A 57671-nucleotide genomic window follows, 5' to 3' on the forward strand; every position below is an offset into this window, starting at 1 on the left:
CTGACACTCGTTGCACTGCCCGGCGAGGTCGTGGTTGATTACTCCTTGAGACTCAAATCGGAATTGAGTGCCACCGAAACAGACGGACCAAAAGTGTGGGTCGCCGGCTATTCGAACCATGTCTTCGGTTATCTGCCGAGCAAGCGTGTCCTTCGTGAGGGTGGCTACGAAGGCGGCGGGGCAATGATCTACTCCGCATATCCCGGCCCGTTCGCCGATTCGGTCGAAGACCGCGTCATCGGGAAAGCCAAAGAGTTGGTTCGAAAAGTCCGGGAAGTTCCAATGCCGCGCTGAATGATTTTAGCGTTCCGTACTCGGGTCGATCTCCGCAAAGGTCTTGTTGCCGATGCGGTATTTCTTCCAGTCTTTGTAGTCGAAGTGCCACCATTCGTACTCGTAGACGGCGAAGTCTTCGGCTTCCATCGTCTGCCTGAGTAACTCGCGATACCAACGCTGTCGCGACGTACCACCGGGGTAGAGCGGAAATGAACGCGGCGAGAATTCGTCGTAACCGGCCACCATTTGGATCGGTTTGCCGGTCTGCAAATCGTATAACGTCAAGTCCACGGCACATCCCCGGTTGTGACGTGAACCGCGTTTGGGGTTCGCAACAAAGTCTCGCAGTTCCGCCGGCGTAGCATCCCAAAACATCTTTGTGACGTGCCAAGGTCGGTAGGCGTCATGAATCAACAGGCCGAGTCCGCGTTTCTTCAATCGCTGATTCGCTCGGACAACCGCGTCTGCGGCAGGCCGCTGCATGAACGCCCGAGGCTGTTTGTAGAACACGGCTCCGGTGAAGTTGTTCGTGGTTGCATAGCGGATGTCGAGTTTGATGGTCGGGTCAAGTGTCGTGAGATCGACAAGTTCCGCGTCACGATAGTCACCAAGTTCCGCCGGCGGTTCTGCCTTCAAAGCTGCTTCTCGAAGGTCATCGATCGGTTGGATCGGTGTAATCTTGAACGTTTCACCGTCTTTTGTTCCGACTTCCCGACGAAGAAACTCCACTTCCGCCGCTACAACTTTCGTCGCACGACCAGCGTCGTCGCGAGTGAACTTCAAACCCTCGCCGTGATACAAGCCGTAGTCCGGGAATCGGAACGTGTCGCGATCGACTTCTTCCAGGGGGTAATAATAGAACCATTCAATCAACGCATAGAGTTTGCCGGCGTTTTCGAGGATATAAAGTGTGTTATGGTCCCATCCAAATTCGCCAATCAGCCCCCGCCATCGATCTGGTATCGCGTTTGGTGGCGTCGATGGCACCCGCTTGTAGGGCACGCCGTCGATGTTCAAATTGTCGGAACGATCGAGACTGACCTTGGTCCCAAAACCAATCGCGTCGTCCGTGATGGTTTCCCCATTGTCGGCCGCTGATCGAAGCGTATGCCGAAACGTACCTTGTTGCAGGAACACATTGCCGGCAAGTTCCGTTACGCGGGCGAATTTGTTCTGTTCTTCATTCTGATAGAGACCGACAAGTTCTTTGGCCCGCTCGGCCGGAACCGGTCCGGTGGTGCGGTACTCCGGCAGCGGCTTGCCATCTTGGGTGGCCAGCATCAAACGCAGGGCATAACTCGAAAGTCGACTCGCCACGCCGTTACTGCCGTCGAGCGAGGAAGCGGCGACCACGCCCAGTTTGCGTTCCGGCAATGCTTCTAGCTGAGTCGAGAACCCATAGACCGCACCGCCGTGCCCGACTTTCTTGTATCCGTCAAAGTCTTGGACGTGAAATCCAATTCCAAATTCAAGGGGTTTGCCGTCTGCGTCCTTCGCGGGAGTCAGCATGGTTTGAATTGATTCGCGACTCAAAATTTGGCCGCCCGAGAATTGACCTTCATTGAAGAGGCATGTCAGAAACTTCGCCAGATCGCTCACGCTGGAATACATGTTCCCGGCTGGTCCGGTGCCGAGCAAAAAACCAGGGGCCTCGAATCGCCGCCCGTCGTAAGTTCGCATCCAGCCGACCGCGAGGTTCTGTTGAACTGCCGGGGTGATCGTGAAACTGCTGGCGGACATCTTTAACGGATTGAGAATCGAATTCTGCACCTGTTGCGTGTGCGATGTACTGAGTTGTTGTTCCAACACCTTGCCCACGACGGCAATCGCGGCGTTTGAGTATTTAGTCTTTGTCTCTGGCTGATAGACGAGCGATGTGTCGTTCAAACTCGCAACGGTGGCAGCGAGTGATGGCTCGGTCGGATCGAAATAATTGCCGACCGGCGACTCACGCACGAGCCCCGAGCGATGAGTCATGAGTTGCCGAAGAGTAATTGGAATGCCATACGGATTCTGCGGTTTGAACTCGGGGAAATACGTTTGCACGGGAGCGTCAAGATCGAGCTTCTCTTTCTCAACGAGTTGCATCACCGCGATATCCGTAAACAACTTAGACACCGATCCGACTCGATAGACCGTGTCTTTTGTCGCAGGGATCTTCTCGTCGGCATCTTGAAACCCAAAGCCGTCGGCCCAAACCGTGCGGTCATCATCGACGATCGCCATCGAGAATGCAGGCAGCTTCTTCTGTTCGACTTCGTAACGAATGGCCCGCTGCAGTTTGGCAACGGCGTCCTGGTAGTCACGTTGAGAGTTGGGCGATGTGAGAGCAACGCCAGCAAGCGAAGTCGCAAAGGAACTCATAGGGCCGCCCCGAAGATGACTCCGATTCGTTATCGACGCTCTAGAATGCTCATCCCCACTGGATACGACTCGTTGCGTATCGATAGCAAGTTCATTGTCGCTAGCGATTTCAATAGGGAGACTAGGATCACTTCGGCTCGGGAATTCGTCCTGGATGAAGCGTTGAAAGCAAGCAAGCGTTGCGATTGTCAATACGGCGAACACGATCTCAGTCGGACGCTTCATCTTGTCTCCAGAATCATTCGGCTACGTGAACTTCGTGTCGTCCAGTCGAATCTGCAGCGGCCCGGGCCATCCCTTCGGTGTTGAACTTCATCACGATTTTTCCGTCGTGAGTAACAACGACCATACCGCCCCGCACCCGATGTTCTTTGCCCGATAGAATATCCGATGCAGCCTTCTGCGCGCTGTCGCCGCGATAACTCATGCGGGCCGTCATATCGTAGGCGACGGCGTTGCGGATAAAGTCTTCGCCAATCCCGGTGCATGAAACTGCGCAGGTTTTGTTGTCGGCATATGTGCCAGCTCCCGCGATCGGAGAATCGCCGAGTCGACCGAACTTCTTGTTGTTCAGACCACCGGTGGACGTCGCGGCTGCAAGGTCGCCATGAATATCGAGAGCAACACATCCCACCGTTCCCATCGAATCCTCATCGCGTTGAGATTGTTCTTGTTGCGACTGCTTCCACTGTTTCTTGCGATATTCTGTGGTGAAGTAGTCGTTCGGAACACGCTTGATCATTGGGTCGTCGATAAACTCGTCGGCGAATTTGTCTGCACCGGCGGTGGCCAGCAAAACGTGTTTCGTATTCGTCATGACACGCCTCGCCAACGAGATTGGGTTTTTCACGGTCTTAACCCCGCCAACGGCACCGGTCGAGCGATCACGCCCATCCATGATTGTGGCGTCCAACTCGTGACCGCCGACCGCATTGCAAACCGCACCTTTGCCGGCGTTGAAGTACGGGGAGTCTTCGAGAATGCGGACGGCTGCTTCAACTGTGTCGAGACTGGATTTGCCTGCACGAAGCATTGCGACACCCTCTTTGAGCGCGTCGTCGAGAACTTTCGTGCGGTTCGTTCGCCATTCATCGGACGAAGGTGCCCGACCCGCACCGCCATGAATTGCAATTGCGAACCGGGGCGGATCATCAGCGAACGCCAACGTGCAAATTGTCAGCAGAATCACAGAAAGAATGATGCGTATTGGCCACATGCTCAGACTCCGGAGAATTCTCCCAGCAAGACTAGTCAAGACCCGCGACATGAGCGGATTGAACTTGGAGGTTCATTGTCACGTCACCAACCCGGTTTACGGCTTCATGATGTGAAAGTTGAGTTCGTGATGTTACCTATCTCTGTCGACATGATGGTTCGACATTCTGCAGGCAGCGAGAGTTCGACGCTGAGTCTGTATACTTCAGTCACGCCTTAGTCTCACGCCGCTTGCAGATGTCAATTGTGACTTACTAGTTTTGAAATCGAAACTAGACGAACTTGTAGAATTCCTCCCAGCCCTTTCGCGGTTCATGGCCTTTCAGAAGTTCGTTCGCGCGAGCATTATTCGTGATCTGACGCGTCGCAGCATCGAATTTGAGGTCTTCACCTAAACGCTGTGCAATGCAGCCTAACATAAAGACCTGGGTCAGCGGGCCTGATACTGCGAATGACGAGTTGCAATATGGATCGAGGCCTGCAGCGGCTTTGATGAAGTTGTCCATATGATTCGTCGATGTCTCGCTAACAGACGGGCCAGGCAAATCTGCAGCGACTTCTTTCTGCTGGTCGCCGCCGACAACTTTCAGTGTGTCACTGTGTGTGCCACCAACGAAGGTCAGGTCGTCGCTGTAAATTGCTTTACCGCATGCGGGGATGCTCACTCCATCTTCGGATGGCGGACGATTCTTGACGCCGTCGTACCAGTTAATCGTCATCTCCGGCATATCGGGCCCACGTTCAGGGAAGTCGAACGCGATTGTGGTGCCATGAGGATAGATGTAATCGTTCGGCTTGATGATTTTTTCAGCCCGAACGGTATGCGGCAGATCGAGTTTGAGGAAGCGATGAATCGTATCGAGGGTGTGCGGCCCCCAGTCGCCGAAGGCTCCGTTTCCATAATCGTACCACCCCCGCCAGTTACCAGGATCGAACTTACTGCTATAGGCATGCATTGGCGCGGTACCCGTCCACACCTCCCAGTTCATGCCCTCCGGCATATTTCCTTCACCAGGAAAACCTTTGACATCACCCCAAGGATGCCATCGACGACCTTTGTTCATGCAAGCATCAACACGCCGAACATTCTTGATCACTCCTTCATCAACCCAAGACTGAAACTGCAATCGTTGGCGACTGGAATGACCTTGATTACCCATCTGGCATTTTACGCCGAACTTCTTCTCAGCCTGAATGAGAAGCTCACATTCCTCAAACGTATGAGCAAGTGGTTTCTCCACATAAACATGGATACCCATCGACATGGCTAACATGGCGATCGGGAAGTGCGCATGATCGGGGACGCCGATCGTACATACGTCGATGTCGTCGCCGATTTCCTCGAACATCTTGCGGAAATCATCGTAGACAACCGCATCTTTGCAATTGTCTTTCATCTTACTCTTAAAACTTTCCGCACGAGACGGAACAACATCGCAGAGAGCAACACACTGAGTCATCTTGTGTTTGACGGCTTCCCCGCCAATTGCTCCACCGCGATTCGCACAGCCGATCACTGCCAAGTTCAGTTTGTCATTCTCTGCAACCTGACCAAAGCCGGTACTCGGCGCCAGTGTGACCGCTGCAGAGGCCGCCAGGGAATACTTCAGTAGCTCGCGGCGATTGAGATGTGTCATTGTTATACCTTTCGTCGATCGATAGTCTTGCTGGACTTATTCTATCACTTGGTTTTCCGACATGCGACGGATTCACGTCATAAGACGGGAGAACTGTTTTTAACTTTGACTGATATGCAGACAAGCCAAGTTAGGGGATTTATTGTCAAGAACAATTATAGACTTCAACCCGACCAAATTCGCCGAACTTTCGCTCTTGATTGGGTTGCGGTTGGCCTTGAGAACCGACTAGGACAAGACGATTACCATCTTGAGTGAAATTTGCTTCCGTGACCCGATATCCGGTTTTTTGTGTCGCGAGTTGTTGGCCAGTGGAAAGATCAAAGATTGCCACATTCCATTGGCCGCCTCTTAGTCGACCGCCCATTGCGAATAGTTCGCCGCCTGGGTGAAGTGCAAGCGTCTCCATGAGGCCTTCCCCGGCGTCTTCCTTTCGGATCTCGCCAGTCAACTGAGGTGTGTCTTTCCAGGCCCATTTCTGCCAAAGCTGACGACCATTCCCGGCCATCGGATCACGCATTGGTCCCATGCCCGCTAAAAGGAGTTCATTGCTATCAGGGGTGAATTTCAGAGAAAACACGCCGCCGAGATAACAATGACTTTTAATGATTCCCCAACTTGTCAAGGCGTCAGTCGTCCAGTTCGCAACTTGTTGCCCCGACTGGCAATCCCAGACGCGAACTTCGCCCATCAGATTTCCTGCCGCCACATAGCGACTATCATGACTAAAGGCGACCGCTTGAACTGAAGGAACATGTTCGAGTTCGTGCAGAAGTTCTCCGGTTTGTGCCCCAAAGATTTTTAGCGATGGCTCGCGTTCGGGAGCAGGTTCGTATTTGTATCCCCCCGCAAGGTACTGTCCGGTGACCGATGCTAACTTCGATTCATCTGGAGACACAGACAGATCCCAAGACCAAAAGTCGTGAACTTTCTGCGTTCGGATTTTTTGGAACGATTGCGAATCGAACCAGTTTAAGCAGCCGTCATAACCTGCAGACACGATCAATTTATGAGTCGGCACACTGACGACGGAACTCACATAGCTATCATGCGTGCCGATCTGGTGACTTGATCGAGTTTCTAGTTCCGCAATGTAGACTCCATCCATGCAACCCAATGCAAGTTGCTTGTCGTCATTCAGTAAACCGGCAGCCAAGACGCCGGTGGGGACTTTGAAGTCGATCGATTTTTGAAGTGTGAGAGATTTCATAGGGATTACTGGAGCAAGTCAGGAGTTAAATGAGAACTTCTCGGATCGGCTTTGCATCACCTTCCACACGTTGAAACGTCGGCAAGTCTGGCAGGTCATAGGATTCTTGAGGATTGATTCCCAATGCCGAAAAGATCGTGGCAAACAGCCTTCGGTTGTCGACAGGATTCTCGGTGACTTCTACGCCGAGTTCGTCGGTTGCTCCATATACCACACCTTTCTGAATCCCTCCGCCCGTCATCATCATGCTCCATGCGTTCGGGTAATGGTCGCGACCACGTGCTTCGTTGAGCCAAGGTGTGCGGCCAAACTCTCCCATGGCGATGACAAGCGTATCGTCCAACATTCCCCGCTCGCGAAGGTCGGTGACGAGTTGATAGATAACATTATCGAGTTCCGGGACTAGCATTTGATGCATTTCGTGTTGAAACACATGATTGTCCCAGGGCATTCCATTCGCGACCATGACGAACGTCGATCCATTCTCAATGAGATGTCGAGCTTGCAGCGCATGCTGAGCGAATGCCCCACCACCGTAACGCTGGCGGTCCTTTTCCGGAAGCTGTTCTAAGTCGAACAGTGGGGCACAACTCATAAGCCCTTTGACCCGATGAAACGCGGCATTGTAAGATGCGGCGGCTTCGCTTTTCCGGTCGTTCTCGTACTTACGCGAGAGAAAACTTCGGAGAGCTTCGCGATCCGAGTGATCGGCTTCCGTGAGTGTCTCCGGCCGTTCTAAGTTTGGGATCGAGTACTCACCACCCGCTCGCACCGGTCCATACTGAGCCCCTAACCAGCCGGCCCAATTTCCGGCTTTGAACGCTTTGAACTCGTTTCCTTCCGGACAGGGATCGAGCAATACGAACTGTGGCACCGGGCTGTCGAGCTGTCCTAGTTGTTCTGCGACCACGGAGCCAAGGATTGGACGCGTGAACGGGGGACGAGGCTTTTCGCCACGAGTCAAAACATCGATCCCTTGAAAATGCTCCCGCGGTTCCGTCTGCATGGAACGCACGATCGACAACTGATCCAGAATGGTGGCACATTGAGGCATCAGCTGGCTGACTTGTACGCCTGACAAGCGAGTCTGAATGGCAGAGAATGGCCCACCAGTCGCTGTTCCCGGTTTAGGATCCCATGTTTCGAATTGACTCGGAGCACCGCATAGCCAAAGCAGAATACACTTCTTACCGCTTCGCTGGGTTTCTTTGGCAATGGCAGGAATGGAAAACAAGCCCGAGAAACTCGCTACGGATGCCCCAGTCGCGGCGAGTGACCCCTGCAAAAACAGACGACGATGAATGGCATGCTCGGGGCTGCCACACGTTTGTTGCTGGTTCGGTTGAGAACTCACTGAACTCATAGAATACTCTCTTCAAACCATTTGAGATTGCTAGGGATCACTCAAACTAGGAACTGCTGTCCTATAAAGACTAGGCTGATGCGATTAACCAAGGGTGATACCAGAGCACCTTGTGTTCGCAATCCGCCCTGATCGCATCCTAGTGATTAAAACGAAACTCCGCGCTCATCAGCATCGCCCAAATGACCTGTTGCCAACGTCGGCTGAGATCTTGGGTATTGGTGTCGGATGTTTGTAAGAACGCAACAAGTCGTTCGGTTTCAATCTCAGCAGGCAGACGACCGAATATCACAAGATAGACTTCGCGAATCTGCAAGCGAACGGAACTGATGGCGTTCAATCTGGTCATCAAATGCTTCTCGTCAAGTTGCTGGGAAATCAGTCCGTTGATCGCTTCGCCGTTCGATAGAAACAGAGCTTCGGTAACGTCCGTGTTCACTGAATCTGACATGACATCCGGCAGCGGTTCTCTCAATTGACGTAATAGTGGGGCATCGTTCTTGAATTCTCCACGAACCGCAAGTAGCAATGAACGAGCAAATTGCTCGGCAGTCAACGGTCGTTCGAGGTACCACGCGAAGCTGGCGGGATCTTCAACGCCATCGGGACGTCGCGAATCGAGTTGATAGACGCGAGAGAGTACGATCGCACGGATGAGTTCTCGAATGTTGAATTGCGATTTCTGAAACTCGTTCGTCAAAAGGTTTAGTAACTCAGGGTGGGAGGGCGGATGCATACTGTCCATTTCATCGAACGGATGAACGATTCCTCGTCCAAGCAACATCGCCCAGATACGATTGACGAATGAACGGGCAATAAGAGGATGTCCCTCGACAATCTCCTCGACTAGCATTTCCCGACGTGAGAACTTTGGGATCCGAGGGATGTCTTGGTTGTCTCGCGGACGGTAGAGTTCGTCTCGGTCTTCTTGTTTGGCGTCTGCATTCGGCCGCACTTCTTCGACAGTTTTCGCCTGAAAGAACGTAAGCAAGTTTGGTGAACTACTGCCTTCCAGATTGGCAAAATCGGAGAACCCGCCGACCGCCGACTCCGCCACTTGCGGCCCGATCTTGGACTTGGTGTTTTTTCCGCGATTGAAGAACGCGACGAGACCCCAATAGTGTCTTTGCTCGATCTCGGTGGCGATCATATGGTCATGACATTGAGCACACTCAATGCGGATCCCAAAAAAAGCCGGTGCAACCGCTTCGGCAATCTTTTGATAGTCGTTGTTTCGTTCGTACAAGAACCACACGACACCACGATCAGCCTTGGACTCAGGACGGGCCAGCAGAATCTCTCGAACCATTTCGTCCCAAGGGCGGTTCTCACGAAACGCATTCTCCAGCCATGCCCGCCACCCGTGCTGGGAGCGTTCGCGATATGCTCTCTCGCTGCCACGTCCCATCAATAGCGTATCGAAAACATCGGTCAGATGTTGCACATGGTCTTCACAACTTAAAAGCGTGTCGATCAGATATGCGCGTTTGTCGACACGCTGATCATCCAGAAACGCTTGTCGCTCGGTCGGTGTCGGAATTCGTCCGGCTAAGTCGAGATAAATTCGCCGAACAAACTGTTCGTCCGATGCCACATTTGCTGGAGCGACGTCGTGTTCCACCCATCGACTTTGGATCAGTTCATCGATCCTGGCTGTGAGATTTTGGCTTTCGGCGGCATATAGCCTGTCGAAAGGAAGACTCAAGGCGAGTAACCAAATCAGGTGTTGGATGAAACGCATGGCGGGAGTCCGATTGACGGCTCAACGGGGATAAAATTGTGGACTCGTGATTGTACCATACCCGCAGTTCAAAGTCATGAACCGCATGATGGCGAACGGATTCTTGTGAAGTCCGCTGAGTTTTTCTGATCGACGTGGTAAAGTGGCATCAATTCTTTTCAACGTGAATCGAGGTTGAATATGTTTCGCCTACTAACAACCGTCTTGGCAATTCTTTCGGTGACCAGCACATTTGCCGAGGACCGTTTCAATGTGTTGTTCATCATCTCCGATGATCTCGGTAGTCAGGCCTTGGGATGTTATGGAAATGCTCAGTGTCGAACGCCAAACATTGACGCCTTGGCTCAGCAGAGCCTGCGATTCACGCGGACTTTTACTCAGTACCCGGTGTGTGGTCCGTCGCGAGCGGCGTTGATGTCGGGAATGTATGCTCAAGCGATCGGTGTGACTTCGAACGGTGCATCGAACAGGTTCACGCGAAATTTAGGGCGTCGTCCGTCGATGACGCAACATTTCCGCAATCATGGTTATTACACGGCTCGCGTGAGCAAGATTTACCATATGCGTGTGCCTGGCGATATTACCGCGGGCGTCGATGGTCCTGATCATGCGGCTTCTTGGACCGAGCGATTCAACTGCCAAGCTCCCGAACAATGGAGTCTTGGAGAACATGAACACCTTACCAACGAGAAACTCAAGGCAGACCCCGAACGCAAGATTCATTATGGGTTGGGTTATGGCGGTGCGTTCTATGTTGTTCGGGGAGAAGGGAATGGTGCCGAGCAAGCCGACCATAAAGCCGCAGCGAAAGCTGTCGAATTGTTAGAGCAACGTGCCGCCGTTGATCAACCGTTCTTTCTTGCAGTCGGTTTAGTGCGGCCACATGTTCCGCTAGTTGCTCCCGCGTCTTTCTTCGAACCGTATTCGGCCAAGCAAATCGTTTTGCCGACTCAGGTGAAGAATGATTGGGACGACATCCCGAAACCTGGGATTTCGAAGAATAGTTCGCGTAGCGGGCTGACCACCGAATTGTCGAAACAGAAGGTCCTGGAAGCGTACTACGCATCAATGAGTTACATGGATACGCAAGTTGGAAAGATCATCCATGCCGTCGATCGGTTAGGGCTTCGTGAGAATACTGTGATCGTGTTTACCGCGGATCACGGATATCACTTAGGCGAACACGAGTTTTGGCAGAAGATGAGTTTGCACGAGGAATCGACACGGATCCCGTTTATTATCCATGTTCCTGGTCAGAGTCCGGGGGAAAGGTCGGCTCTCAGTCAGCAAATCGACATCTATCCGACCTTGTCAGAGCTTTGCGGATTGCCGATTCCGGAGCATGTCCAAGGGAAGAGTCTGGTGCCGACCATGGCTGATCACAATCATGTTGTGCACGACGCCGTGTATTGTTTGCGTGGTAAGAATGATCATCTTTTTCGGACGGACAAATGGGCCTACATACGCTATGCCAATGGCGACGTGGAACTTTATGACATTCTAGCGGATCCGCATCAGTTCACGAACTTGGCCCATCGTCCAGGAGACTATCAGCGGGTGCAAAAGGAATTGGATGCTCAGCTGGAAGCAAAACTCAAATCTCTGAACTAGTGTCTCATGCTCTGCAAGGACAAGGGAATATCAACGTCGGCGTGTTTGCAGGACTCAAGTTGTTCGGGGCAGTCCTATTGATAGTGAAACGTCACCGTGGCATTGGTATCGACATCACTCACCGCTCGGACCCAATAGGCACTAAATCCCTTTGGGAACGTATGTTCGAGTGTTTGGCCCGCTTGGACAGAAAATGACTGATAGGGAATCCAAAGGCCGGTTCCATCAATGTCGACTTCAATACGAAATGTGGCATCGTTGCTAGAGGATATTGCGAGTTGTTTGTGATCGTAAGCGGTCATCAAATAGGGGTCGGATGGTTCGTTTGCTACGACATCGGTTCGATACCAAGGCCCACCCGTACCACGTGGTTTACCGAGCTTCCAAAGGTCATCGACAACGCCCGCCCAAACAGCGGCCTTTCCGTCATTGCTTCGAATGATGTGATGGCTCTGTGTGCTGGCATCAATGCCTGTGAATAACAAGAGGCCGTTGTGAGAACAGAAGTCATGGATCGCAAGGTTGTGGGTTGCGATCGGGCGAATCTTCGCTAGTCCCTGTGCATTCCGTGCTGGCAGTTCGTAGAACGTCCCGTGGAAATTGAGTAAGTCCCGCTCGGTCGCCACTTCTCGACAAATGCGCGCTTGAGAGAACCCCGCAATTGAGTTTTCTCTAACATCGAGTCTACTAGCGAACGGAGCGATCTCGTAAATGCGAAGGAAATCGTCTGTGTTCGAAGTGAGTCGTAGTTGCTGCGTGGTGATCGGTTTCTGGAAGACGATTTCACGTCGCACTAGTTGGTTGTCGCGGATCGCTCCTCCGGGAACCGTTTTCCAGACGTCATTCTGTTTCATCTGGATGTCGAAGTTTTGAGCCACATACTGACGGTCGTCTTGCCAGCCGGTAATCACCCAAATGCTCTGGATTGTTTTGGGTTGGCCGAGATCAATTTCGATCCAGACTTCGCCATCATTTTTGCCAATCCAGCGTTCGTTGTCGGAAACTACACCATCGACAGCATGGCTTGCCTGATAATTCGCATGGACCGAACTCGTTCTCACTTTGGCACCAATGGCGAGATGCTGTTTCAGCTGATCTGCCAAAGAGGCCCCGTGTTTCGACTTCGGAAGGACATTTGCGAATTGATCATTCTTCGGCAGTCGATATCGTTTTCCATCTTCGACGACAATCACGGAAGCGGAATCGACGGTAATGCCATCGACCGGCTGAGATACTTTCGCGATGAATCCCGACTGAAAATTGGATTGCGACGGCTTCAACTCCATTTCCTGATTCAATTCATAGAAACTCGCATCCTTGCCATCTGAGTTCTCGGAAGCCACAAGTCCGAGTCGGTTAAACGTCAGACTCCGCATGAGGCCAAACGAGTGAGGTTTCTGTTCGACGGAGACGAGGCCTTGGAAGAGAGGATCGTTTTGAGTCGTTCGTTGATCGACGTTACGGTATTGAAGATGGGCCGTGACGTTTTCTGCATCCTGATTGCTCGTCAACCGAATCCAGGCTCCCTCTTCTTGCATCTGGAAGACATGAAAGACCGCAGTTCCCGGCGGAACCTCGATTTTACGGAGCGGTTGCCATTGATTCGCTCCCGCCCGATCGACCTCGATTGTAAAGGTGACCGGTTCTTTATTCCCATGCGTGAGGGACAATTGCCTGTGATCATAGCCAGAGAATAAATAAGGGTCGCTCGGTTCAGCGGCTTTGACACGCTCTCGCAGCCAGACGGAACCTCGTCCGATGACGGGGCCGAGTTGGTCGAGTGTTTTCGGTTCAACGAACCAGAGATTTGAGTTCGACTGTCCCGGACTAGCGTGCTTGGCTTTGAATGCCCGTGTATTCAAGAATTCCGATGCCGCCGAGTCGTCGCACCCGAAGACCACTCGGTTCTGCCAACGACAAAAATCACCGATCACTTTGAGGTAGTTCGAACGCGGAGCGATTCCCGCGGAACTGCTGCGTGAAAAGCTCGGCGGGAATTTCCAGAATGTGCCATGCATGGTTGCAAGCAAATGGTCTTCGCCGATCTCACGAATTCGCGGCCATTCGGTATTCCAGCCATGGGCACCATCGTAACTATGACTACCCTTCGGCAGTCGATAGTAGTGCCAATGTTGGTTTTCAAAGAGTGCCAGCAGAACCGACTTGGCATCCCAACCCAATGCCCAAACCGGATCACGGGTCGGGTTCGTATTCCCTTCGATGCCCCCGGGACCGGTGACTTCGGTAAACTGATTTCGACGGACAAGTTGCCAATCACCTTGACCTTGCCATGTCGCCAAAGCTCCTGATGGAACCGTTGGGTCGACTTTGACTCGTGGATCGCGATCACCGTTGTTCGCGTAAATGAGATGTCCTTGGCCTGTGTAGAGTCCTTTGCCATGATAGCCCGGTAACTTGCTAACCAGGCCTGTCGGAGGGGCGCCATTGTTGCCATCGCGAATGAGACAATTCACGTCTAATGAAGTCACATCAACTTCATAGAGTCCTTCTTCCATTGTTGCATAATAGACTTTCCGGCCCGGGTCCGTCAGATGTCTTGCAGTACCGGTGAGACGCCCAAACATCTTCGACGGGGGAAGGACGCGAATCGCTTTTTGGGAATCGATAACATACGGGCCGACGAGCAACTGATTCGACTCGCGATGAATCATGCGATTTGCAGGCGTCCCGCCGACACTGCCCTCGAAAATCTTCTGCTCAAGACGGGACGTGACTTCATAGAGTTTATCGGAAGAGCCACCTGGTTGATGCGGCGCATAGGTGACAGCCCACAAACTTCCCTGCCAGGGAACCACTGCCCCAGTACCGCATTCCCCTTCACCGTTCCACATGGTTAGGTGGGGGTAAACACCGCTCCAATGTTGCTGGCTGAAAGTCGGCGATGCGAACGAGAGCATGATCGCAATCGAAAGGCTGGCTTTGAACATTCGAGTATTGGCTTTCAATGGATGAATTTTCGCAATCGTCGGATGACTCATTTCAATGACAACACTGAGAAGACGTCAGATGTTCGTCGGGGTGACGCAACGGTGCGAGTTATGTCAAAAAGGGGACAGCGAGGTGGAGGGGTTTGTCGTCCGAGGGGCGAAGGATCGGTTCAGTCGAGTATTGCGTTACGTATGCCCGTCGCATGCGGCTGGTTGTATTGGCGCCACTGCGGTGAAAGGTCAACGAGCTAAACACTACGAGGCTGCCAGCGGGGACAATCGCGGGGATTCCGGGTTCGCTGCCGAAGTATCCCACTTTGTCACCGGTTTCCGGGTTACGAATGTGTTCGACGAGCGACCGAATTCCCACCGTCGAAAAAGGCAGGACATAGGCTGTGCCGTTTTCGATAGTCATGTCGTCAACCGCTGCCCAGACGGTTACATAAGGTGTGTGCGGAAACCCGAGGTACCCGCCATCTTGATGCCAAGAAAACTGAATCCCCTGTTCCGCTGATTTCACCACATACTGATCGTAGAACAGGTAGGCTTGGTTTCCGATTGTCGCTCGACAAACCTCAGCCATCAAATCGCTGAAAACATACTCTTGCAATCGCGGTGCTTGTTCGTATTGCTTTGCGATGTGATAGCGTTTTCCTCGATGGCTAATGTGAATATGGTCCGTCCCTAGCCGGTCCATTTCTGCGTGCATGACATCGATGAGATAATCACAGGAATCCCGCAGGATTTGAAGATGCTCCGGCGGAATCACGTTTTCGAGAATGAAATAGCCCTCGTCGATGTATTGTTGACGTTGTTGGTCGGAGACCAGGGGCTTGGCGACCGTCATGCGATTTCGAATCCTTGTCGTTGCTCACGACTTCGCAACTTGTCGGCGGCAGTGTCGTCGATAAACGTTTCACTTTGTGGATTCCACTTCAATGGTCGGCCCAGTTGAAGTGCAATGTTTCCAAGGTGACACGTGCTTACACTGCGATGTTGACTTTCGATGTCGGAAACAGGTGTCTTTCGGTCTCGAACGCAATCGAAAAAGTTCCCCATATGATTGACGATGGCATCCAACTTCCCGGCACGTTCGGGGCGTTCGAGGTTGTCGAAGTCGTAAACCTGCCAATCTTCACGTTCCAACGGATTCCCAGCGAGATCGTCTACAGGTTTGCCTGACAGGACTCCCCGGTTGACAAAAATTCGCCCTTCCTCCCCGGTGAAAAGGATTCCATTGCGGCCTTCATCGGCGACAGTCATTGTCACGCCGTTTTCGTACTTGTAGGTGACATTAAAGTCGACGGGCACGTTGTAGCCGCCTTCGATCGTCGGCCAATTCGCTTTGCCTTGGATTTCAACGGGCAGACTGTTGATGGCCCATTGAGCAATATCGAGGTGATGAGCCCCCCAGTCGGTCATTTGCCCGCCCGAATATTCCTTCCACCAACGGAATGTGTAATGGCAACGTTCTTCCACATAGGGGACATCGGGGGTTTGTCCTTGCCAAAGATCCCAATTGAGATTCTGCGGTGGTTTGCGGGTTTCGAACGGCCCGCCTGTATTGTTCTTGCCCAGTACGACGTCAACACGCGTGAGTTTGCCGATTCTCCCCTGGCGAATCATTTCGACGGCTTGTCGAAAGCGATGATCGCTACGTTGCCAAGAGCCGACTTGAACAACGCGGCCGGTTTCCGTCACAACGTCGCGGAGGAGCTTGCCTTCGTCGATTGTGAGCGTCAACGGTTTTTCGCAGTAGACATCTTTGCCAGCGCGACAGGCGTCGATCACCATCTTCGTGTGCCAGTGGTCCGGTGTGCCGATGGTAACGACATCGACCTCTTTCCGATTCAATAAATCTTGGTAGTCTTCGAAGTGTCGGGGCGTGCTACCGAAACTTGCCTTCGCCTGATCTCGCACGTGGCGATCGACATCGCAAACCGCAACAATCTTGCCGTACAACGCGGCCTTGTTTGCGATCACGCTGCCTTGGTATCGCATACCGATACAACCGACGCCAATGTCGTTGGCGGCACTCCGGGCGGAGGGTTGTTGCGCGGAACTCACACCGGCGAACGGTATCAAGGCGGCAGCCGAACCACCAAGCAGCGTTGAAGCCAAAAAGCCGCGACGATCGATTGACGAAGTATGCATGAGGATTGTCGTTGTCTTGTGGGATGCCGGAGGAGTGAACTCCTTTGATTATGCAAAAGCCTCGGTCTTTTACAATCACGACGCGACGACGCACGACGTTCGGGAACATGCTCGTTTGTTGACTGCGGTATTCCCTCTGGACACTGACTGAACTTTCCGCTACCGTCCCGCGGCTTTTCCGATCCGACTTGGCACGCAAGGAGGCGTTTCATGGTCGCTACCGTTCTTCGTCCGTCCATTCTGACCATATTCGCCGTTGCTTGCGGGGCCGTTCTCTCCGGTTGCGATTTTGATGCCGTGGAATTGGCGATCAAACGCAAAGCGAAGGAAGTCGTCAAAGACGCGCTCACGCCGAAACCGGGTCAGACTGACGACAACTCGCAAACTGCGTCCACGGGCGGATCACCGGTCGAAAAGTCGCAAGACTCTTTGACGGTGGCCTCGTTCAACATCCAGGTGTTCGGACAAAGCAAGTTAGAGAATCGTAGGGCGACGGAGATTTTGGCCCGTATCGTGCGACGGTTCGATGTCGTGGCGATTCAGGAATTGCGATCGAAAGAACAAGACGTGATTCCGCGGTTTCTCTCGCTCATCAACTCGAATGGGGCCAAGTACGACTACGTCATTGGTCCGCGTTTGGGACGCACATCGAGCAAAGAGCAATATGTGTTCTTGTACGATACGACGCGGTTGGAAGTTGTGCCACAGTCGGTTTACACCGTGAACGATCCCCAAGATTTTTTGCATCGTGAGCCGTTGGTTGCGACCTTCCAAGCGGTCGGCGTGGCGAATCCGTTTCGCTTCACGCTTGTCAACATTCACACCGACCCGGACGAAGTCGACTACGAAGTTGATGCGCTTGCTGACGTGTTCGTGCAGGTGCAGAATGATCAACTTCGCGAAGACGATGTGATACTCCTGGGTGACTTGAACGCCGACCCATATCACTTAGGACGGCTTGGTCAGTTGCCTTCGTTAGTCGCGGTCATCTCCGGCGTGCCGACCAACACCCGTGGCACCAAAACCTACGACAACCTCCTCTTCGACAGCCGATCGACTGTCGAGTTTCAAGGCCGTTCTGGTGTGTTGCGAATGGCCGACGAATTCGGTTTGACGCTCGAAGAAGCCTTGGAAGTCTCCGACCACGAACCTGTCTGGGCTGCATTCTCCCGAACCGAAGGCATCACCCGAGGCCGCCAAGCTCGCCACGAACCCGTGGAAACCTTCCGGTAGGTCTGCATGTGGCTCTCAGGTCAGGTTATCACTCTTGCTGATGGGCAGGGTTCAGCAAGTTGTCAGGTGCGCGGTCATCATAAATTTTGACACTAATATGAATTCCGTCGCGGACTGAACCTACTGCCCATGCAAGGTTCTCAATGTCCATGTCTGGTAGGTAAAAGTGCACGAAATAGCCCCTGCCAGTTTTCAGACTTTCTGTTATCTTGACCAGTTCATTCTTTAAAGGTTTTGCTCCATTCTTGAGTGAAACTCGGACCTTGAAGATTGTACGAAGACCCCAACGGGACGAACGCAACACCTCAAAGCTTTGTTTATCGTCAAATGAACTGGGGATTTGTGTCAATGATTTGATCTTAGCAGTGGTCTTTGAGCCGCTGCGATAAGTCAATCTTGGTGAAGTTCGAACTGTTGTGCGTGGCGTAAATGTTCTACCTGAAAATGAAGATGAGCCGGAGTTATGAAAATGATAGCGTCCCGTTCGTCGATCAACGTGACCGCCACGTGAATCCGTTCGCCCAGAATGTGCGCTCGCAGACTGGTTAGACAATGAAATCAGAACTATTAGAACTAAAGAATAACGCATGTTGCTCCTATGGGTGAATTGCTGCGGATACAACCATTCCCAATGCAATGATCATTGACGATAAAATGATCGCAATTGGAATGTTGCCTTGCTTCACAAGTTCCCACTCATCAACATCGCGTGTTGACAGATCAAACATTTTGATGGCGATAATCACGCCAAGGCCCATCGAAATTGATCCTACAAGTGCCCATCCGAAAGTGATGAGATAGGCAATAGCAATATCTGGCATAGTGTTTGGCTCACGGATGCGAAGAAACCGGTAGAAAACTCCCTTAGGAGAAATCGAATCTCCTGCAGGTTCGCCATTGTGCCGCGTAAGTGGTCGCGCGTCAACTGGTTTCTGTGCACCTGGTTGCGACTATTTGCATCTAATCCCTTTCAAAAGAATCGCTTGCGGATAACCTATCGTCACGAATTACTGGGCTGAATCTATGAGTACCTTCGGAAAGGCTAGTCAGAAGATTCATCCAAACGTTTCGACATCAGGCGGATGGTGGGCCATTCGCTCCAGCCGCGTTTCTCCCAGAATGCGCGTCCGGATTTGTTGTCATCGACGACGAACAAATTGCATTGCCGAATGTTGACGGCTTTGAGCACGTTCGTGCAGGCGTCGATGAGTGCTTGGCCAATTCCCTGGTTTCGATAATCCGGTGAGACTGCCAAGTGGTGCAGATAACCCCGCCGACCGTCGTGCCCGCAGAGAATCGCACCGACAACTCGTGCGTCGTGAACGGCGACGTGACTCATGCCAGGGTTTTCGGCGAAGTAGCGGGTAAGGTCGGGAGTGTTGTCGGAATAGGTCAGAATCAGGCCCTCCGTCTGTTCCCATAAGGCGACCGTCTCTGTGACGTGGTCCGTGGTCATGGGAATCACCTGCGGGGGCGGTATTGGCATCGTCCGTTAGTCCTCGTCGAGCAAGCCGCCACCGAATTCGTCGGCGTCTTCATCGATCTTGGTGAGAGCGTCCGCGGTTTCTGCTTCGGCTTCGCCTTTGACGGGGTCGGCTTGGTTCTTGGCGGCTTCAATGGCTTTATCGGTGCTTTCCGGATCGACGCCACGACAACTCTCCGTCACACGGTCGGCAATGTCTTGCAGTTCGTCCTGCCATTCCTGCGGATCCATTCCCGGTGGCGTGACTTGCTGGAACTCACCGCACAGCAAGATCAATCGCAACAGATGCCGAAAGACCATACCTTCTTGTTTGGTCAATTCGTTCGAGCGGACGAACAAGTCGAAGTCGCCGCCGAGGGACAGCAAATCCCCCGCGACCCACACGCCCATCGTGCGGACATCTTTCACACCGGGGAATTCGGAATCGAATAGCAGTCGGAGTTTCTCACCAAGCGTGGGTGTCCAGCGTTCTTCGAACGGGAGTTCGCGTTTTTCGTCGTCGGTCTTGTAGGCCAACTGGTCGGCGGTGGCGAGTCCGCGTTGGATAAGTTCCATATCGAGGAACTCCGTCGCCAGCGGTCCGCGGGGTAAGTCCTCCGGCACGCGGACGTGTCGCCGCATCGACCCCGGCATTTCCAGCACGCTTTCCAGGGCTTGAATGCGTTCGATCGGATCGGCTTTGGCGAGGTGTTGGACCAAGAAGGCTCCGTAAACCGGGTTGATACTGCGAAACGCGAGCAACTGGGGCAACTTCTCGGTCGGGTAGGCGAACTTTGGGATGTACGCTTCGACTTCGTCGGAATCGTCGTCGTCGTTGGACTGATCTTTGAGTTTCTTCGCTTCCGGCTTTTTCGCTTTTCCTTCGTCCTCACGGGCTTCTTGAATGAGTGCCCCGAGCAGCCCCTGCGTTGCTGGCGGTTCTTCCGGTTCGGGTTCGGTCTTGGTTTCTTCTTTGACAACTGCCGACGGTGGCGGTTCGGGCGGTGCAGGTTCCAGACGGATGAAACCACCAGCCCACAGTGTCTTCAACATCCGATTCAGGGCCTTCTGCGAGACCTCCAATTGCTTGTCGCTGAGCAGTCGTTTGCTGATGACTTGTCGAATGCGGTCGACGTCTGGCGAGAGTTCCAGCAAATATGCGAGCAATCGCCACGGGAGTTGCCCGCGACTGGCGAGCTTTCCTGGTGGAGCGGTCGTGAGTTTCTGGAATTGTTCCTCGCTCCAATACTGTTCGTTTTGCCGTCGCTTGGGCATCTTTTTCATGATGCGTTTGCGGGCTTTGATCAGGTTCGGGTCTTTGGTGTCTTCGGGGATCGTGTCGTGCTTTTCCTTCCAACGGGCGATCTTGACGTCATCCTCATGCGCGAGGGCATACACGTACCCTTCGGTATCGAACTGCGGACGACCGGCGCGACCGAACATCTGGTGTGCGGAGCTGGCATCGATGACTTTCTTCTTCCCCGGCGGACCTTTGAGAAGTGTCGTGAGCAGCACCGATCGCGCGGGCAAATTGATCCCCGCCGCCAGCGTTTCTGTACACACGCAGACGCTGAGGAGTTTCTTCTGAAACAGGTGTTCGACGATCCGGCGATACTTCGGGAGCAATCCCGCATGATGCACACCCACGCCGCGAAGCAGAATCGTTTTCAACTTCGGACCGGCACCGTGGGACAGGTCGTGTGATTCAATTTCCGTCGCGAGTTGTTTTTGTCGATCACTATCGATCAACGATTTGCCTCGCAGTTGCTCCGCGACACTCCAACATTGTTCGCGGTTGAAGCAGAAGACCAGGACCGGTGTGCGACGGTCTTCGTCGTCACCGGCGGCGATGTCTTCGAGATGCTCGTTCAACAACCGATCGCCGACCCACACGTATTCCAATGGGACTTTGCGTTCGTGTCCTTGCACGAGTTGCAATCGACGCCCGTGACTTTTCGCCAACCAAACGAGGAACTCGACACTGTTGCCGACCGTCGCCGAGAGCAACAACAATCGCGTGTGTTTCGGCAGCAAGCCCAGCGACAATTCCCAGACGATGCCCCGATCGGGGGAGTTGAACGTGTGGAACTCGTCCATCACGACGGCGGCGACATCGTGGAAGTCAAATCCTTCAGGGTGTAACAACCGGTTCAACAGAATCTCTGCGACGACACACAGGATTTGTGCATCCGGGTTGACCTTGCGGTTGCCGGTAATCAGACCGACATCGTCAGCGGAGAACCCCCACTTCTCGGCGGATTCACAGAGTTCGTGGTACTTCTGTTCGGTGAGTGCGATTAACGGCGTCGTGAGATACGCTTTTTTGCCGGTGTGTAACGCTTCGAACAACGCCGCTTCGGCAATCAGCGTTTTCCCCGTGCCCGTCGGAGCGCACACCAACACGCCCTGCGGATCGGTGAACCACGCGAGTAACGCTTCCTCCTGAACCGGATAGGGTTCGTACGGGAGTTGTTCGAGGTATTTCGCACACAAATCGTCTCGCGAAAGCGAATTGGTCATAAATATTGTTGCATCTTAAGTAGGGTGTGTGCAGCGAAGCGAAACGCACCGACACCATTCCACATCGATCCCATAGTGCGTTACGCTTCGCCGCACGCACCTCCCGAAATCTGATGAATCCTCAATCGATCGCCGGGATCGGGAACAACTTGCTTGGCGTGTGTTCGCGGTCCATGATGGCTTCGAGTTTGGCGAGGATATCGGGATGTTGGTCGGCGACATCGTGTTCTTCGGCGATGTCATCCTCGAGATTGTAAAGCTGCGTTTTGAGCGGTTGCTTGTTGTTCTTCCGCATCAAGTTCTCACGCAACGCTTTCCACTTGCCCATGCGGACGGCTTGCTGACCACCATACGACGGGAATTCCCAGTACAGAAACTCGGACGGTTTTTGCCGGTCCGTTTGGCCCATCAGAGTGGAGGCGAAACTCAGGCCATCGATGTTTTGCGGAGCTTTGGTGCCGGTGATTTCGGCGATGGTCGGCAGAACATCCCAGAAAGCGGCGGGGTGATCGGTCACGGTGCCAGCGGGAATATGACCCGGCCAACGAGCGACCATCGGCACACGAATCCCGCCTTCCTTGAGACTGCCCTTCAGCCCGGTCATAGGACCATTGGATTCGAAGAATTCTGAATCGGAACCGCCGAGCCGATCGTATGTCGGGCCGTTGTCGGACGAGAAGAACACGACTGTGTTCTCGTCCAAATCGAGTTCCTTGAGAAGACTCAGGATTTTGCCGACATCGCGATCCATGTGCGAGATCATCGCCGCATAACCGGCTCGCGGTTTCGGATGTTTGAGGTAGCCCCGATGTTGGTAGTCTTCTTCCGGAATGACGCCGGTGTATTCTTCGAGCGACTCCTGCGGGACTTGGATCGAAAGATGGGGAATTGCGAACGGCAAGTACACGAAGAACGGTTCGTCCTGGTTTTCGCGGATGAAATCGAGAGCCGTCTTCGTAAACCCATCTTGCGAATACGTTTCGCCGTTCAAGGTGCGATCGTTGCCCGGTTGTGGGATTTTCTTGTCGTTCCGCCACAGGAATTTCGGGTAGTGATTGTGGGCATGAACTTGACAGTTGAATCCGTAGAATAGATCGAAACCCTGTTTGTTGGGATCGCCGGTGGTACCGAAGTGGCCGAGTCCCCATTTACCGGCGGCCATCGTCGCGTAATCCTTTTGCTTGAGGACTTCCGCGATTGTGACTTCCTCAGTGGGAATCGGTTGCTGCCCGGGAAATTCCCAACCGTGCTTTTTCTTCTGGGCTAGATACTCGGGTGTTTGTTTTGGATTGCTGTTGCTGCGGATGTATGCGTGACCGGGGTGCTTGCCCGTCATCAAATTGCACCGCGACGGAGCACACACCGCGTTCCCGGAATAGAAATCGGTGAATCGAATTCCTTCCTTAGCAATGCTGTCGATATGTGGCGTTTTGATCCACTTCTGCCCGTAGCAACCGAGTTCCTTCCAACCGAGATCGTCCGCAACGATCAACACGACGTTCGGCGGACGATCGGCGGCTCGTAATGGCAACGAAACAAATAGAAACGCAAACAACAACAAGCGAGAGGGCATGAAGTTGAACCTTTTTTTGGAGTCATGAACGCACACGGATCACTGCGGATGCTAACATAATGACTTGCGACTTTGCAGAAAGGGAGGGAGACGAAATGAAAGAAGGGCAGGCGACGTGATTCGTTTGATCATGTTTTTCGGTTGGCTGGCGAATGTGTCAGTCTGTACGGCAGCGATAGAGACTGTTGGAGATGTTTCAACGCGAGTGGGGGCTCGACATCCGATCGCAGGGCTACTCTCGGACGATGGCGATGCGTTCTGGGTCGCGAATCGACGAAGTGGCAGCGTCTCACGATTGGATCTCGAGAAATTACAGGTCGCCGGGGAATATCGTATTGCCCGTGAACCGACCGATTTGCAACGATTCGGCGATTTGCTTCTGCTCACGGATTTCCACACTCATGAGTTGATCAGCTTCGATGTCTCGAACCAATCGCCGACGGTACGGTTTCGTGTGCCGGTGGCGAAGTACCCTGTGCGGGTTATGGTTGACCATACCCGCGGTCGCGGATTTGTCTCCTCACTCTGGGCGCGACAGTTAACGGTGCTCGATTTGACAGCATCACCTCCCCAAGTGATCAAGAAGATCGATTTGGCATTTGCTCCCCAAGAGCAGACGCTGCTCGACCCCGATACGCTACTGGTCGCGGACGCTTTCGGCGGGCGGTTGGCGGTGATCGACTGTGAAGACTTACAGGTTCAAGCGATTCACGAAATCCCGGCCCACAACATCACCGATATGGTTGTCAGCGACGGCCGACTGTGGGTGACGCATCAAATCCTTACCGACACAGCTCATACGACAGCGCAGAACATTCGATGGGGTGTGCTGATGACGAACGCCGTCCGGTCGTTAACGATTGCCGACTGGACGAACCCCGAAACCGATATCCTCAAAGGCGGCCAATTGACGCGATTGGGTGGAGATATCGGCGGCGGTGCGAGCGACCCGACGGCACTGGTTCCATTTGGTGATGATTGGCTCGTTTGTCTCGGTGGCATCGATAAACTCGCGATTTGCTCGCCGGATTGGAACTCCGTACAACGCGTTTCCGTTGGTGCTCGTCCAGTCGATGTGGTTGCCGACACCAAACGCAAGCGGGCGGTAGTTGTCAATCAATTGTCCGATTCGATCACGGTCATCGATCTCGACGAACAAACCGTGCTGAAAACTGTTCCACTCGGACCGCCGCGGGAATTGTCTGCAACAGAACGCGGCGAGCGGCTGTTTTATTCCGGGCGACTGTCGCATCTTGGATGGATGAGTTGCCAGTCTTGTCATCCCGATGGCCACACCAACAACGGTCTGGCAGACACCCTCGGCGACGGTGCCTACGGGGACCCGAAACGTGTGCTGTCACTTGGCGGCGTTGCGGACACAAACGACTGGGCTTGGAATGGTTCGGTGCGAGAACTGACCGAACAAATGCGGAAGTCCGTCGAAACCACGATGCGGGGCGATGTCATCGATGCCAAAACAGCCGGGGAGTTGGCGACTTACCTCTTTACGTTGGATTTTGCACCGTCTGTGATCGACGCCCGAGGATTGCGAAACGATCCCGAGATTCAAACGCAAATCGAGAAAGGCCGGGAGGTGTTTCATTCTCAAGGGTGTTCGGCTTGTCACGTCCCTTCGTTTACCTACACGACCGATGGGGCCTACGACGTTGGTCTGCACGATCAGGTCGGCAACCGGAAGTTTAGTCCGCCTTCATTGCGAGGTGTCAGTCAACGCGATCGGCTTTTGCACGATGGCCGCGCGAAGTCGCTCGAGGAAGTGTTCTCCGAATGGCATCACCAACTCGAACGCCCGCTTAATCCGGAGAATTTGCGTAATCTGGCGACATTTTTACAAAGTCTCTAAGCGATTCCCGGAGAAACTCAAGTTGCGAAGCGAAAGCCGAGTGCTTCGACGGTAAACTCGCAGTATGTTGTGACAGAACCTTATTTGCGCCGACTTCAAAAACTCCGTGTTTCTCCGTGCCTCTGTGGTCAATGCGTTTCGTACCACAGACATACGGAAAGCCACCGAGCTATCCGGAATCTTCCCCATGTCCATGCCGACTGAATTGATCGCTGCCGCTTATACGCCCATGAATGCGGATGGGTCTTTGAATTTGGATGCTGTCGGTCCGATGGCCGAACACTGTATTGCGACCGATGTCGATGGCGTGTTCATCGCTGGAAGCACCGGCGAATGTCATTCGCTAACGCTCAGCGAGCGATTAGCACTCAACGAGCGATGGGCGGATGTGGCACGTGGAGGGGAACTGCAGGTCATTTCGCACGTTGGCAGCCATTCACAACCTGATGCCATCGAACTGGCTCGGCAGTCTGGCGAACTCGGTTTGACGGCGATTTCAGCGGTGGCACCGTCGTATTTCAAACCGGCGACTGTGGCAGACCTCGTGGCATTCATGAAGCCGATCGCAGCCGCTGCCGGTGACTTGCCATTTTACTATTATCACATTCCGCCGATGACCGGGTTGATGTTGCCATTGCCTGAGATCGTTAAGGCGTTTCGTGACGAAGTTCCCAGTTACGCCGGTTACAAATACAGCAGTCTCGACTTGGAAACTCTGCAACGCGCCCAGTCCGTGGACCCAACTGCCAAGGTCTTTTACGGTTCGGATCAAGTTTTGATGGCCGCATGGGTTTTAGGGGTTCGGGCAGCCGTCGGAAGCACGTACAACTTTGCCGCTCCGTTGTATCGGCGAATTCTTGACGCCTGCGAACGCGGTGACTTTGAAACCGCTCGTCACGAGCAAGCTCTGAGTGTGAGAATGGTCGACATCATGCAACGCACCGGCTTTCTAGGCACCTCGAAATTGCTGATGAAGCATCTCGGTGTCGATTGTGGAGCGGTCCGTGCACCTTTGACGAACATCGACGAGGCGGTGTTGGCACCGATGATTCGCGAACTCGAAGCCATGGATGTGCTCGCGCCGGCGTTCCGGTAAACGCGAGCCGCTTGGGAATGTGGGATTTCTGCAACGGTTTCCGGCAAATTGTTGAAAATCGACGACACCTGTCGATTCTCGACCTATGTTTTGACAACGGAGCCGATTCCACGACGGAGCGTCTGACGAGTCAGATCCCGCAGCAGCGGTCTCCATTCCCGACGACTTTGGCTACCTATCGACGGAGCTTCTTTGATGTTCAACCTTGCTCGAAAGCTATTCAACGACGAAGCCGGCTACATCATGTCGGCGGAACTGGTGCTGATTGGCACGATCGTCACATTGTCGTTGGTGGTCGGACTTTCGGAAATCTCCTTTGCCGTCAACAACGAACTTCACGACGTCGCAAACGCGTATAACGCTCTCAGCGAGGACTCCGATTCCCGCTACCTCGAACCATTGGGCGATTCTTTCCCCGAGGGCGAATACTAATCATCGTTCGCGTGGCTGAGCTTGATCCGGCGAATTGTGATCGGCTCTGAAATCGACGCCGACCTGCGACAGCGTTGGCGTCTGGTTCCGCGTGGAAATGACGTGTCGGCTGGAAATTCGTGAACGGCCTTCTACAATGGACGACGAAGTGGAATCCCTTCATTGAGGAAGGGTCGCCGACCGTCTGTCGTTTCCCCGCGGGATTGTCATGGCCAAGAAGAAAGCCAGTCGAAAGAAGGGGCTTGCGCCCGGTACTCCGGTTCGTGTTCGCCCTGGGATTACCGCGCCAGAGTTCCCCGATGTTGTTTGCGAGGGATGGACCGGTGTCGTGCGAGACACGATCGGCAAAAAATCCGATCCCCAGTATGTTGTGGAATGGGACGAATCCACGATCGCAGCAATGCCAGAGGGATACGAGCAACAGTGCGAGGAAAAGAATTTGTTGTTTTCAATGTCGTGTTTCACCGAATCGCAACTGGAGCCGATCGAAGATTGACTCACGCCCGGGCTTGGCAATATTGTCTTACTCGGCGGTGATCACGTGACATGGTCAGTGGTAGCGACGCAGTTTTTTGCGGAGATTGATGATTCGACGACTTGAGAAACCGATTTCGTCCGTTCACAATGGACGAATCGCTTACAGGATCGATTCGTCAGAATAACGATTGCGATGGAATTGCAGCGACGGGATCATCCAAGTTCCCGCGGAGGGAGACCGTTGACCGGGACCGAAAACATCGAATCTTGCACGCTGGAATATGAAATCGCCGGAGAACCGAAGCAACGGGTTCTCTCTCAGTCGGTGGTTACGATGGGCCGAGCGGCCAACTGCGACATGGTCTTTCCCGACAGTGTCGCCGGGATGAGTCGTCACCATGCAACGCTATTGGCTTTAGGCGGGAAATGGCGTGTCAAAGATGCCGGAAGTCGTAACGGGACTTTCGTCAATCAGCTGCCCGTCGCCGAACAAACGCTCAAAGACGGCGACGTGATCAATCTGGGCCCGCTGGCGATCGTGTTCCGCATGGGGGATGCGACATCGAAAAACGAACCCAAATCCACTCGGCTGCGTCAACAAGCCGAGAGTAGCGTCCGGTTCGAAGACGGTCCCGCGCCGAACGTCAGCATGTCGATCGATCTGACGAGCATGCTGCGGATGGTTGGTTCGGGTGGCGAGTCTGGGAGTGTTGGGGCTGGCCGGCTGGAAAGCTTGGAAGCTACTGCCGTGCCGATCGATGAAGACGGACCGCTGAGTTCCGTCGGCGGGGCGTCGGGGTCCTTGGGCATTGAGTTGTTCAGCCGTCTTGGTGAAGCTCTCGCAAAAACCGACGCGCTTGAACAAATGCTGGAAGGCATTCTGGATTTGGTCTTTCAGCATGTGCCCGCTCAACGCGGTCTCATTTGCCTCATTGACGACGAAACCAACGAACTGATTCCGCAAGCCATGAAGATTCGTGGTCGCGATCCGAGCGAGAAAAGTTCGGTCCCATTTGGAATCAGTCGAAGTATCGCCGACGAAGCGATTCGCATGCAGCGTTCGTTGTTGGTCGGAGATGCAACTAGCGATTTGCGGTTTGCTGAGGCCAAGAGTATTCACAATTTCGACATCAAAGCCGCGATGTGTGTGCCATTGTACAACAAGGGCAACGTCGACGGGTTGATCTACGTCGATACCGTCGGCACGCGAGAACCGTTCCTGCATAGCCATCTTGAGTTAGTGACGGCGATGTCGTTGTTTTCTGCCGTTGCTTTGGAGCAAGCCCGGTTACGGGAAGAGATCGAAGCCGAGCAAGCCAAGCGACAACGATTATCACGTTACCACCCGGCGGCGGTCGTCGAACAGATTTTGGCCCGGGCGGACGACGAAGAGATGATGGCGGAAGATCGCGTCGTCAGTGTGCTCTTCGCGGACTTATGTGGATTTACAACCCTCTCGGAAAAACTCGCCCCGGCTGATGTGGTGCGATTGCTGAATCAGGTTTTCGAGATGCTCAGCGAGTGTGTCTTTCTCCACAAAGGCACACTAGATAAGTTCATGGGCGATGGCATGCTTGCGTTCTTCGGGGCTCCTCTGGAACAGCCTCAGCACGCGTTGCACGCAGTCAAGGCCGCCTTGCAAATGCAACTGGAGATTCAACGTTACAACGCCGCCAACCCCGATCAACCGGATATTGGAATCCGTGTGGGGATTAACAGCGGTCCCGCGGTCGTGGGTGATATCGGTAGTCTGACCCGGAAAGATTACACCGTCATCGGGGACACCGTGAATGTGGCCAGTCGACTCGAATCGTCGGTGGCGAAACCGGGGCAAGTCGTGATGGGACCGGGCACGCAACAACTCGTCAGTCGCAAGGTCGTCTCGCAACCCTTGATTCCGATTCAACTAAAAGGCCGCGTCGAACCGGTGACACCGTACCTCGCGATTCGAGTTCGTAGCGAGTACGACACTAACGAATTCGATATCGCTGTCGACTCGTGATGGATGCTCATCTCAAGACAGCAGTTGAGAGCGATGAATACCACTCGATGGGTGACTGTCAAAGTTTAAGTCAGTTGGTGATCGTTCGTATATGTTATGGTTAGCTCAGCTGGAATCCGTTCGAGGATGCCATCACCATAGATCGCGTCTTGCCGAAGTTCTGGCAAGTGAATGTATCCAATGTGGCAGCCACACGTTTCGCGAGGACAGGGTTTGAGAGCGAGTGCCGACTCCCAGTTCCGTTCGTAAATGTTTCCAATCGACGAGCGGACGAAGTGACATCGCCGAATGGTGCCATCGCCGTCAACGGATATCACGGAATGCCCCGTGCGACACAGTTTCCCCAGACTCGGGTGATCCACGGTGTTTGTCGGGAAGTTTGGGTCAATAGCGGCGAGCCGATCCCGTTCGGCCGTTGAGTACGGATATTTCTGGCCATTACCGACATCGTACGCATTGATCCATAGATAGATTTCCGAGGGAAGTTCCGCCCGCATTGCGGTGATTTCGTCGAAATCTTCGGGACGCCCGACCATGCCAATGCTGTGTCGCACACCGATTTCGCGGAGTCGGTCACATTGACTCAGAAATGTTTGACGAGTGGTTTCGGTCGGATGGTAGGTGCACCATAACGCGACTCGTTCGCGGTGGGTTTCGTGAAGCCAATCGAGTGGACTGGAAAGATTGGTTTGAGCAACGATTCGACAGACATGATCCGATCGTGACAAGCGAATGATGGCGTCGTGATACCACCGTCGTGTCAGTGCTTCACCCCAGGGCGTAAAAAAAACTGCAAGGGTTCGATTCGCTGAATTCAACGCCCAATTGGTGAACCGTTCGAGGGCTCGGCGGTCGGTCGCGAGTTGGGCGGCTGTTTCGTGTCGTTTTGCGAACGGGCAATATTCGCACGCGTAGTTACAACTTGACAGAGGCCCACGATACAGAATGGTCAGGTCAGCTGGCATGAGGGTTACTTCAGTTCGTAGTCCTGCATGAGACTCGCAACCGCGGTCGAGTTCAGCCAAGGACCGATCGCGTCGGAACGTTCGAGACCGGCAGGCGTCAGCGTGATGCGACCAGAATCAATTTCCGCTAACCCTGAAGACTCCAATGCTCGTAATTCTGGTAATAACTCGAGCACGTCGGTGTAGAAGCGGTGTCGAAAATCGTTCCGAGACAGTCCTTCGACTTGCAGGAGCGAGAGAATCACGAATCGCCGGTGCTGATCTTCCAGCGGCAACCGGTACCCGTATCTTGCGGACCGAAAACTCTCTGCGGGGCGATTGATATAGTCGAGCAGAATTGATCGGACACCATCGCGACGCACGGCGTACTCCGTCGAATAGTGCAGCGACTGCGTGTAGGAACGGGCTCCGCAACCGAGTCCGACCATCCCGTCGGTTTGACACCGATAGACCGTTTTACTGACGGCAGCGGTTTGCGGTTGGCGGAACATCCGCATCGAGACTTGCTCATAACCGGCTTCAATAAGTTGATCGCGGGCAGTGCGGTATGCGGATAGACGTTGTTCATCCCACGGTTGTTGTCGCCCTGACAATCCGGTCAACGGCCGCACATAGAGCGGATAGAGATAGAGTTCTCGCGGCGCAAACCGAATCGCGGTTTCGATATCTTTTTGCCACTCGTCCAGTGTTTGCTCGGGAGTGCCGTAGATCAGATCAAGATTGAGAGTCGGAAAGTTAATGTCCTGTAACAAGGTGATGGCTTCGTCGACACGACGCCGATTTTGTGGACGTCCCATTCGATGAGCCGTTGCGTCATCGAACGACTCCACACCCATGCTGATCCGCGTCACGCCGACTTCTCGCAACCATTCGAGTTTTTCGCGGTCGATTGTGGCTGGTGAGACTTCGAACGAGAGGGGAACGGATCGCGGTGCAACGTCCATGACGTCTGTAACAATTTCGAAAAGTTCTTGCAGTTCCGACAGCGTCAAGAACGACGGGGTGCCGCCACCAATCGCCATGTTCGCGAACGATCGAACGCCAATGCTGCGACGAATTTGCTCGGCTTCGATCCGAAGTTGCTGTAAGTATCGCTGGACGAGATTGCCCTCGGGGTTCACGGTCGTGAACAAGTTGCAGAATCCACAGCGGTGTTCGCAAAACGGAATGTGCACATACAAGAACAACCCGTCTCGTCGCTCATCCTGCCAAACTTCTGAGAGCGGAACTGGTGGCGTTAGTGGGCGGTAAGCCGTCTTATGGGGATAGGAATACGCATACGAAACATATGGCGAACCGACTGCTGGGTTCTGGATCGGCCGTGCCGATTCGGTTGAGATAATGGTCATGGAAAGAGGACATCCGGAAACGGGACTGATCCGACGACTGCATCCTACCGCAATTTCAGAAACCACACCAAGAGACCGGGGTGAATGAGTGTTCGAGAATTGGCTCGGCGTGTTGTTCTGCGGGGAAGTCGTTTACCATCGTTCGCTGTCAAAAACTCATAAGCGTATGTTTGTTGGTGAATGTTGAAGGTGGGAGGTCACGATGACGTTTCGAGTGTGTGCCTGGGGCGCGTTTTCGATTGTTTGCTTCGGTGCCGATCTGCGAGCGGCCGAACCGTCGGTGCGTTGGAACCGTGTCGCGGAACATGCGGCGTGGCAACCCCGTGATTCGCAGGGAGAATTGGTGTTTGACGATCGCATGTGGATCTTCGGAGGATGGTTCAATTCTTACGAGGCTCCACCACGAGACGTGTGGAGTTCCGCGAACGGGAAAGATTGGCAACTTGTCACTCAATCCGCGCCGTGGCTGCATTCGGACTTGTCGATGTCGATCACATTCAAAAATCGCATGTGGTTCATGGGGGGATGGTACAACGGTCGGCTGCCGGGGCACTCGGCGAGTGATACGGTTTGGTCGTCCACAGACGGGAAAGACTGGAAACAGGAAACCGAGCACGCGGGGTGGTCGCCTCGGTTGGCATCGGCAGTGGTCGAGTTTCAAGGCAAGATGTGGATCCTCGGCGGAACCGAGAACTATTACTTCGGCGATGAGTCGAGCTTGAAGAACGATGTCTGGTGCACCGAAGACGGGAAGACATGGACGCAAGTCACAAAGAATGCAGGATGGGCACCACGGGCATATCATCAGGCTGCGGTACTGAATGATCGGATTTATGTTTTCGGCGGAGGTAATTACGTACCGGAATACCAAGCCTTTAACGACGTCTGGAGTTCGGCAGACGGAGTTGAGTGGCGTCGCGAAACGGCAGCTGCATCGTGGAATCCCCGGTTATGGTTTTCGTCCGCGGTGTACCGGGATCATATGTGGGTGGTGGGTGGTTGGTCGAAAGAACCATCGCAGAACTGGGGTGACGTGTGGTATTCGAAAAACGGTCGAGACTGGAAGAAACTCGAAACCGAACACTCGTGGAAGGAACGTCACGAGCATTCCGTATTCGTGTTTCAGGACCGTCTGTGGGTAGCCGGCGGACACGCGCAGCCGCTTAGTGACGAGGTGTGGAGTTTGGAACTTCCCAAAGATTGGGACGGGAACTGATGCAAAACTGGCGTGCGATCAGCAGCTACGAACGACGATGATCGCACCGGAGTTTCACGAATGGGCTGGTTCTCGATCGTGTTGAGGCATAAAATTGACGGAACACTTGCGGCCATGTCGAAGTGACAGGGTTCGCGGGTGTTCGGCAATCTTTCGCTTGCAACAAGGCGATCCGATGTTACGCCCCGAAGACAATCAACTGCCGAACAATTCGACGTGGTCGGATTCCGAGGACGTTCCGGCAGCCGGCAAGGATCAACGAACGATTGCCCGCTTCGGGAACGCTGCCGAGGCCGGTTTCTTTGCCCACGAACTCAGTCTAACGACAAACGTGCCGATCGATGTGCGTTGCGAAGACGACTATGACGCCGTCTCCGGTCATTGGTCGATTCGTTTTCTGCTTTGTGCTCCTGCATCTGAGGCCGACCAACTGTCTCGAACTCTGCAAACGCTGATCGAGCAGTCCGCCGACGACGAACTGTTCGCGTTACGAACGCCACCGCTTCGGAATGTGCCCAACGAGCAAGCGGTTCCGCTATCAAGTCGTCCTTTTCCATTGCCCGATGCAGAATCCGAAGGTGCCGAGTTTTGGCTGGAAAACAACCAACCGGGAGTCAACTGGTTGCCGATCGTATTGACGTTAGCAGCTGGTTCATTGGTGTTCTGGGGTTGGAAGAAACTCGAAGACCCGAAGCAACCACCAGTTGCCAAACCGCCGGGAAACCTACTTGACGAATCACTGTGGGAACAACTTTCGTTGACACCGGGAGACGTTTGGATTCAGCAAGACGAGTTCGGTCGACACGTCCGCGAATTGAAGATTGACCGCGACCGTCGAGGGGCTGTCTTGCGAGAAGATCTCGACGGCGATTCTCGTTTTGAACGCTCGATTCGACTGCAACGTCCCGCGTCGCGATGATCATTTCACGACACCCGAACCGGTCTTTATCAATGGTTGGTGTCGACTTTCTGACGAGTGAAACTGGAACGAACTCGACCTGTTAACCTGCGCACGCTTTCCCTGAATGGGGGTTGTGGGTTATTCTCTGCCTGCGTTCGGATGCCTAACGTAGTTCACATTTCTCTCGAACGAGTTCTGTGTTGTGGGAACGCGTAGGCAATCGCCATTTTGCATCCCCGCAGACACGAAACCTCGTGAGACGGTCTCTACTCCAGCCTTCAGGATGATGGTCATGTCGGATTCGAAGTCCCCTTCAGCGAGCTCATCTGCATCACCGGCGTCGAACGGCGACATTCCGGAAACCGTACCGTCATCAGGTCGCAAGCGAATTGTGATTCTCGGTGGTGGGTTTGGCGGCGTGTATGCGGCCATGGAACTCGAACGTCAGTTCCGTGGGCGAGACGATGTGGAAATCTCGCTCGTCAACAAAGAAAACTATTTCGTTTTCCAACCGATGCTCGCGGAAGTTGTCTCGGGTAGTATTGGGATCACCGATACCGTCAGTCCGATTCACCGTCTGTTACCGCGTACGAAACTCTACATTCGCGAAGTCGAGTCGATTGACCTTGCGAACCGCACTGTGACACTCAGCCCAGGCTTTTGGCCACGACCATTGCAATTGGAGTACGACCATCTCGTGCTCGCCCTCGGGACCGTGACCGACTTCCGAGGCATCCCCGGCATCTACGAGCATGCCTTGCCGTTCAAGAATCTCGCGGACGCCGTCAGCCTGCGGAACCATGTGATCCGCGTGTTGGAAGAAGCCGTCGTCGAGACCGATCTCCAGCACCGCAAAGAACTCTTGACGTTTGTCATCGCCGGGGGCGGTTATTCGGGCGTTGAAGTCGCTGCGGAACTGAACGACTTTCTTCGGGCAGTTGCAAAAGACTACCAAGGCGTAGAGCCGGAAGATATCCGTGTGATGCTCGTGCATTCCGGCAAGCGGATTCTCGAACGAGAGATTCCCGAAAAACTAGGCAACTACGCGCAAAATGTCATGAAAGATCGCGGGATGGAACTCGTGCTCGATAGCCGACTCCGCACCGCCACGCCCGATGCGGCTATCATCAAGAACAAGGAGACCGGCGAAGAAACCCGCGTGCCGACGAAAACCCTGATTTCGACCGTGCCCTCGATGCCGAACCCGATTATCGACACGCTTGAGTTGCCGAAAGAACGCGGGAAGATTTTGATCGATCAATACTTCCAAATCGAAGGTTTTCCCGAAGTGTCGGCCATTGGTGACTGTATGGCGATGCCCAGCCCGACCGGCGAAGGGTTCTGCCCGCCAACCGCGCAGCATGCGACACGACAGGCGAAAGTGCTGGCCCATAACATCAAAGCTCAGATGTTTGGCGGCGAGAAAAAGCGTTACACGTTCAAAGGTCTCGGGACGATGGGCTCGCTGGGGTATCACCGTGCGGTCGCGTTGTTGCTGAACCGGATTCCACTCGGTGGTCGCGGGACCGGTCTGATTGCGTGGATGATGTGGCGCACAGTTTATTGGATGAAGCTTCCCGGCTTCACACGGAAATTGAAAGTGGGTGCGGCGTGGTTTCTAGATCTCATCATCAAACCGGAAACGGTGCAATTGCGACTGGAGAGTGGCAACGCGATTTCCAAGGTCCACTTCGAACCTGGCGAAACCGTCTTCCGGCAAGGTGATCTCGGCGACTCGTTGTACATCATTCTGGAAGGTGAAGCGGAAGTCTTGGTGGAGAAGCCAGATGAAAGCGGGAACGTGACGCAAAACGTCGTCGCGAAACTCACACCCGGCGAATACTTCGGCGAGATGGCGTTGCTCAACAATCGCACGCGGAGTGCAACCGTGAGATGTCATAAACCGCTGAGCTTGCTCGCACTTCGCCAAGGCGATTTCCGAGCGTTGGTGTCGAACTTACCAGAGATGAAGGAAAGCTTCGAACGCGTCATGGAAGACCGCAGCCGAGAAAATTCCGACCCCGACGCCGAACCCGCTACAACCACCGATGGCAACCTGTAACCTGTCGGCTTAGTCGTGTCCTGGCACAAACTCGCTTTTGGAATCGAAAGCAGATGCTGGGAATTGGCTGATTTTGTGTTTTTCGAACGCAACCTAACGAACCATTGGATATGAAAAGAAGCTGGGTGGCATGCCCATCGCTCGGGATGGGCATGGGCTTGTGAAGCTTGAATGTCGAATCATGTCCACGCAAAGCCGTGGACATGCCACCCATTGATGAGGAACTTTTTTCAAGAGAACTAAGAAGGGCAATTCATAATGCGTTTGAGTGCGATTGTGTTGGCGGCGGTTGGTCTCTGGGCGTGTGACTTCGGCGTGGCAAACGCGGCCGATGAGCCGCCGGTTTTCGAACTTTGGCCGGACGGTGCACCTGGCGAGACAGGGGATATCGGCCCGGAAGAAGCGGTCAAACTACCCGCCGATGCCGCCCATCCTGTCACGCGAATCCACAACGTGACTAACCCTACACTGACCGTCTACAAGGCCCCGAAAGACAAAGACACGGGAGCCTCCATCGTGATTTGCCCAGGTGGCGGGTACAGCATTCTCGCATGGGATTTGGAAGGCATCGAAGTCGCCGAGTGGTTGAACTCGATCGGCGTCACCGGGGTGTTGCTGAAGTATCGTGTGCCCCGTCGGAAGGATCGCCCCAAACACGAAGCCCCACTTCAAGACGCACAACGTGCGATTCGCTTCACACGGGCCCATGCCGAAGAGTGGGGCCTCGATCCGGAACGCATCGGCATTCTTGGTTTTTCCGCCGGCGGGCATCTTTCCACAACCGCCCTGACCAACGGTGATCGGCCCGCTTACAAAAGCATCGACGACATCGACGAAGAAAGTCCGAAACCGAATTTTGGTGTCCTGATTTACCCGGCGTATCTCACCGGCGAACGAAATGCCAAAACCTACGGCAAGGAACTCTCCGAAGAAATCCGAGTGACTTCGGAAACGCCGCCGATCTTTATGGCACACGCTTATGATGACCGTATCACTCCCGCCGACACCGCTCGGCTGTTTATTGCCTTGAAGGAAGCAGGCGTGCCAGCGGAACTACACATCTACAATAGCGGTGGGCACGGTTTCGGATTGCGTCCGACCGACAATCCTGTTTCCACTTGGCCGGCACGTGCGGGTGAATGGATGCGACTTCGGGGTCTGCTCAAGAAGTCGAAGTAACCTGCGGTAAAAATGTGAGTGGAGAGTCGGGAGTCGCGGAAGCCGTTTTCGGGAAATCCTCACTCCCGGCACTCAAGACTCCCCGCTTGACGAAGCCGAATCCTCTAGCAGTTTCGGAAAGAATTGCGATAGACTAGGCGGATAACGCCAAGTGGAACCGCAACACAGGATGGACGACCCGATGGGTTTTGAAGATCGCGATTACGTTCGGGGTGGAGAACGTTCCTACACCGGTTCGCTGAATTCCGGAGGTTCGTTTGGCGGCGGCTACACCGGAATCGGTTTTCCACCGGTCGTCAAGTGGATCATTATTGCGAACGTCATCGTTTTCATTCTGCAAGTCGTTTGGACCAAAGAGCCAGACTACCGTGCCGAAATCGATCGGCGACTTCAGCAAGCCATCGATCGCGGAGTGCCCGCCGAAGTCGTCGAACGCGAACGGGAGCAACTCGAACGCTCGATTCAAGAGGCGGCTCGCATGGGCGGACTACCGAAGGAATCCGTCGTCGAAAACTGGTTCGAACTCGCACCCGATAAAGCGACCAAAGGGCTTCAAGTCTGGCGGTTCTTGACGTATGCGTTTTGTCATAGCCGGTATGACATCATGCATATTTTCTTCAATATGCTTTCGCTGTTCTTCTTCGCACCGGCGTTGGAACGAATGCTCGGTTCGCGGGAGTTTGCTTACTTTTACGTGTTTGCAGCCGTTTGCTCGGGGATTGCGTTCGCATTCTTCGAGATGTTCATGGGGAGTTTGACACCCGCGATCGGTGCGTCAGGCGCGGTCATGGGAGTGCTCGCGTTGTTCGCGTGGTATTTCCCCACTCACACCATTTTACTGTGGATGTTCCCGATCCAAGCCCGCGTGCTGGTGGCAATCTATGTGGTTTGGGACCTGTTCCCAGTGTTGCGGGAATTGGGCGGCAATCCGAGTCAAGACAACATCGCCCACATTGCACACTTAGGAGGATTGGTCTTTGGGCTAGCCTACGGAAAATTCCGCTGGCGATTGTCGAGCATCACGCAGAATTGGCAGGGAGTCCGTTTGACCAAACGAAAACCGAAGGGCGTCAAACTGTATAACCCCGTCGATGAACCCGAAACGAAGCTCGGGCCGCGTGATACGAAACTGGATGCAACCGTGGACGCCATCCTCGATAAAATTCATCGCGAAGGCGAAGCCAGCCTGACCGATCGCGAACGCGAAATTCTCAAAGAAGCCAGTCAGCGCTATAAAAAACCTTAGGGTTTGTCTCGAACCCTAACGTTGTTGTCGCACGGTAGTTCTGCTCGGATTGCCGCAGAAATTGGGCTGGCTAGATTCCATCTTTCGTGTCTCTCGCCTAAGATGAATCAATGTTGATCTGTCAATCATTATTGACAGTTGGCCTTCTTCGCTTCTCTTTGCGAAACCTTTGGGAGTTCCCGTGCAAATCCGATCCCTTATGTTGAACTCATTCGTGTTCAGCGCCGCCTTGTGTATCGCGTTGCCTCAAATTCACGCGGAATCCGAAAAGGACGATGCGAAAAAGACCGAGAACGCTCAGCCAGAGAAATCCGAGAAAAGCGAGAAGCCCGAAAAGGACGAGAATAAATTCGCTCTTCCCGAGGAACCGACCCTAGAGAACCTTTCGAACTTCATCGAAGAAACGCAAAAAACGCGTCCCACTTCAGTGGAAGAACTGATGGCGATGCAATCGGCCTTGGATGAAGCGGCAACGAAAATTCTTGCGATGAAAGATGTGCCGGTCGCGGAAGCCGGAGCGGCGTTTGAAGTTCGTATGACCGCTCTGCAGTGGAAAACCCGGTTTGGTGACAAGTCAGCCGCCGACGCGCGGAAAGAACTCGCCGAAAAGTACAAGAACGACGAACGTCCATTGATCGCGAGCTTGGCGAAGAACGTTCTATTGCAGACGCGAATCCAAGCGGCCCCGAAACTTTCGAAAGAGGATCGGAACGCCCTCATCAATGACGTGTTCGCGGATGCCGAGAAAGACGGTCTCAGCATGGCGAACTTCCGTCCGGCTTACATGTTGGCTCAGACATTGGAACGCAGCCCCGCTTCTGACGCTGCTGCAGCCATCTACGAACGACTCGCGAAACTCGCTCGGACCAGTGAAGACGAACAACTCTCGAACTACGCCGAAACCTTCCAAGGGACTGCTCGCCGACTTGGCCTTCTGGGCAACACGATGGAGCTGAAAGGCAAAACCGTTGAGGACAAACCGTTCAACTGGGAGAGCTATCGTGGGAAAGTTGTGCTGGTGGACTTCTGGGCCACTTGGTGCGGACCATGTATCGCCGAAATCCCGAACATGATGAAGCACTACGAAGCCTATCACGATAAAGGTTTCGAGATCGTCGGCATCAACCAAGACGAGAATATCGCCGCCGTTCAGAAATTCCTTACCGAACGAGAACTGCCTTGGACCACGGTTTGGGCCGAAGGTCAGCCGAATGCCGAGTACTATGGCATCAACGCGATTCCCACGATGATCTTGGTCGATCGCGACGGCAAGGTCGTCGAGTTGCAAGCTCGCGGGCAACGACTCGATGCGAAGCTTCGTGAGCTGCTCGGTCCGCCGAAGACCGACGAGGATGAAGCGAAAGACGAAGCCAAAGATCAGGCCAAAACGGAAGCGAAGTAATCCCACCCATCGCCCAGAGGATGTTCGTTACCCTCTGGGCGTGTTTTGCTACAGAATTTCAACAGACGTGCTGCCATCGTTTGGCAACCCATGACAGAACCGGAACCGTCCGACGACATTCAAGCTCATCTGTGTCAGCGAGTTCGCGAACTTCGTAAGGATCGCGGGTGGAGTTTGGATGCGCTGTCGGCGGCATGTGGCGTGTCACGCAGTATGCTGAGTCAGATCGAACGCGGACAGGCGAACCCCACACTCGCGGTGACAGCGCGGATCGCACGGGCGTTCGAGATGTCGATCGGCGATCTCATCGAAGCGCCGGAAGCTTCATCGAAGATCTCCGTCATTCGTGCGGAAGACCGGCAGTATCATTATCGCTCCGACGAATTCTGCACAATTCGTACGTTGAGTCCGTTGCACTTGGAGAAGGACGTCGAGTTCTACCAAGTCACATTCCGTAGCGGCGGAGTGCTGAAGAGTGCCGCCCATTTCGAGGGGACTCGGGAGTTTCTCACCGTCGAAAAGGGACGGGTGCGTGTCATCAGTGCGGGAGACACGATCGAACTCTCCAAAGGCGACTCCGCCAGTTATCGTGCCGACGTGCCTCACGCGATCGAAAACGCAGGACGCAGTGAAGCGGTGATTTTTCTCGTCGACATCTATCGGTCGAGTTAATCGCTTGGTTCGGTACTTCGTTTACGGAACCGGTGGGGGAGTAATGGCGTTGATGGCGGCGGCCAAGTCAAGCAATTCTTCCACCAATGCCTTACGAACCGCGACCAATCCCACGATCACGCCTATTCCGATGATGGTCACGAGCAGCAAGTACTCCACAAACACAGAACCGCGTCGCTTCGAAGAACCGGTTTTTTGACGAAGATTCCGCATCGGTCGAATCCAAAATGAACTACAAGTGCTGTTAGAGAGACGGAGTAAGGAAACTCTTATGCAATCTCCATACCGTTTCTGCGATGGCACTGGTTGGTCTTGGAATTCCTAGGAAAGCTGGGTTTCAGCGGGAAATCGACCGTGTTTCTGAGCGACAACCTCGCTCCCGAATGAGTCAGATGCGCTAACCGACGGTAACGGCCGCATCCCGGCGGACACAGAGTTGACGCGAAAAACTCCTTCCCGTCCGCAACTCAGTTCGCGAGGGACAGGTCTCGGAAAATTCCCGCGACGGCACGCGTTGTGCAGTTTCGAACGTTGGAAGATCGTGGGTTTCTTTTGCTGAGTAGGTCAATGATTTTGGATCAGCTTCTGACACGCAAACCAGGTCGTTGCCGTGGTTTGTTCTTGTTGCTCATGATTTCATGCGGATGTTTTGCGGGGTGCGGACCGCAAAGTGATTTGCATGGTCGCTGGTTCAATGGCGATCTGTCGTTGCGATTCCTTCCGGATGGTCACGTATTGATGAACTCCCGGGCGACCGGTCTTGTCCAAGGTGTTTATCTCTATGAACCTCTGCCCTCCTCGGCGTCGGCGTCCGCGGAGTTGCGGCCGAATTTGCAACTGTTCTTTGCGGATCGCCAGATCAATCTCCAAGCGATTCATGTCGGTTCCCAACGCTTGAACATCACGGAAATTGCCGCCAACTCGCGTCGTAATCCCTTGCGAGCAAAACAGATTCTCAAGAAAGCCCCCCCGGAAGATGAACGAAGCATGCAGTTGGAACAGCGTCGACCGTTAGTCTCCGCGAGTGGTAGCAACACATAGACATGACTTGAGTTGTGGAATGTGACTTTAGGTGAAAATGGGAGTCTTTCTTTCGTCAAAACCGGAAGAAGCGATCCAACCGGTACAAATTCCGTAAACTTCCAACCGCTCTTATGCCGAATAATCTGAACAGGAGATTGGGTCCACGATCGCGTTGGATTCGCTCAATCACTGTTCACCGACCGGCATCGTCGCCGACTACCGGGTGCCGCGGGAGGCGAATGCGCTTCAGGGAGGGAAGTTATGGTGCCGAGGATTTGGAAACGGTTGACCGCTTGTTGTGTGACCTGGACCGTGTCTGTGGCGGGGATGGCAACCGATGCCACTGCCCAGCAACCCGCGGTTCCGCCACCTTCATTGCAGGTGGAAGAAAAAGTTCAGTCGCTGGTGGAGGAAATCCTCACGACTGAAGTTGAACTGGAAGTTCAAAAGCGACGAGCCAAGATTCTGCGGATGAAGAAAGCGATCTTCCGTACCGCGGTTGCCGACCCGACAATCGTCGAGATCGTGCCCTTCGGTGCTCGCGAAGTCGAGTTCATCGGGAAAGAGACTGGCAGCACGACTGTCACCATCTGGACCGGTACCGAGCAGGAACCGCAGTTGTTGACAATTTTGATCACCGTCACCAAAGATGACGCGGTCGCCGATCGTCGACAACTCGAGTATTCCGAACTTGAATCCATGATCAACGAGTTGTTTCCGAACAGTCGGATTCAACTGATTCCGGTGGCAGATAAAGTTATCATTCGCGGCCAAGCCCGCGACGAAGAAGAAGCCACGCAAATCCTGTCATTGCTCCGTCAGAATACTGGCGGCGGGTCAGGTGCCGGACTCGGCGGTGGCGCTTTCACACCGGTTTCCGACGGCACTGTTGCAGAACCGTTCCCGGATGCCGGCACGCTTCCACGAGCGTCGTTGATCAACATGCTCGAAGTGCCGGGCGAAAAGCAAGTGATGCTTAAGGTGCGGATCGCCGAACTCAAACGGTCGGCCATGCGACAACTGGGCTCCGATTTTAGTTTCGACGTCGGCGATTTCGCGTTCAATTCGGTTTTGGCCGGTGGCGGAAACCTGAGTTTGTCCGGTACGTTCGATAACGACAGCTTCTCGCTGATGCTGCGAGCTTTGGAAACCAACGGTTCCGCTCAAATTTTGGCGGAACCGAACTTGGTCGTCATCAGCGGTCGAACAGCAACGTTCCTCGCTGGTGGGGAATTTGCAGTTCCCACGACCGTCGGCATCGGCGGTGTTGGTGCAGCAACGACGTCTTTCAAGAGCTTCGGTACACAACTCGCCTTCACGCCCACGGTGTTGGACAAGGATCGTATCCGGCTTCAAGTCGCTCCGACGTTCAGTACGCTGAACCCGGAAAACTCTGTCGGAGGGATTCCCGGGCTCGACTCGCGAACCGTCAGCACGGTGGTCGATATGCGGGAAGGCCAAGTCTTCGCGATTGCTGGGTTGTTGCAAGAACAGCAACGTGGCGACATCAGCCGAATTCCAATTCTGGGTAGCATCCCTGGCTTGAATACGTTGCTAGCGAATCGTTCGATTTCGCGAGACGAGACGGAACTTCTCATTCTCGTCAGCCCGGAACTTGTTCATCCGTTGGAACCAGAACAAGCCCCCGTGATTCTTCCGGGAATGGAAGTGACCGAACCAAACGATTTGGATTTCTATTGGTATGGGGACATCGAAGGTCGTCCGAACCATCACCACCGGAGCACGGTTTGGCCGCTGTACCGCAGCCGACTGCGACGTTGCGGTGGTGTGGAAGGTGTCCGAGCGACGGATGAATATTACATCGAGGGACCGGTTGGTTTCTCGCCATAACGACTCGGTATGTCTGGGGTCGGGATTTCGTCACGAAGCCGCTCGTCGATGACGAGCCAACAAGCCGCCAGCAGTCTGGATGACCCGCGGCTGGACCAAATCAAACACGTCGCCGGCGAACCTTCGCACAGGCCGCCGTGGCAATGAGAAAGGATTCCCAATCATGCCGATGGATCAAGTACGCCGCATCGCGGCCGTCATGGCAGCCACCTGGATTGCTAGTCATTCCGTAGGCTGCTCGTATGCAACGAAATGTTACAACATGGGGGACTTCACCCCAAATCCGCAGGGAACGATCAGCGATCCCGTGTGGCAGCAGCAAGAGGCAAACGCCGAAGCATCGGACTTCGTAATTCACGAACACGAGTGGACCGACGAAGGTGTGGTGCTCAACAGAGCGGGTATGGATCACCTGAAAAAGATCGCTGCCCGCAGTGCGGAAACTCCGTTCTCGATTCTGGTCGAACGGTCCACGATGGGTGTTGATCCCAACTCCCAATATGGATATCCGGTCAACAGCAATCACGGCTTGGACATGGCTCGCCGAGCCGCAATTGTCGAAGCCTTGGCATCGATGGGCGTCGCCGACGCGGAAGCTCGCGTGTATGTCTCGCCTGCTCTGACTCCAGGTTTCGAAGGCAACGAAGCCGAAAGTGCTTACCGTCGTGGATTCAGCAACGCCGGGGGCAATGGCTTCGGCTTTGGCGGATTCTTCGGTGGTGGCGGACTCGGTGGAATTGGCGGCGGCTTTGGCGGTGGTGGCTTCGGTTTCTAGATCATAGCGATCAAGCGAGTGCCCGCCGGTTTCGATCGGCGGGTTTTCGTTCGTTCTGCGTCATAGTTGTGTCTTCAACGGATGAGTGAAGTCCGAGGCTTCGGTTTCTCTCTGGAAATCAAAACATCATGCAGAAAACTTGGATACGACTCATACTGGCACCGGCGGTGATGAGTATCGCCGTATGCGGATGTGCGAACATCTCCGATCGAGCAACGCCAAAGTTGGGCTCAGCCGAACACGCGAACAACGAATTCCAAGTTCGCATGAGTATGGCTCGTCTTCATGAACGTCAGGGTGAACTCGCGAAAGCCCGGATGATGTACGAGCAATTGCTGAGTCAAAAGCCCGATAGTGCAGAGATTCACCATCGACTCATGGTGATCTACACACGCTTGGATCAGCCAGCGTTGGCCACTCAGGAATTCGATCTCGCGAGAGGGTTGAATCCGAACAACGCGGATCTATTTGCCGATCGCGGCTACGCGTTGTACCTCGCCGGTGAATTGGAACAAGCAGAAACACTGCTCAAACAAGCGTACCAATTGGACTCGCAAAACGAACGGATCGTAATCAACCTTGCGACCGTGACGGGCGCAATGGGGCGGATTGACGAGAGCTGGAGCTTGTTTCGACGTGTGCTCGACGATGCGGAAGCGCATGCGAATGTCGGTTTTGTGTTGATGCAGCGAGGCGAACTCGGCCTGGCGAAGAAACACTATTCCATCGCATTGGATCTCGATCCCAAGTCCTCGGCTGCTAAAAACGCCTTGGTGCAAATTGCGCAATGGGAACAAAAGCAACGGACTGCCAAACCTCGTGTAGTCAAAGCAACACCGGAACCCGAACAAACTGCGACTGCTAGAGTTGAACTGGCATCCGCACAAGTGGTCGCAAGTCCGCAACCATCACCAGAGGCAACTCCTTGGTTTGGTAGCACCCACGTCACACTTGAACCATCACCGCCGGTGGTCCCGGCACGCATCGGTGTTCCACAGCAAGACGCAGGTGAACACTCCGCCGAAACACGTTGGCAACTCCCGACTGCAGTGAACCACGGTCAATAGTCGGATTCGTGTTCAGTTTGCGGATGGTGTTTCGTTTGCAGGGAGTTCGCTGTACGTTTCTGGGTTCAGAACTCCACCGACATCGTGAGCGTCTTGCAGGAAGTTCTTGAGCTGTAGGACCGGCGGACCTAGTAGCAAAATAAACACCGGCGGCGCTAAGCAGAAGATGACCGGGAACAGCATGCGAATGCTCGTTTTACTGGCCCGTTCTTCCGCTCTTTGACGCTGTTGGCGACGCACGCTGTCCGCGAACTCTGTGACTGCGACAGCGACGTGCGTTCCGAGTCGTTCTGTTTGACTCACCAATGTCGCCAACGCATTGACGTCGGGCGTGTTCAATCGTCGGGCAAACTCACGGAGTGCCTTTGGCATCGTGTCGGCTTCCGAATGTCGTCGGACGACTTCCAATTCGACCGCCAGATCCGGGTGGAAGAATTCCACTTCCTGGGCTACCCGTTCCAATGCGCCACGCAAGGGAAGGCCTCCGGTGAGGCACATGCGGACCATATCCAATGCGTCCGGTAGCCCGGTTTCGATGCGGTTTAGTCTTGCGCGAGCCTGAATTTTCAGAATCAAGCGTGGAAGTACATACGCCAACGTTGCACAGGCGGTTGTGGCGATCAGCATGAGCTTGGGAACGGCAGTGCCTGGGTCCGCAGCCACTGCGGCCGTCCCCCCCATGATCGCAAGTCCGACAACGATCGTATTCCGTGTCGCCAAGAATTCGATCGCTGCGAACGACGCGTAATATCCGCCGCGTTTTAACTCTTGTTCCAGCCGATCCAATCCATCATCCGAAACCGGCAACAAGCCCGCTAGCGAACGTCGAAGTTTCCCGGGCGTTTTTCGCAATCCCGGTTCGTACATATCACTGATATGCCGAACCCGTTTACGACCCGCCAGTGCCGTCATGCCGACCCAGTACATCACCGCGGTAATGCCTAGGAACCATGTAAGAAACGTCGGATCTCTGAACCAAGTCATTCAATCGTCTTTCTAGTGTCCTGATTCAAAGTCTAGTGCATCCAATGATCGTCATTGGTCTCGAACTTGTGAGAGCCGAGAAATTTGGACTAGTCGTATCCTTTTGGGATGTGGAAGCCAAAGTCGGGTCTAGTCAACTTGTCGAAGCAAGGCCAAGACCCACACGATACCGACGATTTCCAGAATGATCGCAATCCCTAACATCACACGACCAATAGGATCGTTAAACAAACTCGCTAGATGTTCACGATGGAACACGAACATAAACAGGTAGGCGAGCGGTGCAATCAAAGTGACTAGCATAGTCGACGCACGACCGGCTCCCGTGCTAGCACGCGTTTGTCGTTGAGCATTGATTCGATCACGGACAACGCCAGACATTCGTTCAAGCGTTTCCGGCAAGTTCCCACCGTTTTGACGTTGCACGACGAGGGTGGTCGTGAGAATTCGCATGTCCATTGTCCGAATGCGATTCCCAAGCGAACGCATGACCTCTGCGAACGAACGCCCCAAACTCAACTCGCGACTGCAGCGACGAAACTCGCGGCCGAGTGTGCCGTCTAATTCGTCACCAACGAGCTGAATGGCTTGTTCTGAATTCTGCCCCGCCCGACAAGCCCGAGAGAGCATGTCTAACACGTGTGGCATCTGTTCTCGTATTTCTCGGAAACGTCGTGTCCGCTGAATCGAAAACGTGATGAGCGGCAGTGTCATCCCGAACAACCCACCCGCGATAGCCGCCAAGACTTCATCGCTGTAGATCCAGAGACTTCCACCAACGAGCAGGCCACTCAACACAACGAGTAAAAACGCAGCGTTTGGTGAATCGACGCTGTTTGACTCAAGAACTAGCCGATCGAACGCTTGATCCACTTTGCCGAGTAGTGTGGTGGCCGGCTTCTGATCGAAGACGGTTCGTGGCCGCCGAAGGCTGCTCCGCCGACCATTTGGCAGGGATGGGTGCGTCGCCCGTTTGGGGGCCAGCAAATCACGTAGCACCAGACCGATGGCAACGGCTAGAAAACTAACCGAACCGAAGGTGATTAAAATGGTGAGGTTGGCACCCATCAGTTGCTCTCAAGTCGAATCTGTTTACGCCGAACTGCAACAGTTGTCCTTAACTGCGGACGGGGATGTGTCGTTTATCGAACATTTCGTCAGGCAGACGAATGCCGGCGGCTCGCAACCGAGATAGGCACATCGGACGGTAGCCGGTGACGAAGAATTCGCCCTGAGCGATTCCCGTGTCGTCCACGCCGGTCTGCTCGAATCCGAAGATGTCTTCGAGATGTAAGCCGCCGTCGCGAAGCCCGGTAATTTCCGAGATTCGCATCACACGTCGGACCCCGCCTTTCAGACGCGAGAGGTGCACTACAAGTGCGATCCCGGAAGCAATGTATTGTCGTACCACGGGAATCGGCAGTTCGAAGCCAGCCATCGCGACCATCAATTCCAGGCGTGCCAAGGCATCGCGAGTATCGTTGGCGTGAATGGTCGTCAACGAGCCTTCATGCCCGGTGTTCATCGCTTGCAGCATGTCGAGAGCCTCAGCTCCCCGAACTTCGCCGATGATGATGCGGTCCGGTCGCATCCGCAAACTATTGCGAACCAACGAGCGTTGCGAAACTTCGCCAGTACCTTCAGTGTTTGCCGGTCGAGTTTCCATCCGGATCACATGCCGGTGCAACAAACGGAGTTCGGCGGAGTCCTCGACGGTAATCAGTCGCTCGTCGCCTGGGATGAACTGCGTGAGTGCGTTCATCAGCGTTGTCTTCCCGGCACCGGTTCCGCCGGAAATCAGGAAACTCACACGGGCCTCGATCGCGGCGGCGAGAAACTCGACCATATCCGCATGAATCGAATGGCCGTCGATTAAGTCTTCGACTTGCAGCGGTCGTTTGCCGAAGCGTCGAATCGACAACGTGGGGCCATCGAGTGCTAGCGGAGGCACGACGGCATTGATTCGACTTCCATCAGGCAGACGGGCATCGACCATCGGGCTGACTTCGTCGATCCGACGCCCGACCCGCGAAACGATCCGTTGAATGATTCGCATCAGGTGGTCGTTGTCGGCGAAGATGACGTCGGACTTTTCCAACCGTCCGTGCTGTTCCACGTAGACTTCATGTGGGTGATTCACTAGCACGTCGCTGATGCGATCATCCTTCATCAAGCATTCGATTGGGCCTAACCCGAAGACTTCATCGTAGAGTTCATCGAGCAACCGCGTGCGATCGTCGACGGAGATATTCGGAGCCTCCTCGGCGACCACCTCGGCACCGACAGCCCGGACTTCCTCTTCCAACTCCGCTTGTGGAATATGAGCCAACATGGACAGATCGAGCGCGTCGACCAAACGCTCGTGGACAAGAACTTTCAGCTTTTGGAAACGGAGTTCGCTTTCGTCGACCAACTCTTGGTCATCGGAAGGCTCCACCATGACTGTTCGAGACTGCATGGACGCCACCGAAACACTCCTGCCTAGATCACAGACGATCTGTTGGTGTCGACGGCAAACGTGAATGTGACCGAGCGTCCATTCGCCGACGAACAACCGTGTAGGTTTTATCGATATTCAAAAAGGACTCAGCCGCCTGCCGAAGTTGTGCCGAGAGCGTCATCGTCCGACGAGACGGTCTGCATCTGTCTGCTGTATTTTTGCGATGGCTTTGGTCCGACAAGCGGCGTCGAGATCAGCGGACGATTGATCAGCCGCCCCGGTGCCGTTGCAGAACCGGCTTGTTCGAATGTCAGCACATCCTTTTGGCTACCGCGGTAAACTTCCATTTTGACGGGTTTCGGCTTCGGCGGTGTGCCGAGTAAGTCATCGAGACTGACCTGATCCGAACCGGCCAAAACTCGGTCTGTCCCGAACTGCCAGGTGCTGGCTTGAGTGGCGGCTGGTTGAATTTGCTGCACAGGCATCAAACCGACCGGACCAACATTCGGGTTTCGTGCCATGGCATTTGCCATCGCTCGCAGCCGGGCATTTGGATTGAGGGCTGGGTCGCGAACGTCGACTGGCATGGTGTCGAGTTCGTCGTTCGGATTTCGCAATGTCAAAGAGAGCTCTCCGCGACCTTCCACCACTTTGAGGACCTTCGCCTGCATGGGTGTGACCGCCAGAGTCACCCGACCATCGCTTTCCAGTTCGACACTTTTTTCCGCGATGATGTTCCGGTTGACTGATAACACTTGGATGCGCTCCAAGAGGGTAACAGTTACTTCCGGGCGATCTTCCGTCGCGACCGAGCGAAACAGCACATCGACATAACTTCCCGGTCGCGCAAAACCTTCCACAGCACCCACATCCTCGATCGGCACGGTGACAGCTCGATAACCCTCTTCCAACCGATCCGCAATCCCCGGCCCAGAGCCGTCGGGATAAAAGTTTGTAGTCAGAAACGCCTCACCTTGCTTCATATCCGTTCGTAGAACTCGCTCCTCGATTTGTGCCGCAGACCGCATATACGGCATGCCCGCGTATTTACTCTTCGCGAATTGCTCCGGTGTGAACTGAAGCATTGCAATTCCGTTTTGAGTCACCGTTTGACCAGACTCTAACTCATACGCAGCCACGGGAACGACGAAGTTATTTGCTGGAGCCTGCGGAACGGGCGGCAACGTCGGCCGGCCGGTTTCAATGCTCTGACGGACTACATACGCTCCGCCTAGACCAACCATCACGGCAAACAAGAGAATCGTCAATGTACCTGAACTAACTCGAGCCATCCGCTCATTCTCCTACCCGAACGCGATCACACGTCTTGGGGACATTGAGGTTTCATTGAGTGTTGAAGAGAGAGTGGCTGACTGAGGTTGCCGCATCATTCAGCCGTTACATTCGCTATGCAATCGATGTACCGAACGCTGGTGAATCTACTCGGGCGTTGCATCGAGTGGTCCGCCACCACCGCCAGCGACACCAGCACCTTCCGGGTTTGCCGGCAAACAGATATCAATCCCGGCTGGTTCCGAACCGGCCGGATCCGCCACGGGCGCACCATCAACAAAACCGAAACTGAAAATAGTCCCGCTGATCGTGCAGTTGACTGTGTAACTCTGATCGATGTTTTGCAACGCTAGACTCAGGTCGCCAAATTCTTGGACGACGGAATCACGAACTGCGGTCAATCCAGCAATCATACCGATCGCCACAACTGTGACCAAAAAGATGTATGTCACAGGCTGAACAACACCCCGGTCGTCGTCCAGAAACCTTTGCCACAGACTTCGATATGCATTTTGGGGGCTTACCACGACGCGTCACCTGTCACGAATTTCGAAGATGCGAAGAAAATTAGCTCTCCGAGACCTCTAAGATTTGACTCGTATATCCGCAAAATCCGTTCCAAAACTGTCGCCGCCCGTTATGGATCCAGATTGATAACCCAAAGCACCTTGCGGAGATCGCTGCGACTAAATCGCCTTGACTGTTTTCACCAGTTAAGAAAGTCAGCGAGGCAACTACATGAGTTGCCTCGCTGTATCGCTGCATTCAACTACAACTCTCGGCGGAATTATTCTGGAGTCGCAGCGACGATGCAGATGTCGATACACTGAGCGGCGATTGCCGGTGTATCGTTGTTGGCGTCGTCGATTTCGCAGAAGTCGCCTTCATCGGAGAAGATCGAGCCAGCGGTGCTGGAGCAGTGACCGGTGATCGCACCGAAGGAGAAGCTTTGGTTGACGTCGCCGACGGCAGCACCAACGTCGGCGAGTTCGCCAACGACGGCATCACGGACAGCAGTCAAACCAGCAATTAAGCCAATGACGACGATCGTCGCGATTAGCACAAGTTCGCTGGAAACGATGAAGCCAGCTTCATCATTCCACAATTGAGTAAGAGTTTTCATGTGATGGTTTTCCGTTAAGATAGAAACATGTGTTTGATGCGGCGGTGCCTGACTGAAGTTGCACACCCAGGTCAGGTGCCGCGTCTCTTTGACAACTGGCCAGTTGATACCATCCCGTTATGCACCTTGCGTGCCAAGATTGTTCAGTTTGTTAAACACTTTGATTAACTGGCGAAACGAACCCAACCCTATGTGTTTTCCAGGGAAAACGGCTTCTTCTCGCCGGAAGGAAATTCACGAAGTTAGTTCAACAGCGATGTCTGTGTCCCACAGTTAACATCGAAGCGCCAACTCTCGGACGACAGGACACAGCTGCGCTGCCTTCCACCGGCGTAAAAAAACGGCCCTGGGGTTCAGGGCCGTAGGTTGGGTTGGCTATGGCGTTCTTGCGAGTCTACAGACTCGTGGTTTCAAAGAGATCCCAGGGCGTTTTGGTTTTGGCGGTTTCTAAGAAGGCTTCAAAGACGCTGTCTCGAAGTTCCGCGGTACTCGCCTCTGGCTCAGCTGGGGCGATTTCAGTGGAGTCGCTGACGGTCCAGGATTCGTCGTCGACGAGGGCGTTTTCGACATCGTCGACTTCGTCGGTCGTGGTGGATGAAGGCAGCAACGACACCGATGACGTAGTGGTGGGTTCGTTGTCGCTCACATCACTGCCAGAGTCGTTGGAGGTAGAGTCGGTGTTCCCGACAGATGATGGCAGGCGGCGGGTACCCAAGCCGATTTGGCCGGTCATCAACTCGTGGGGGGTGATGGCGGCGTCGAGATCGCCGTAGCCGAGGATGTGGCCGAGTTCGTGCATCACCACCGTTAGCAGGTCGACACGTCCACTCGCATCACTGCCATTGGCGGAGAGTTCAGCGCCGGCGACGAAGGTGAACTCTTCATCGATCAGCGGGGTCATATCGACAAACCAACCGTGACCGAAGCCGTCGTCGTCGATAAGGATCACTTTGGAACCGGCCAGGCCAAGGGCGCCTTGGTCGTCGAGGTCGGTGATTTGGAACTCAATGTCAGTCAGTCCGGAGACGTCTTCCCCGGCGGCGGCGAGACGGATGATGGCGGCATTGATGATGCTTTCCAGGGCCACCGCCGATAGCGTGGCGGCTCCGTTACCGCCGTCACCGGCAAAGCTCAGTGGAGCGGACGGGGGCAGACCGCCGGCGGATTCCGCGATGTCCAGACCATTGACCCACCAGCTGCCGCCAACGCCGCTGAGGGCGATGTCGATGCGACCATCGGCGTTCTGATCGCTGATGCCAAGCAGCGTGACGGTAGTGAAATTATTCGCCCCAACGGCCGGCGAAACGGCCACAAATGCACCGCCTTCTACCGAGACTTGCACTTGCGTCGGCACGAAGCGAGAACCGACATACACGCGGAGATCGTAGTTGGTCCCGATGTCGGCACTGACTTGGAAAGTTCCTGGGGCACTCCCGCGGGCTCCGTCCCGACGCAACAATGGCGTGGCCGAGTTCGCGGCGTAGAAGTCGAACGGCGAGACCGTGGCTTGCCAGCCGAAGTCTCCGTTGTACAAGTTATTGTGGGCCACCGCCGTGAAGTCGGTGGCGGTCAGGCCGCTGGCACCTTGGTTGAAGTCGAATCGTCGAGGCGGAGCGCCGGCAAACGCGGTGAAGTCGATCGTGGTTGAATCAGCCACTGAGCCGTCCACCGCGAGCACGTTCACCGTCGCCGTCACGTCCATATCCGAAGCCGGTCGGCGAATGTCGATTGTGAAGTTGCCGGCGGCGTCAACGAACACTTGGTGACCAGCGTAAGCCGCCGACGCATCGTTGACCAACTCGCCGAGGTCTGTGGTCACGGTGAGATACATTTCTCCGTCGGCCGGCGGCGTCGCGGTTTGACCGGTGATCTGATCGATCGTGGTGCCGTCAGCCTGATCGTTCCCGTTGCCGCGGACCACGTTGGTGTTCACGATGCCCTCTTGCATCGAGCGAATTTCGATGCCGTTGACGACCCAGAACGACGCTGGTGCACTCAAGCCGAAGTTCAAGTCCAACACGCCTGCGGGACCGATAGTGACCTCGAAGGTGCCAGTGACGAACTCTCCAAACCCGGCATCCAAGTCCGGCAGCACTACAACGCCGTTGGCGGAAACTTCGACGTTTGGACGAGCGTTCGCGGAATCGCCTATGGTCACATTGACCGTGTACGTGCCTGGAGCCAGTTCCACGCGGAAGACCTGATCGACGTTGCTGAAGTGCGCATCCTGCCGCAGTTCCCCTTGCACGCTCTCGGCTTGCGGACCGCGGTCGTAGCCGCCAATCCCGACGCCGCCGACCCATCCATACCCGGTCCCCGGTGCAAACACCTGCGTCGGCAGCACGCCGTGGTAGGCGTCGTTGGCCGGGTCGCCCGCGGCACCGTTCGTCGGGGTGGCCGCCGGAATCTGCGTGGGACTGGCCAGCGTGGAGTTGAAGTCGAACAGCCGATCGGTCGGCGAAATGAAGTCCACTGCAACGCAACCGGTTTGGTCCCCACTAAGTTCCTCCATTTTGATGAACACCGTGCCACGACCGGCTGGGCTGATGATCGCATATTGGAACTCGCCGTTGGCATCGGCTTGAACCTGTACGCCGGCAACATCGGGATCGATGTCGAGTGCGGCGAGCACGGTGACATCAAGATCTGGTAAACCATCCAAACCGTTCGCATCGGAATCGATCGCGGCCGAGACCGTTACAACCGAATTCGCGGTAGCGTTGTAGCCGTTGAAATACCGCACGCTGCGACCGTCGGCGAGGAATGGTTCGTTGCCATCGCCGACATTCACCGCGTCGATTGGATCGGTCGGGCTATTCGGCACGACTTGAATAGCCGGGTCCGGGCTGCCGAACGTCAGCAACTCGCCGGGCCGGAACTCCAAGGCGTTGACCGAGAAGAAGGCCAAGCCCCCCAGGTCGTCGAAGGTGATATCCAACGTGTTGTCTTCGACGAGGACGGCAAACGTAACAGCCACGCTCTCACCAGCCAAACTGTCGATCTCCTCGATCAGAATCTGACCGGTGTCGCCGTTGCGAATTTGGATGTCGTCGAGTGCCGTGCCGTCGCCAAGTTTTGCGGAGACGAGATACCATCCGTTAGTCGCCACATCCGCTCGGAAGGTGTTCGGTCCGTTGCCCTTGTGACCGTCGCGGAAGGCGTCGTCGAAATTAGCCGTGGTCCCGGCTCCCAAATCGAAATCGTTCAACTCGCCCGGCATGCTCAGCCAACCGAAGCGAGTGCCCACTGGATCGGTCTCTACATAAAGCTTGTTCTGCGGGACCGACGTGTAACCAGCCTGGGTGATCGCGATGCTTCCGTTACTAGTTTTGTCGAAGTCGAACTTACCGACGTCCGAGCCGATCGGATCAAGCGGCAAATTTTCGATGCCGAAGAACGTCACGCCTTTGAACGGCATCGGCATGCCGCCATCGGTGAGAATCGTCTTGCCCTGAATCGCAAACGTGTTGCCGAGTGAATCGAAGTTGAGCGTATCTCCGGTGCGGGCGGGAACATCGTCTGGACCGGGACCGAACCCGGGCGAACCGCCGTCGACGAAGATCGTCGCCGTCTGCGACGGCTCGACATTCAGTATGTCGCCGTCGACGCCGCCGTTGGCGAAGATTGAAAGTTGCTCCACGCCCGGCGAATACGTCACGATCTCGTCCGTCGCCGGCATCACGCCGATCGCCTGCACCGTACCGCCGTCCTGACCGAGCACGTTGAACGTTTCGTCGACATCGCGGCCTTCCAGAATTACACGGTCATTGTTGGCCATTGCCGGACCGGCTTCAACGACGCTTACGGCATCGGCTCCTCCTGTGAGTCGACCAAACCAGATGTGGTAAAGGTCATTTCCTGCTCCCCCATCGAGCGAAGCGGAATCTGCGAGGTGCATCATCCCTGGGTTGAGAATGATCGTGTCATCATTCGCATCCCCGTTGACCATCACCCCGCCGACGGAATCATTGGAGTCAAGCGTTCCTAACAATGAGATCGTCGTTCCCGCTGCATCCGCGTTGCCAAAGTCGCCGTTGATCGTAATCGTTCCGGCTGTGGCGATCACATCGGAACTATCGGCGAGTGAAACGTCGTCTCCAGCTTGCAGCGTGATGTTACCGGTGGTGGAGACCACATCCACCATCGTGTTGACCGTGAGATCCTCGCCCCCGGCTGCGGAGTCAACCGTCGTCAAACTCACATCGTCAAACGCTTGCACGTCCTCCGCGACTGTCAGTGACCCCGTCGTCGTAATGCCGGCCTCACCACCGGCATCGACAGAAAGGCCGATCGGAAAACCGAGCGTTCCGGAGATATCGGTGAGAACCACATTACCGGTGTTATCGACGAAGACGTCGCCGGTGCTGGCCAGAGCCTGGAGTTCCGCAGCGGCGGTTTCGATGGGGTCGGCCAAGCTGCCGATGCCGGTCGGTCCGAACAAAATCGCTCGCAATGTGCCGCTACCGTGGTCGTCGACATCGAGATCGGTTCCCATGTCCGAGTCGACCACGGCCCCGAGGTTAGCGGAGACGAAGATCAAACTCGTCGACCGCAGCAAGCTGACGGAAATATCCTCCGAAGCGATGACAGTGATGTCCCCACCCCAAGCATCCACAACCGAACCGTCGGCCATTATGACTTCACCGAAATCGTCGATATCCGCGTCGGCGATGATTTCGATTTGGGGAATGTCAAAGAGATTCGCAATCGTGACGTTACTGCCCATTTCACTGTCGATCACAGCGTTTGCTGTTAGCTCGACATCGTTGTCAGCCTGAATGGAAATCAAGCCGTTGCCGCTGAGAATTGTGCTATCAATGGTGATATCGCCACCCATCGGCATTGGTACGCCGGTTTCCAATTCGATGTCGCCGCCGTTTGTTGTGCCGGTGCGGTTGGAGTCGATGACTTCACTAACGAGCAGATTGCCTGACTCGACGTAGATCGAAATGTCACCGCCACGTGAACTCACACCGATAGTCGCGGGGCCTTGGCCATTGGTAATGTTACCGACTTCCAAATCACCGGTGTTTTCCACCCAGAATCCACCGGTCGTCACTGTGCCGCCAGAACGGCCTTCCAGTTGGCTGACCGTCGTTTCTAGGAAGTTCATCCCAGAACCGACTGCGTTCGCAGCGAGCAGAATGGCCGATGCGGCGTTGACATCGTTCGCGTCGGTGCCGGCGTCCGTGATGGAACCGTTTGGTGCGGTGAGTTCAACATGTCCGGTGCCGGCGTCCACAAGACCGACCGGTAGATCCGCGGTAACATCTCGGGCGTAGATATTCCCACCGGCGGACGTCGCATCGAACCGAGTATTCGCGTTGATTTCCAAAGCTGTGTTAGAAGCGGCACCAATCTGACCGCTACCAGTGACTTCGACAATTACAATATCAGCCCGCACATCGCCGGGACCGCCAGGAACACCAATCAGATTTCCATTTTCCACGAGCAGATCGAACACGCTCGAACCACCGCCACCGGTCGAGCTATCCGTAACTTGCAGTCCACCGCCGGCATCGAGAATGTAGTAGTCATGGTTAGCACCGGTGTTGTTGATTTCCAACAGGGTTGCATTCAGTTCGAAGCGGTCGGCGGAACTTACGCCGATGTTGTTACCATTGCCCAAAGCCTCCAGCGTGATTTTGCCAGCCGTCAGGTTCGCCATACCGTCATCGGCGTTGTCGGTAATGTTTCCGGTGCGAGCTGTTAAAACAGCGTCGCCAGCGGTCGTGACATTCTGATTAACCACGATCGTCCCGGCGTCCACATTGAGATCAGCATTGACCAACTCGATCGTATTCGAGCCTTGGAACGTCACGGTATCATTAGTTCCAGTGTTGATCGTCAGGGAGTTGGTCGGTTTGGCAAACGTCGTGATTTCTGCGGCGTTTGAATCCGCCGTCAATGTGTCATCACCATTTTCGATAAGCGTCACGTTTTCCGCGGCCATGTTGGTGTAGTTCAGCACTACATTCATTACGTCGATGGTCGACGAGATGGGTTCGAGATCGGTGTAGAAGACCGTCGCGTTGCCATCAATGACGATGTTGCCGGCGGATTCGGAATCGAAGTTAAACGTGGCGTTCGTGAACGTGGTGCTGCCGTTGAGAACGATGTCGTCACCGGTTGTCTCGGTACCACCATTGAAGGTGATCGGCACTTTGAAATCGTTCGCCGAGTAATTGAAGATTGCCGTGTCGTTACCGGCCAATCCTTCCAACGTCAGGCTGCCCAGTGGGTCACCGGTATAGATTACATTGCCGTTGAGAATCACCTGCAATGTGTTCGTTCCGATTTGTTCAACTTCGAAGATATCGTCGTTTGCGGTTCCTTCGATCAGGGGATTGTTCCCGTCAAGCACCGTCAGAACGACATCGTTTCCATCGCCGCCGATGTAGGTGATTTGGTAAGTATCGGCTCCGGCTTGGAAGACTTCGCCTTCGTCGAGCCCAATGAACATTCCGACGATCGCATCGGCACCGTCATTGTCGATGATGGTATATTGATTGCCAATCGCGGGACTAGTCATCGCGCTCACGTTGAGCGTGGCTCCAGTCACATCGACGGCTCCGTCGACATCAAGCAAGTCAGAGACACCGTTGGTGGTAGTGACATCGACCTCGTAGGTTCCGCTCTCCGCATCGAGATCTCCGTCGACGAGGATAGTTGCCGCGGAACCTCCTGTCCCAGGGGAGATTGTGCCAGTGTTTGTGATGAGATCGCTCGATCCGGTTCCAACGTCGATCGTCCCATTGCCGGAGATGACATCGCCAGCGCTGAGGCTGAGTCCTTGATCGGCGATCAACGTACCACCTCCGAGCGTCGTAGACACGCCCAAAGTGGCAACATTCATATCGAGAAGTGTGACGGTGTTTCCGCCAACATTCAGAGTTCCTGTCGTGGAGAAACCAGCGTTGCTCGAAGCGTCTCCAAGGGTCAAGT

The 57671-nt window shown here is 54.5% G+C and carries 43 protein-coding genes (2 of these 43 cut by a window edge); 19 read left to right on the forward strand and 24 right to left on the reverse strand.

What is annotated here, in order from left to right:
- Positions 1-294, forward strand: the end of a protein-coding gene (locus AC5DDB_RS24700; RefSeq protein WP_491742427.1) for a neutral/alkaline non-lysosomal ceramidase N-terminal domain-containing protein. 1119 nt of this gene lie to the left of the window's left edge; the window shows 294 of its 1413 coding nt (coding positions 1120-1413); the start codon falls outside the window, past its left edge; its stop codon occupies positions 292-294.
- A 6-nt stretch (positions 295-300) separates the two neighbouring features.
- On the opposite strand, the gene AC5DDB_RS24705 is transcribed toward AC5DDB_RS24700, so the two are convergent.
- The 6 genes from AC5DDB_RS24705 to AC5DDB_RS24730 form a co-directional block, all read right to left on the reverse strand.
- Complete coding sequence (locus AC5DDB_RS24705) at positions 301-2640, reverse strand: serine hydrolase (protein ID WP_491742428.1); 2340 nt, start codon at positions 2638-2640, stop codon at positions 301-303.
- Positions 2641-2878: 238 nt separating this feature from the next.
- On the reverse strand, positions 2879-3856 hold the full coding sequence (locus AC5DDB_RS24710) for an isoaspartyl peptidase/L-asparaginase family protein (RefSeq protein ID WP_491742429.1): 978 nt from the start codon (positions 3854-3856) through the stop codon (positions 2879-2881).
- A 271-nt stretch (positions 3857-4127) separates the two neighbouring features.
- Positions 4128-5492 (reverse strand): Gfo/Idh/MocA family oxidoreductase, encoded by a 1365-nt coding sequence (locus AC5DDB_RS24715; RefSeq protein ID WP_491742430.1) that lies wholly within the window; start codon positions 5490-5492, stop codon positions 4128-4130.
- Between the two features lie 145 nt (positions 5493-5637).
- Positions 5638-6702 carry a WD40 repeat domain-containing protein gene (locus AC5DDB_RS24720; protein ID WP_491742431.1) on the reverse strand — a complete coding sequence of 355 codons (1065 nt, stop codon included), beginning with the start codon at positions 6700-6702 and terminating at the stop codon, positions 5638-5640.
- Between the two features lie 25 nt (positions 6703-6727).
- Positions 6728-8065 carry a DUF1501 domain-containing protein gene (locus AC5DDB_RS24725; protein ID WP_491742432.1) on the reverse strand — a complete coding sequence of 446 codons (1338 nt, stop codon included), beginning with the start codon at positions 8063-8065 and terminating at the stop codon, positions 6728-6730.
- Between the two features lie 139 nt (positions 8066-8204).
- Positions 8205-9806 (reverse strand): DUF1549 domain-containing protein, encoded by a 1602-nt coding sequence (locus AC5DDB_RS24730; RefSeq protein ID WP_491742433.1) that lies wholly within the window; start codon positions 9804-9806, stop codon positions 8205-8207.
- A gap of 180 nt (positions 9807-9986) precedes the next feature.
- On the opposite strand from AC5DDB_RS24730, the gene AC5DDB_RS24735 reads away from it, so the two are divergent.
- On the forward strand, positions 9987-11417 hold the full coding sequence (locus AC5DDB_RS24735) for a sulfatase (RefSeq protein ID WP_491742434.1): 1431 nt from the start codon (positions 9987-9989) through the stop codon (positions 11415-11417).
- 74 nt (positions 11418-11491) lie between these two features.
- Here AC5DDB_RS24735 and AC5DDB_RS24740 read toward each other — a convergent pair whose 3' ends face one another.
- From AC5DDB_RS24740 to AC5DDB_RS24750, 3 genes are read right to left on the reverse strand one after another with little or no spacing between them, the layout of a single operon-like run.
- Positions 11492-14416 carry a discoidin domain-containing protein gene (locus tag AC5DDB_RS24740; protein ID WP_491742435.1) on the reverse strand — a complete coding sequence of 975 codons (2925 nt, stop codon included), beginning with the start codon at positions 14414-14416 and terminating at the stop codon, positions 11492-11494.
- Positions 14417-14474: 58 nt separating this feature from the next.
- Positions 14475-15212 carry a phytanoyl-CoA dioxygenase family protein gene (locus tag AC5DDB_RS24745; RefSeq protein ID WP_491742436.1) on the reverse strand — a complete coding sequence of 246 codons (738 nt, stop codon included), beginning with the start codon at positions 15210-15212 and terminating at the stop codon, positions 14475-14477.
- Positions 15209-16519, reverse strand: a complete 1311-nt coding sequence (locus AC5DDB_RS24750; protein ID WP_491742437.1) for a Gfo/Idh/MocA family protein — start codon at positions 16517-16519, stop codon at positions 15209-15211. The genes AC5DDB_RS24745 and AC5DDB_RS24750 overlap by 4 nt, the downstream gene beginning before the upstream one ends.
- Positions 16520-16729: 210 nt before the next feature.
- Here AC5DDB_RS24750 and AC5DDB_RS24755 point away from each other — a divergent pair, with 210 nt between their 5' ends.
- The gene (locus tag AC5DDB_RS24755; protein WP_491742438.1) at positions 16730-17752 is read left to right on the forward strand and encodes an endonuclease/exonuclease/phosphatase family protein; all 1023 of its coding nucleotides are present in this window, start codon (positions 16730-16732) and stop codon (positions 17750-17752) included.
- A gap of 28 nt (positions 17753-17780) precedes the next feature.
- Here AC5DDB_RS24755 and AC5DDB_RS24760 read toward each other — a convergent pair whose 3' ends face one another.
- The 5 genes from AC5DDB_RS24760 to AC5DDB_RS24780 form a co-directional block, all read right to left on the reverse strand.
- On the reverse strand, positions 17781-18341 hold the full coding sequence (locus tag AC5DDB_RS24760; protein ID WP_491742439.1) for a YHYH domain-containing protein: 561 nt from the start codon (positions 18339-18341) through the stop codon (positions 17781-17783).
- Positions 18342-18348: 7 nt separating this feature from the next.
- Positions 18349-18573 carry a DUF350 domain-containing protein gene (locus AC5DDB_RS24765; RefSeq protein WP_491742440.1) on the reverse strand — a complete coding sequence of 75 codons (225 nt, stop codon included), beginning with the start codon at positions 18571-18573 and terminating at the stop codon, positions 18349-18351.
- Between the two features lie 221 nt (positions 18574-18794).
- A complete protein-coding gene (locus AC5DDB_RS24770; protein ID WP_491742441.1) occupies positions 18795-19238 on the reverse strand; it encodes a GNAT family N-acetyltransferase in 444 nt (147 codons plus the stop codon).
- Between the two features lie 6 nt (positions 19239-19244).
- The gene (locus AC5DDB_RS24775; RefSeq protein ID WP_491742442.1) at positions 19245-21734 is read right to left on the reverse strand and encodes a DEAD/DEAH box helicase; all 2490 of its coding nucleotides are present in this window, start codon (positions 21732-21734) and stop codon (positions 19245-19247) included.
- A 121-nt stretch (positions 21735-21855) separates the two neighbouring features.
- Complete coding sequence (locus AC5DDB_RS24780; protein ID WP_491742443.1) at positions 21856-23307, reverse strand: arylsulfatase; 1452 nt, start codon at positions 23305-23307, stop codon at positions 21856-21858.
- 115 nt (positions 23308-23422) lie between these two features.
- Between AC5DDB_RS24780 and AC5DDB_RS24785 the strand changes: the two genes are divergently transcribed.
- The 5 genes from AC5DDB_RS24785 to AC5DDB_RS24805 all read left to right on the forward strand — a co-directional run bounded on the left by AC5DDB_RS24785 (position 23423) and on the right by AC5DDB_RS24805 (position 29178).
- Entirely contained in the window at positions 23423-25171 is a 1749-nt protein-coding gene (locus tag AC5DDB_RS24785) for a cytochrome c peroxidase (RefSeq protein ID WP_491742444.1), read from the forward strand.
- Between the two features lie 187 nt (positions 25172-25358).
- The gene (locus tag AC5DDB_RS24790; protein WP_491742445.1) at positions 25359-26267 is read left to right on the forward strand and encodes a dihydrodipicolinate synthase family protein; all 909 of its coding nucleotides are present in this window, start codon (positions 25359-25361) and stop codon (positions 26265-26267) included.
- A 195-nt stretch (positions 26268-26462) separates the two neighbouring features.
- Positions 26463-26699: a hypothetical protein gene (locus AC5DDB_RS24795; protein ID WP_491742446.1), complete on the forward strand. Its 237-nt coding sequence runs from the start codon at positions 26463-26465 to the stop codon at positions 26697-26699.
- A 208-nt stretch (positions 26700-26907) separates the two neighbouring features.
- Complete coding sequence (locus AC5DDB_RS24800; protein ID WP_491742447.1) at positions 26908-27195, forward strand: hypothetical protein; 288 nt, start codon at positions 26908-26910, stop codon at positions 27193-27195.
- A gap of 222 nt (positions 27196-27417) precedes the next feature.
- On the forward strand, positions 27418-29178 hold the full coding sequence (locus tag AC5DDB_RS24805; protein WP_491742448.1) for an adenylate/guanylate cyclase domain-containing protein: 1761 nt from the start codon (positions 27418-27420) through the stop codon (positions 29176-29178).
- Between the two features lie 65 nt (positions 29179-29243).
- On the opposite strand, the gene AC5DDB_RS24810 is transcribed toward AC5DDB_RS24805, so the two are convergent.
- Both AC5DDB_RS24810 and AC5DDB_RS24815 read right to left on the reverse strand, forming a co-directional pair.
- Positions 29244-30143 (reverse strand): STM4011 family radical SAM protein, encoded by a 900-nt coding sequence (locus AC5DDB_RS24810; protein WP_491742449.1) that lies wholly within the window; start codon positions 30141-30143, stop codon positions 29244-29246.
- A gap of 5 nt (positions 30144-30148) precedes the next feature.
- Positions 30149-31492 carry an STM4012 family radical SAM protein gene (locus AC5DDB_RS24815; protein ID WP_491742450.1) on the reverse strand — a complete coding sequence of 448 codons (1344 nt, stop codon included), beginning with the start codon at positions 31490-31492 and terminating at the stop codon, positions 30149-30151.
- A gap of 202 nt (positions 31493-31694) precedes the next feature.
- On the opposite strand from AC5DDB_RS24815, the gene AC5DDB_RS24820 reads away from it, so the two are divergent.
- From AC5DDB_RS24820 to AC5DDB_RS24850, 7 genes are all read left to right on the forward strand, one after another.
- Positions 31695-32708, forward strand: a complete 1014-nt coding sequence (locus AC5DDB_RS24820; RefSeq protein ID WP_491742451.1) for a Kelch repeat-containing protein — start codon at positions 31695-31697, stop codon at positions 32706-32708.
- A 175-nt stretch (positions 32709-32883) separates the two neighbouring features.
- On the forward strand, positions 32884-33627 hold the full coding sequence (locus tag AC5DDB_RS24825) for a hypothetical protein (RefSeq protein WP_491742452.1): 744 nt from the start codon (positions 32884-32886) through the stop codon (positions 33625-33627).
- 274 nt (positions 33628-33901) lie between these two features.
- The gene (locus tag AC5DDB_RS24830) at positions 33902-35671 is read left to right on the forward strand and encodes an FAD-dependent oxidoreductase (protein ID WP_491742453.1); all 1770 of its coding nucleotides are present in this window, start codon (positions 33902-33904) and stop codon (positions 35669-35671) included.
- 258 nt (positions 35672-35929) lie between these two features.
- Positions 35930-36850, forward strand: coding sequence for an alpha/beta hydrolase (locus AC5DDB_RS24835; RefSeq protein WP_491742454.1), 921 nt, complete (start codon positions 35930-35932; stop codon positions 36848-36850).
- 181 nt (positions 36851-37031) lie between these two features.
- Positions 37032-38096, forward strand: coding sequence for a rhomboid family intramembrane serine protease (locus AC5DDB_RS24840; protein WP_491742455.1), 1065 nt, complete (start codon positions 37032-37034; stop codon positions 38094-38096).
- 199 nt (positions 38097-38295) lie between these two features.
- Positions 38296-39498 (forward strand): TlpA family protein disulfide reductase, encoded by a 1203-nt coding sequence (locus tag AC5DDB_RS24845; protein WP_491742456.1) that lies wholly within the window; start codon positions 38296-38298, stop codon positions 39496-39498.
- Positions 39499-39588: 90 nt separating this feature from the next.
- A complete protein-coding gene (locus AC5DDB_RS24850; RefSeq protein ID WP_491742457.1) occupies positions 39589-40170 on the forward strand; it encodes a helix-turn-helix domain-containing protein in 582 nt (193 codons plus the stop codon).
- A 21-nt stretch (positions 40171-40191) separates the two neighbouring features.
- On the opposite strand, the gene AC5DDB_RS24855 is transcribed toward AC5DDB_RS24850, so the two are convergent.
- On the reverse strand, positions 40192-40383 hold the full coding sequence (locus tag AC5DDB_RS24855; protein WP_491742458.1) for a hypothetical protein: 192 nt from the start codon (positions 40381-40383) through the stop codon (positions 40192-40194).
- Positions 40384-40737: 354 nt separating this feature from the next.
- On the opposite strand from AC5DDB_RS24855, the gene AC5DDB_RS24860 reads away from it, so the two are divergent.
- From AC5DDB_RS24860 to AC5DDB_RS24875, 4 genes are all read left to right on the forward strand, one after another.
- The gene (locus AC5DDB_RS24860) at positions 40738-41211 is read left to right on the forward strand and encodes a hypothetical protein (protein WP_491742459.1); all 474 of its coding nucleotides are present in this window, start codon (positions 40738-40740) and stop codon (positions 41209-41211) included.
- A gap of 243 nt (positions 41212-41454) precedes the next feature.
- Entirely contained in the window at positions 41455-43044 is a 1590-nt protein-coding gene (locus AC5DDB_RS24865; RefSeq protein WP_491742460.1) for a type II and III secretion system protein family protein, read from the forward strand.
- Positions 43045-43207: 163 nt separating this feature from the next.
- Complete coding sequence (locus AC5DDB_RS24870; RefSeq protein ID WP_491742461.1) at positions 43208-43819, forward strand: hypothetical protein; 612 nt, start codon at positions 43208-43210, stop codon at positions 43817-43819.
- 128 nt (positions 43820-43947) lie between these two features.
- Entirely contained in the window at positions 43948-44886 is a 939-nt protein-coding gene (locus tag AC5DDB_RS24875) for a tetratricopeptide repeat protein (protein ID WP_491742462.1), read from the forward strand.
- Between the two features lie 12 nt (positions 44887-44898).
- Here the strand turns inward: AC5DDB_RS24875 and AC5DDB_RS24880 are convergent, their stop codons facing one another.
- The 7 genes from AC5DDB_RS24880 to AC5DDB_RS24910 form a co-directional block, all read right to left on the reverse strand.
- Positions 44899-45870 carry a type II secretion system F family protein gene (locus AC5DDB_RS24880; protein ID WP_491742463.1) on the reverse strand — a complete coding sequence of 324 codons (972 nt, stop codon included), beginning with the start codon at positions 45868-45870 and terminating at the stop codon, positions 44899-44901.
- A 129-nt stretch (positions 45871-45999) separates the two neighbouring features.
- Positions 46000-46938, reverse strand: coding sequence for a type II secretion system F family protein (locus tag AC5DDB_RS24885; RefSeq protein WP_491742464.1), 939 nt, complete (start codon positions 46936-46938; stop codon positions 46000-46002).
- Positions 46939-46987: 49 nt separating this feature from the next.
- Positions 46988-48328, reverse strand: a complete 1341-nt coding sequence (locus AC5DDB_RS24890) for a TadA family conjugal transfer-associated ATPase (protein WP_491742465.1) — start codon at positions 48326-48328, stop codon at positions 46988-46990.
- A gap of 128 nt (positions 48329-48456) precedes the next feature.
- Positions 48457-49602 carry a Flp pilus assembly protein CpaB gene (gene cpaB / locus AC5DDB_RS24895; RefSeq protein ID WP_491742466.1) on the reverse strand — a complete coding sequence of 382 codons (1146 nt, stop codon included), beginning with the start codon at positions 49600-49602 and terminating at the stop codon, positions 48457-48459.
- Positions 49603-49749: 147 nt separating this feature from the next.
- Entirely contained in the window at positions 49750-50130 is a 381-nt protein-coding gene (locus AC5DDB_RS24900) for a hypothetical protein (RefSeq protein WP_491742467.1), read from the reverse strand.
- A gap of 260 nt (positions 50131-50390) precedes the next feature.
- Positions 50391-50726, reverse strand: a complete 336-nt coding sequence (locus tag AC5DDB_RS24905; protein WP_491742468.1) for a hypothetical protein — start codon at positions 50724-50726, stop codon at positions 50391-50393.
- 394 nt (positions 50727-51120) lie between these two features.
- Positions 51121-57671: the 3' portion of a hypothetical protein gene (locus tag AC5DDB_RS24910; RefSeq protein ID WP_491742469.1), read on the reverse strand. The gene runs 3286 nt beyond the window's last position; only the last 6551 of its 9837 coding nucleotides appear in the window; its start codon lies off the right edge, out of view — the gene reads right to left on this strand; its stop codon occupies positions 51121-51123.

This window comes from Thalassoroseus sp. (assembly GCF_984380535.1).

Bases quoted from the DNA above. Each gene is read 5' to 3' on its own strand.
- AC5DDB_RS24820 (WP_491742451.1), top strand. From the start codon at position 31,695: ATGACGTTTCGAGTGTGTGCCTGGGGCGCGTTTTCGATTGTTTGCTTC.
- AC5DDB_RS24780 (WP_491742443.1), bottom strand. From the start codon at position 23,307: ATGCCCTCTCGCTTGTTGTTGTTTGCGTTTCTATTTGTTTCGTTGCCA.
- AC5DDB_RS24870 (WP_491742461.1), top strand. From the start codon at position 43,208: ATGCCGATGGATCAAGTACGCCGCATCGCGGCCGTCATGGCAGCCACC.
- AC5DDB_RS24845 (WP_491742456.1), top strand. From the start codon at position 38,296: ATGTTGAACTCATTCGTGTTCAGCGCCGCCTTGTGTATCGCGTTGCCT.
- AC5DDB_RS24865 (WP_491742460.1), top strand. From the start codon at position 41,455: ATGGTGCCGAGGATTTGGAAACGGTTGACCGCTTGTTGTGTGACCTGG.
- cpaB (WP_491742466.1), bottom strand. From the start codon at position 49,602: ATGGCTCGAGTTAGTTCAGGTACATTGACGATTCTCTTGTTTGCCGTG.
- AC5DDB_RS24905 (WP_491742468.1), bottom strand. From the start codon at position 50,726: ATGAAAACTCTTACTCAATTGTGGAATGATGAAGCTGGCTTCATCGTT.
- AC5DDB_RS24760 (WP_491742439.1), bottom strand. From the start codon at position 18,341: ATGCGTTATTCTTTAGTTCTAATAGTTCTGATTTCATTGTCTAACCAG.
- AC5DDB_RS24875 (WP_491742462.1), top strand. From the start codon at position 43,948: ATGCAGAAAACTTGGATACGACTCATACTGGCACCGGCGGTGATGAGT.
- AC5DDB_RS24890 (WP_491742465.1), bottom strand. From the start codon at position 48,328: ATGCAGTCTCGAACAGTCATGGTGGAGCCTTCCGATGACCAAGAGTTG.
- AC5DDB_RS24725 (WP_491742432.1), bottom strand. From the start codon at position 8,065: ATGAGTTCAGTGAGTTCTCAACCGAACCAGCAACAAACGTGTGGCAGC.
- AC5DDB_RS24880 (WP_491742463.1), bottom strand. From the start codon at position 45,870: ATGACTTGGTTCAGAGATCCGACGTTTCTTACATGGTTCCTAGGCATT.
- AC5DDB_RS24750 (WP_491742437.1), bottom strand. From the start codon at position 16,519: ATGCATACTTCGTCAATCGATCGTCGCGGCTTTTTGGCTTCAACGCTG.
- AC5DDB_RS24705 (WP_491742428.1), bottom strand. From the start codon at position 2,640: ATGAGTTCCTTTGCGACTTCGCTTGCTGGCGTTGCTCTCACATCGCCC.
- AC5DDB_RS24770 (WP_491742441.1), bottom strand. From the start codon at position 19,238: ATGCCAATACCGCCCCCGCAGGTGATTCCCATGACCACGGACCACGTC.
- AC5DDB_RS24815 (WP_491742450.1), bottom strand. From the start codon at position 31,492: ATGACCATTATCTCAACCGAATCGGCACGGCCGATCCAGAACCCAGCA.
- AC5DDB_RS24755 (WP_491742438.1), top strand. From the start codon at position 16,730: ATGGTCGCTACCGTTCTTCGTCCGTCCATTCTGACCATATTCGCCGTT.
- AC5DDB_RS24850 (WP_491742457.1), top strand. From the start codon at position 39,589: ATGACAGAACCGGAACCGTCCGACGACATTCAAGCTCATCTGTGTCAG.
- AC5DDB_RS24720 (WP_491742431.1), bottom strand. From the start codon at position 6,702: ATGAAATCTCTCACACTTCAAAAATCGATCGACTTCAAAGTCCCCACC.
- AC5DDB_RS24860 (WP_491742459.1), top strand. From the start codon at position 40,738: ATGATTTTGGATCAGCTTCTGACACGCAAACCAGGTCGTTGCCGTGGT.
- AC5DDB_RS24835 (WP_491742454.1), top strand. From the start codon at position 35,930: ATGCGTTTGAGTGCGATTGTGTTGGCGGCGGTTGGTCTCTGGGCGTGT.
- AC5DDB_RS24885 (WP_491742464.1), bottom strand. From the start codon at position 46,938: ATGGGTGCCAACCTCACCATTTTAATCACCTTCGGTTCGGTTAGTTTT.
- AC5DDB_RS24765 (WP_491742440.1), bottom strand. From the start codon at position 18,573: ATGCCAGATATTGCTATTGCCTATCTCATCACTTTCGGATGGGCACTT.
- AC5DDB_RS24810 (WP_491742449.1), bottom strand. From the start codon at position 30,143: ATGCCAGCTGACCTGACCATTCTGTATCGTGGGCCTCTGTCAAGTTGT.
- AC5DDB_RS24775 (WP_491742442.1), bottom strand. From the start codon at position 21,734: ATGACCAATTCGCTTTCGCGAGACGATTTGTGTGCGAAATACCTCGAA.
- AC5DDB_RS24735 (WP_491742434.1), top strand. From the start codon at position 9,987: ATGTTTCGCCTACTAACAACCGTCTTGGCAATTCTTTCGGTGACCAGC.
- AC5DDB_RS24790 (WP_491742445.1), top strand. From the start codon at position 25,359: ATGTCCATGCCGACTGAATTGATCGCTGCCGCTTATACGCCCATGAAT.
- AC5DDB_RS24825 (WP_491742452.1), top strand. From the start codon at position 32,884: ATGTTACGCCCCGAAGACAATCAACTGCCGAACAATTCGACGTGGTCG.
- AC5DDB_RS24740 (WP_491742435.1), bottom strand. From the start codon at position 14,416: ATGAGTCATCCGACGATTGCGAAAATTCATCCATTGAAAGCCAATACT.
- AC5DDB_RS24855 (WP_491742458.1), bottom strand. From the start codon at position 40,383: ATGCGGAATCTTCGTCAAAAAACCGGTTCTTCGAAGCGACGCGGTTCT.
- AC5DDB_RS24710 (WP_491742429.1), bottom strand. From the start codon at position 3,856: ATGTGGCCAATACGCATCATTCTTTCTGTGATTCTGCTGACAATTTGC.
- AC5DDB_RS24715 (WP_491742430.1), bottom strand. From the start codon at position 5,492: ATGACACATCTCAATCGCCGCGAGCTACTGAAGTATTCCCTGGCGGCC.
- AC5DDB_RS24730 (WP_491742433.1), bottom strand. From the start codon at position 9,806: ATGCGTTTCATCCAACACCTGATTTGGTTACTCGCCTTGAGTCTTCCT.
- AC5DDB_RS24795 (WP_491742446.1), top strand. From the start codon at position 26,463: ATGTTCAACCTTGCTCGAAAGCTATTCAACGACGAAGCCGGCTACATC.
- AC5DDB_RS24830 (WP_491742453.1), top strand. From the start codon at position 33,902: ATGTCGGATTCGAAGTCCCCTTCAGCGAGCTCATCTGCATCACCGGCG.
- AC5DDB_RS24800 (WP_491742447.1), top strand. From the start codon at position 26,908: ATGGCCAAGAAGAAAGCCAGTCGAAAGAAGGGGCTTGCGCCCGGTACT.
- AC5DDB_RS24745 (WP_491742436.1), bottom strand. From the start codon at position 15,212: ATGACGGTCGCCAAGCCCCTGGTCTCCGACCAACAACGTCAACAATAC.
- AC5DDB_RS24840 (WP_491742455.1), top strand. From the start codon at position 37,032: ATGGGTTTTGAAGATCGCGATTACGTTCGGGGTGGAGAACGTTCCTAC.